This window comes from Enterobacter cloacae complex sp. SHL001 (assembly GCF_049236825.1).
GTDB classification, from domain to species: domain Bacteria; phylum Pseudomonadota; class Gammaproteobacteria; order Enterobacterales; family Enterobacteriaceae; genus Enterobacter; species Enterobacter hormaechei_C.
The window spans coordinates 113,654-168,446 of sequence record NZ_JBMKIP010000007.1; the positions used below are offsets into that span (position 1 = coordinate 113,654).

General features: G+C 58.4%; 59 protein-coding genes (2 of these 59 cut by a window edge). 35 read left to right on the forward strand and 24 right to left on the reverse strand.

The features are described from left to right. The 5 genes from ACOTYH_RS18205 to ftsY form a co-directional block, all read right to left on the reverse strand. Positions 1-449, reverse strand: partial view of a 4-aminobutyrate--2-oxoglutarate transaminase gene (locus ACOTYH_RS18205; RefSeq protein WP_017384127.1) — the start only. It extends 817 nt beyond the left edge of the window; 449 of the gene's 1,266 nt are visible here — the first part of the coding sequence; the start codon lies at positions 447-449; the stop codon falls past the left edge of the window. Between the two features lie 136 nt (positions 450-585). After that, positions 586-1,443 (reverse strand): RNA polymerase sigma factor RpoH, encoded by an 858-nt coding sequence (gene rpoH / locus ACOTYH_RS18210; protein ID WP_000159624.1) that lies wholly within the window; start codon positions 1,441-1,443, stop codon positions 586-588. A gap of 250 nt (positions 1,444-1,693) precedes the next feature. After that, on the reverse strand, positions 1,694-2,749 hold the full coding sequence (gene ftsX, locus ACOTYH_RS18215) for a permease-like cell division protein FtsX (protein ID WP_017384126.1): 1,056 nt from the start codon (positions 2,747-2,749) through the stop codon (positions 1,694-1,696). Then, on the reverse strand, positions 2,742-3,407 hold the full coding sequence (ftsE, locus tag ACOTYH_RS18220; protein WP_006812284.1) for a cell division ATP-binding protein FtsE: 666 nt from the start codon (positions 3,405-3,407) through the stop codon (positions 2,742-2,744). The genes ftsX and ftsE overlap by 8 nt, the downstream gene beginning before the upstream one ends. Positions 3,408-3,409: 2 nt before the next feature. After that, positions 3,410-4,870, reverse strand: a complete 1,461-nt coding sequence (ftsY, locus tag ACOTYH_RS18225; RefSeq protein ID WP_015571476.1) for a signal recognition particle-docking protein FtsY — start codon at positions 4,868-4,870, stop codon at positions 3,410-3,412. Positions 4,871-4,997: 127 nt separating this feature from the next. Here ftsY and rsmD point away from each other — a divergent pair, with 127 nt between their 5' ends. Both rsmD and ACOTYH_RS18235 read left to right on the forward strand, forming a co-directional pair. Continuing rightward, positions 4,998-5,600, forward strand: a complete 603-nt coding sequence (rsmD, locus tag ACOTYH_RS18230) for a 16S rRNA (guanine(966)-N(2))-methyltransferase (protein WP_015571477.1) — start codon at positions 4,998-5,000, stop codon at positions 5,598-5,600. Beyond that, positions 5,584-5,865: a DUF1145 family protein gene (locus tag ACOTYH_RS18235; RefSeq protein WP_033488075.1), complete on the forward strand. Its 282-nt coding sequence runs from the start codon at positions 5,584-5,586 to the stop codon at positions 5,863-5,865. The genes rsmD and ACOTYH_RS18235 overlap by 17 nt, the downstream gene beginning before the upstream one ends. An 83-nt stretch (positions 5,866-5,948) precedes the next feature. On the opposite strand, the gene ACOTYH_RS18240 is transcribed toward ACOTYH_RS18235, so the two are convergent. Beyond that, complete coding sequence (locus ACOTYH_RS18240) at positions 5,949-6,308, reverse strand: DUF2500 domain-containing protein (RefSeq protein ID WP_017384123.1); 360 nt, start codon at positions 6,306-6,308, stop codon at positions 5,949-5,951. A gap of 129 nt (positions 6,309-6,437) precedes the next feature. On the opposite strand from ACOTYH_RS18240, the gene ACOTYH_RS18245 reads away from it, so the two are divergent. Together ACOTYH_RS18245 and zntA are read left to right on the forward strand one after the other, a co-directional pair. After that, positions 6,438-7,064: a lysoplasmalogenase gene (locus ACOTYH_RS18245; protein WP_003861515.1), complete on the forward strand. Its 627-nt coding sequence runs from the start codon at positions 6,438-6,440 to the stop codon at positions 7,062-7,064. A 76-nt stretch (positions 7,065-7,140) separates the two neighbouring features. Then, positions 7,141-9,312 carry a Zn(II)/Cd(II)/Pb(II) translocating P-type ATPase ZntA gene (zntA, locus tag ACOTYH_RS18250; RefSeq protein ID WP_421637858.1) on the forward strand — a complete coding sequence of 724 codons (2,172 nt, stop codon included), beginning with the start codon at positions 7,141-7,143 and terminating at the stop codon, positions 9,310-9,312. 99 nt (positions 9,313-9,411) lie between these two features. Here the strand turns inward: zntA and ACOTYH_RS18255 are convergent, their stop codons facing one another. The 4 genes from ACOTYH_RS18255 to tusA all read right to left on the reverse strand — a co-directional run bounded on the left by ACOTYH_RS18255 (position 9,412) and on the right by tusA (position 12,678). Further along, a complete protein-coding gene (locus tag ACOTYH_RS18255; RefSeq protein ID WP_015571481.1) occupies positions 9,412-10,698 on the reverse strand; it encodes a TRAP transporter large permease in 1,287 nt (428 codons plus the stop codon). Between the two features lie 10 nt (positions 10,699-10,708). Then, positions 10,709-11,218 carry a TRAP transporter small permease gene (locus ACOTYH_RS18260; RefSeq protein WP_015571482.1) on the reverse strand — a complete coding sequence of 170 codons (510 nt, stop codon included), beginning with the start codon at positions 11,216-11,218 and terminating at the stop codon, positions 10,709-10,711. A 12-nt stretch (positions 11,219-11,230) separates the two neighbouring features. After that, the gene (locus tag ACOTYH_RS18265) at positions 11,231-12,202 is read right to left on the reverse strand and encodes a TRAP transporter substrate-binding protein (protein ID WP_047056087.1); all 972 of its coding nucleotides are present in this window, start codon (positions 12,200-12,202) and stop codon (positions 11,231-11,233) included. Between the two features lie 233 nt (positions 12,203-12,435). Next, positions 12,436-12,678 carry a sulfurtransferase TusA gene (gene tusA, locus ACOTYH_RS18270; protein WP_000130627.1) on the reverse strand — a complete coding sequence of 81 codons (243 nt, stop codon included), beginning with the start codon at positions 12,676-12,678 and terminating at the stop codon, positions 12,436-12,438. Positions 12,679-12,847: 169 nt separating this feature from the next. Here tusA and ACOTYH_RS18275 point away from each other — a divergent pair, with 169 nt between their 5' ends. From ACOTYH_RS18275 to acpT, 20 genes are all read left to right on the forward strand, one after another. Next, on the forward strand, positions 12,848-13,513 hold the full coding sequence (locus ACOTYH_RS18275; RefSeq protein ID WP_003861274.1) for a 7-cyano-7-deazaguanine/7-aminomethyl-7-deazaguanine transporter: 666 nt from the start codon (positions 12,848-12,850) through the stop codon (positions 13,511-13,513). A 72-nt stretch (positions 13,514-13,585) separates the two neighbouring features. After that, a complete protein-coding gene (locus ACOTYH_RS18280; protein ID WP_003861272.1) occupies positions 13,586-14,143 on the forward strand; it encodes a DcrB family lipoprotein in 558 nt (185 codons plus the stop codon). A 135-nt stretch (positions 14,144-14,278) separates the two neighbouring features. Further along, positions 14,279-15,328, forward strand: coding sequence for an AI-2E family transporter (locus ACOTYH_RS18285; protein WP_003861270.1), 1,050 nt, complete (start codon positions 14,279-14,281; stop codon positions 15,326-15,328). A gap of 125 nt (positions 15,329-15,453) precedes the next feature. Then, a complete protein-coding gene (locus tag ACOTYH_RS18290) occupies positions 15,454-16,176 on the forward strand; it encodes a beta-ketoacyl synthase chain length factor (protein WP_421637859.1) in 723 nt (240 codons plus the stop codon). After that, positions 16,173-16,988: a lysophospholipid acyltransferase family protein gene (locus ACOTYH_RS18295; protein WP_017384118.1), complete on the forward strand. Its 816-nt coding sequence runs from the start codon at positions 16,173-16,175 to the stop codon at positions 16,986-16,988. Before ACOTYH_RS18290 ends, ACOTYH_RS18295 begins: the two co-directional genes overlap by 4 nt. After that, on the forward strand, positions 16,969-17,226 hold the full coding sequence (locus ACOTYH_RS18300) for a phosphopantetheine-binding protein (protein WP_003861263.1): 258 nt from the start codon (positions 16,969-16,971) through the stop codon (positions 17,224-17,226). Before ACOTYH_RS18295 ends, ACOTYH_RS18300 begins: the two co-directional genes overlap by 20 nt. An 11-nt stretch (positions 17,227-17,237) precedes the next feature. Beyond that, entirely contained in the window at positions 17,238-17,489 is a 252-nt protein-coding gene (locus tag ACOTYH_RS18305; protein WP_003861262.1) for an acyl carrier protein, read from the forward strand. Further along, positions 17,461-18,060, forward strand: coding sequence for a hypothetical protein (locus ACOTYH_RS18310; protein WP_045338653.1), 600 nt, complete (start codon positions 17,461-17,463; stop codon positions 18,058-18,060). Before ACOTYH_RS18305 ends, ACOTYH_RS18310 begins: the two co-directional genes overlap by 29 nt. Continuing rightward, a complete protein-coding gene (locus tag ACOTYH_RS18315) occupies positions 18,053-19,399 on the forward strand; it encodes an AMP-binding protein (protein ID WP_047740737.1) in 1,347 nt (448 codons plus the stop codon). Before ACOTYH_RS18310 ends, ACOTYH_RS18315 begins: the two co-directional genes overlap by 8 nt. Then, entirely contained in the window at positions 19,386-19,736 is a 351-nt protein-coding gene (locus tag ACOTYH_RS18320; RefSeq protein ID WP_033488080.1) for a hydroxymyristoyl-ACP dehydratase, read from the forward strand. Before ACOTYH_RS18315 ends, ACOTYH_RS18320 begins: the two co-directional genes overlap by 14 nt. Then, positions 19,727-21,418: a glycosyltransferase family 2 protein gene (locus ACOTYH_RS18325; RefSeq protein ID WP_421637860.1), complete on the forward strand. Its 1,692-nt coding sequence runs from the start codon at positions 19,727-19,729 to the stop codon at positions 21,416-21,418. Before ACOTYH_RS18320 ends, ACOTYH_RS18325 begins: the two co-directional genes overlap by 10 nt. 3 nt (positions 21,419-21,421) lie before the next feature. Next, a complete protein-coding gene (locus tag ACOTYH_RS18330) occupies positions 21,422-21,844 on the forward strand; it encodes an acyl-CoA thioesterase (RefSeq protein WP_045344696.1) in 423 nt (140 codons plus the stop codon). After that, positions 21,841-22,446, forward strand: a complete 606-nt coding sequence (locus ACOTYH_RS18335) for an outer membrane lipoprotein carrier protein LolA (protein ID WP_023295558.1) — start codon at positions 21,841-21,843, stop codon at positions 22,444-22,446. Before ACOTYH_RS18330 ends, ACOTYH_RS18335 begins: the two co-directional genes overlap by 4 nt. Beyond that, a complete protein-coding gene (locus ACOTYH_RS18340) occupies positions 22,415-24,736 on the forward strand; it encodes an MMPL family transporter (RefSeq protein WP_421637861.1) in 2,322 nt (773 codons plus the stop codon). Before ACOTYH_RS18335 ends, ACOTYH_RS18340 begins: the two co-directional genes overlap by 32 nt. Further along, on the forward strand, positions 24,733-25,311 hold the full coding sequence (locus ACOTYH_RS18345; protein WP_045338644.1) for a DUF3261 domain-containing protein: 579 nt from the start codon (positions 24,733-24,735) through the stop codon (positions 25,309-25,311). The genes ACOTYH_RS18340 and ACOTYH_RS18345 overlap by 4 nt, the downstream gene beginning before the upstream one ends. Position 25,312: 1 nt before the next feature. Next, complete coding sequence (locus tag ACOTYH_RS18350) at positions 25,313-26,479, forward strand: beta-ketoacyl-[acyl-carrier-protein] synthase family protein (RefSeq protein WP_023304573.1); 1,167 nt, start codon at positions 25,313-25,315, stop codon at positions 26,477-26,479. Continuing rightward, positions 26,476-26,952 carry a 3-hydroxy-fatty acyl-ACP dehydratase gene (locus tag ACOTYH_RS18355; protein WP_017693830.1) on the forward strand — a complete coding sequence of 159 codons (477 nt, stop codon included), beginning with the start codon at positions 26,476-26,478 and terminating at the stop codon, positions 26,950-26,952. The genes ACOTYH_RS18350 and ACOTYH_RS18355 overlap by 4 nt, the downstream gene beginning before the upstream one ends. Next, the gene (locus ACOTYH_RS18360; RefSeq protein WP_026080665.1) at positions 26,946-27,677 is read left to right on the forward strand and encodes a 3-ketoacyl-ACP reductase FabG2; all 732 of its coding nucleotides are present in this window, start codon (positions 26,946-26,948) and stop codon (positions 27,675-27,677) included. The genes ACOTYH_RS18355 and ACOTYH_RS18360 overlap by 7 nt, the downstream gene beginning before the upstream one ends. Continuing rightward, positions 27,674-28,903: a beta-ketoacyl-ACP synthase gene (locus ACOTYH_RS18365; protein WP_421637862.1), complete on the forward strand. Its 1,230-nt coding sequence runs from the start codon at positions 27,674-27,676 to the stop codon at positions 28,901-28,903. The genes ACOTYH_RS18360 and ACOTYH_RS18365 overlap by 4 nt, the downstream gene beginning before the upstream one ends. A gap of 2 nt (positions 28,904-28,905) precedes the next feature. Continuing rightward, on the forward strand, positions 28,906-29,499 hold the full coding sequence (gene acpT, locus ACOTYH_RS18370; protein ID WP_015571496.1) for a 4'-phosphopantetheinyl transferase AcpT: 594 nt from the start codon (positions 28,906-28,908) through the stop codon (positions 29,497-29,499). On the opposite strand, the gene arnF is transcribed toward acpT, so the two are convergent. The 8 genes from arnF to ACOTYH_RS18410 all read right to left on the reverse strand — a co-directional run bounded on the left by arnF (position 29,471) and on the right by ACOTYH_RS18410 (position 37,647). Continuing rightward, positions 29,471-29,854 carry a 4-amino-4-deoxy-L-arabinose-phosphoundecaprenol flippase subunit ArnF gene (gene arnF / locus ACOTYH_RS18375; protein ID WP_063138893.1) on the reverse strand — a complete coding sequence of 128 codons (384 nt, stop codon included), beginning with the start codon at positions 29,852-29,854 and terminating at the stop codon, positions 29,471-29,473. The genes acpT and arnF overlap by 29 nt on opposite strands. Further along, on the reverse strand, positions 29,851-30,174 hold the full coding sequence (gene arnE / locus ACOTYH_RS18380; protein WP_421637863.1) for a 4-amino-4-deoxy-L-arabinose-phosphoundecaprenol flippase subunit ArnE: 324 nt from the start codon (positions 30,172-30,174) through the stop codon (positions 29,851-29,853). The genes arnF and arnE overlap by 4 nt, the downstream gene beginning before the upstream one ends. Then, a complete protein-coding gene (gene arnT, locus ACOTYH_RS18385; protein WP_246933543.1) occupies positions 30,174-31,817 on the reverse strand; it encodes a lipid IV(A) 4-amino-4-deoxy-L-arabinosyltransferase in 1,644 nt (547 codons plus the stop codon). The genes arnE and arnT overlap by 1 nt, the downstream gene beginning before the upstream one ends. Continuing rightward, complete coding sequence (gene arnD, locus ACOTYH_RS18390) at positions 31,814-32,716, reverse strand: 4-deoxy-4-formamido-L-arabinose-phosphoundecaprenol deformylase (protein WP_062939217.1); 903 nt, start codon at positions 32,714-32,716, stop codon at positions 31,814-31,816. Before arnD ends, arnT begins: the two co-directional genes overlap by 4 nt. Continuing rightward, positions 32,713-34,695 carry a bifunctional UDP-4-amino-4-deoxy-L-arabinose formyltransferase/UDP-glucuronic acid oxidase ArnA gene (gene arnA, locus ACOTYH_RS18395; RefSeq protein WP_032669021.1) on the reverse strand — a complete coding sequence of 661 codons (1,983 nt, stop codon included), beginning with the start codon at positions 34,693-34,695 and terminating at the stop codon, positions 32,713-32,715. The genes arnD and arnA overlap by 4 nt, the downstream gene beginning before the upstream one ends. Beyond that, positions 34,692-35,675 (reverse strand): undecaprenyl-phosphate 4-deoxy-4-formamido-L-arabinose transferase, encoded by a 984-nt coding sequence (gene arnC, locus ACOTYH_RS18400; RefSeq protein WP_017384101.1) that lies wholly within the window; start codon positions 35,673-35,675, stop codon positions 34,692-34,694. Before arnC ends, arnA begins: the two co-directional genes overlap by 4 nt. Position 35,676: 1 nt before the next feature. After that, on the reverse strand, positions 35,677-36,816 hold the full coding sequence (arnB, locus tag ACOTYH_RS18405) for a UDP-4-amino-4-deoxy-L-arabinose aminotransferase (RefSeq protein WP_063151670.1): 1,140 nt from the start codon (positions 36,814-36,816) through the stop codon (positions 35,677-35,679). Between the two features lie 324 nt (positions 36,817-37,140). Continuing rightward, entirely contained in the window at positions 37,141-37,647 is a 507-nt protein-coding gene (locus tag ACOTYH_RS18410; protein WP_017384099.1) for a phenolic acid decarboxylase, read from the reverse strand. Positions 37,648-37,746: 99 nt separating this feature from the next. Between ACOTYH_RS18410 and ACOTYH_RS18415 the strand changes: the two genes are divergently transcribed. The 3 genes from ACOTYH_RS18415 (at position 37,747) to ACOTYH_RS18425 (ending at position 40,224) form a co-directional block, all read left to right on the forward strand. Continuing rightward, the gene (locus ACOTYH_RS18415) at positions 37,747-38,628 is read left to right on the forward strand and encodes a LysR family transcriptional regulator (RefSeq protein WP_017693822.1); all 882 of its coding nucleotides are present in this window, start codon (positions 37,747-37,749) and stop codon (positions 38,626-38,628) included. Positions 38,629-38,660: 32 nt separating this feature from the next. Further along, positions 38,661-39,455 (forward strand): SDR family NAD(P)-dependent oxidoreductase, encoded by a 795-nt coding sequence (locus ACOTYH_RS18420; protein ID WP_032649780.1) that lies wholly within the window; start codon positions 38,661-38,663, stop codon positions 39,453-39,455. A 106-nt stretch (positions 39,456-39,561) separates the two neighbouring features. Then, entirely contained in the window at positions 39,562-40,224 is a 663-nt protein-coding gene (locus ACOTYH_RS18425; protein WP_003861228.1) for an HAD family hydrolase, read from the forward strand. 60 nt (positions 40,225-40,284) lie between these two features. Here the strand turns inward: ACOTYH_RS18425 and ACOTYH_RS18430 are convergent, their stop codons facing one another. Together ACOTYH_RS18430 and ACOTYH_RS18435 are read right to left on the reverse strand one after the other, a co-directional pair. Next, positions 40,285-41,310 carry a TerC/Alx family metal homeostasis membrane protein gene (locus ACOTYH_RS18430; RefSeq protein WP_015571505.1) on the reverse strand — a complete coding sequence of 342 codons (1,026 nt, stop codon included), beginning with the start codon at positions 41,308-41,310 and terminating at the stop codon, positions 40,285-40,287. Between the two features lie 87 nt (positions 41,311-41,397). Further along, positions 41,398-42,597: an NAD(P)/FAD-dependent oxidoreductase gene (locus tag ACOTYH_RS18435; protein WP_047642289.1), complete on the reverse strand. Its 1,200-nt coding sequence runs from the start codon at positions 42,595-42,597 to the stop codon at positions 41,398-41,400. A gap of 228 nt (positions 42,598-42,825) precedes the next feature. On the opposite strand from ACOTYH_RS18435, the gene pitA reads away from it, so the two are divergent. From pitA to ACOTYH_RS18450, 3 genes are all read left to right on the forward strand, one after another. Further along, positions 42,826-44,325, forward strand: a complete 1,500-nt coding sequence (pitA, locus tag ACOTYH_RS18440; protein ID WP_003861225.1) for an inorganic phosphate transporter PitA — start codon at positions 42,826-42,828, stop codon at positions 44,323-44,325. 175 nt (positions 44,326-44,500) lie between these two features. After that, a complete protein-coding gene (locus tag ACOTYH_RS18445) occupies positions 44,501-44,890 on the forward strand; it encodes a polymorphic toxin type 44 domain-containing protein (protein WP_063660198.1) in 390 nt (129 codons plus the stop codon). After that, positions 44,868-45,275 (forward strand): hypothetical protein, encoded by a 408-nt coding sequence (locus ACOTYH_RS18450; RefSeq protein WP_033488097.1) that lies wholly within the window; start codon positions 44,868-44,870, stop codon positions 45,273-45,275. The genes ACOTYH_RS18445 and ACOTYH_RS18450 overlap by 23 nt, the downstream gene beginning before the upstream one ends. A 43-nt stretch (positions 45,276-45,318) precedes the next feature. Here the strand turns inward: ACOTYH_RS18450 and uspB are convergent, their stop codons facing one another. After that, positions 45,319-45,654, reverse strand: a complete 336-nt coding sequence (uspB, locus tag ACOTYH_RS18455; protein ID WP_003861224.1) for a universal stress protein UspB — start codon at positions 45,652-45,654, stop codon at positions 45,319-45,321. Between the two features lie 283 nt (positions 45,655-45,937). On the opposite strand from uspB, the gene uspA reads away from it, so the two are divergent. After that, positions 45,938-46,375 (forward strand): universal stress protein UspA, encoded by a 438-nt coding sequence (gene uspA, locus ACOTYH_RS18460; RefSeq protein ID WP_003861223.1) that lies wholly within the window; start codon positions 45,938-45,940, stop codon positions 46,373-46,375. Between the two features lie 91 nt (positions 46,376-46,466). On the opposite strand, the gene rsmJ is transcribed toward uspA, so the two are convergent. Together rsmJ and prlC are read right to left on the reverse strand one after the other, a co-directional pair. Then, positions 46,467-47,219 carry a 16S rRNA (guanine(1516)-N(2))-methyltransferase RsmJ gene (gene rsmJ / locus ACOTYH_RS18465; RefSeq protein WP_017384177.1) on the reverse strand — a complete coding sequence of 251 codons (753 nt, stop codon included), beginning with the start codon at positions 47,217-47,219 and terminating at the stop codon, positions 46,467-46,469. 7 nt (positions 47,220-47,226) lie between these two features. Beyond that, complete coding sequence (prlC, locus tag ACOTYH_RS18470) at positions 47,227-49,269, reverse strand: oligopeptidase A (protein WP_045344680.1); 2,043 nt, start codon at positions 49,267-49,269, stop codon at positions 47,227-47,229. A 206-nt stretch (positions 49,270-49,475) separates the two neighbouring features. Between prlC and ACOTYH_RS18475 the strand changes: the two genes are divergently transcribed. The 4 genes from ACOTYH_RS18475 (at position 49,476) to ACOTYH_RS18490 (ending at position 54,091) form a co-directional block, all read left to right on the forward strand. Continuing rightward, complete coding sequence (locus ACOTYH_RS18475) at positions 49,476-50,318, forward strand: 23S rRNA (adenine(2030)-N(6))-methyltransferase RlmJ (protein WP_033488099.1); 843 nt, start codon at positions 49,476-49,478, stop codon at positions 50,316-50,318. A 70-nt stretch (positions 50,319-50,388) separates the two neighbouring features. Next, entirely contained in the window at positions 50,389-51,741 is a 1,353-nt protein-coding gene (gene gorA, locus ACOTYH_RS18480) for a glutathione-disulfide reductase (protein WP_017384179.1), read from the forward strand. 171 nt (positions 51,742-51,912) lie between these two features. Further along, positions 51,913-52,200, forward strand: a complete 288-nt coding sequence (locus ACOTYH_RS18485) for a hypothetical protein (RefSeq protein ID WP_032672213.1) — start codon at positions 51,913-51,915, stop codon at positions 52,198-52,200. A 241-nt stretch (positions 52,201-52,441) separates the two neighbouring features. Then, on the forward strand, positions 52,442-54,091 hold the full coding sequence (locus tag ACOTYH_RS18490; RefSeq protein ID WP_015571511.1) for an alpha,alpha-trehalase: 1,650 nt from the start codon (positions 52,442-52,444) through the stop codon (positions 54,089-54,091). Between the two features lie 57 nt (positions 54,092-54,148). Here the strand turns inward: ACOTYH_RS18490 and ACOTYH_RS18495 are convergent, their stop codons facing one another. Then, a protein-coding gene (locus tag ACOTYH_RS18495) for an STY4199 family HEPN domain-containing protein (protein WP_023304591.1) crosses the window boundary here: on the reverse strand, positions 54,149-54,793 show its end. It continues 942 nt past the right edge of the window; the window shows 645 of its 1,587 coding nt (coding positions 943-1,587); its start codon lies beyond the right edge, outside the window — the gene reads right to left on this strand; the stop codon is at positions 54,149-54,151.

Consider the following 54,793-nt stretch of genomic DNA (forward strand, 5'->3'; position numbering starts at 1 on the left):
TTGCCGGTCATCGCCATGGTCATAAAGGTACGGCCGTGGAACGCGCCGCCGAAGGTGATAAGGCCGGGACGTCTGGTGTACGCGCGGGCGATTTTCACCGCGTTTTCGACCGCTTCCGCCCCCGTTGAGAAGAAGGCGGTTTTGGCTGGCCCCTCTATGGGTACGCGCTGGTTGATGCGCTCGGCAAGCGCCACATAACCTTCATAGGGGACGATTTGATAAGCGGTATGGGTAAAGGCGTGAAGCTGTTTTTCGATGGCGGCGATAACTTTAGGATGGCGATGCCCGGTATTCAGCACGGCGATCCCGGCGGCAAAATCAATATACTCGTTACCTTCCACGTCCCACACCGTGGCGTTTTCGGCTTTATCGGCATAGAAGTTACACATGACGCCGATACCGCGCGGCGTCGCCTGTAAACGCCGGTCGTTCAGTTCGTTATTTTTCACCCTGTCACCCTCTGAAAGTCGCCTGCTTAGCGCATCAGTAAGTGTTTGCCAGGGGGAAGAAATTCGCCAGAGCGGGCGCTAAAAAAACAAAACCCCCGAATTTGCATTCGAGGGTTCTCGGTGTACTTCGCGGAAATTACGCTTCGATAGCGGCGCGAAGTTTTTTCATGGCGTTTTTCTCAAGCTGACGCACACGTTCAGCGGAGACGCCGTAGCGGTCGGCCAGTTCCTGCAACGTGGACTTGTTATCTTCGTCCAGCCAGCGGGCACGAATAATATCCTGGCTACGCTCGTCGAGGCCTTCCATCGCGAAGGTCAGCTTGTTCGCCGCCTGGTCTTCCCAGTTATCCTCTTCAATGCCGTCAGCAAAGTTAGAGGTTTTATCCTGTAGATACAGAACCGGGGCCATCGGCTGGCTGTCGGACGCGTCATCGTCGGCAGACATATCAAACGTCATGTCCTGCGCGGCCATACGGGATTCCATCTCGCGGACGTCTTTGCTGGAAACGCCCAGCTCGCGCGCCACCATTTCCACTTCATCCTGATTGAACCAGCCCAGACGCTGCTTGGTTTTACGCAGGTTGAAGAACAGTTTGCGCTGCGCTTTCGTCGTGGCGACTTTCACAATACGCCAGTTACGCAGGACGTATTCGTGAATTTCCGCTTTGATCCAGTGCACGGCGAAGGAGACGAGTCGCACACCCACTTCCGGGTTAAAGCGACGTACCGCCTTCATCAGGCCAATGTTACCCTCCTGAATCAGGTCCGCCTGCGGCAGGCCGTAGCCCGCATAATTACGAGCAACGTGAACAACAAAGCGCAGGTGAGACAGGATCAGCGTTTTAGCTGCTTCCAGATCGCCCTGGTAATGCAGCTTTTCAGCAAGCTCCTTTTCTTCCTCAGCCGTTAACATCGGCCAGGTGTTCGCAGCCCGGATGTAAGATTCCAGGTTACCAACAGGGGCTAAAGCTAAAGTTTGCATTTCTTTGGTCATTCATTCCTCTCAATGTTTCTTCTGGTCCAGGTTGTCCCCGTCAGGCAACAACCATGCCAAAGCGTTTGAGCAACGAGATTAGCATTCACTCTTTTATCAGACAGTGATTTTATCCACAAGTTCCAGGTGCAACAGTGAATAAATTACGCACAAAATGTGACATGAAGATGATTACAGGGGAAGTGACAACAGGGACGCTTTCCCTGCAAGCGAACATCTCGGTGCAGGGAAAGATTATATCACGCTTTTATTAGTCGGGAGTAAAGTGGCGTAAATGTTGAACCGTTGCCAGCCATGCCGCCACCCAGCCGATCATGGAGCACACCAGCAGCAACAGCAGGCACTCATCGAACCCTAAGCCACTGATATCAAACTTAGTTCCGAAAACCTGCGCCACTTCAGTCACGGCAGACGACAGCCGCATCACCAAAATTTCTGACAATATCAATGAAAGAAATGCACCAGAAAAACCTAATAACGCGCCGCCGTAAAGGAACGGGCGGAGGATGAAACCATCCGTTGCGCCAATCAGTTTCTGCACGTTGATGGTATCGCGACGGGCGAAGATGCTCAGGCGCACGCTATTACCGATGACGAGGAACACCGCCGCCACCATCAGCACGCCGATCATCGCCGACACGCGTCCTACCAGCCCGGTCAGGGCGGCAAGACGGGCAAACCAGCTGTCGTCCATGCGCACTTCATCAATCCCGTTAATGCGGGTAATGCGGTCGCGCAGGGTGTTGAGCGAATCCGTGCCCTGGAAATCGAGTTTCGGGATCACCACCGCCACCGCGGGCAGCGGGTTCTCTTCAAGCATATCCAGCGCGCCGCCGAATCCGGACCAGTTGCGGAACTCACCCAGCGCTTCATCGCGGGAAAGATAGTTCACCTTCTCCACGCCCTGCTCGGCCTGAATCTGCCCCACCACCTGAGCCGCCGCGTTATCGTCGAGGGCTTTATCCAGATAAACGGTGATCTGCGGCGACGGATAGTACTGGGACGCCGCCTGGTTTACGTTTTTGTAAACCATGTAGCAGACGCTGGGCAGCGTCAGGGAGATGGCAATCACCATCACCGTCAGGAACGTCGCCAGCGGTTTGCTTTTCAGATCCTGCAACGCGCCCTGGAAGGCGTACCGCACCTGCTCGTTAAAGACGTTGGTTTTGCGGGAGTTCGGTTTCGGTGCCGCTTTGGCACGCTTAGGCGCATTGCGATTGCCGTCCCCGCCGCCCTGAGGCTTGCGGAAACGGTCAAACCGGTTGCTGAACTGCCGAATCTGGTTCATTGCATCACGCTTATTCACCGTGGCCTCCGTGCAAATGCCCGTCGCTCAGGGTCAGCATGCGGTACGAACGGCGGGAGATCAGCCCCATGTCGTGCGTCGCCATCAGTACCGTGACCCCCACGCGGTTAAATTCCTCAAACAGACGCAGGATCCCTTCAGAGAGGGCATCGTCCAGGTTACCGGTCGGTTCATCCGCCAGCAAAACGGCAGGCTTGTTCACTACCGCGCGGGCGATACCCACGCGCTGCTGCTCACCGCCGGAGAGCTGGATCGGGAAGTTCTTCGCTTTGTCCAGCAGCCCGACCTTATCCAGCGCCGCCGAAACACGACGGCGGATATCATCGTAACTGGCGCCAGCAATAATCAGCGGGATCGCGACGTTATCGAAAACCGTGCGATCCATCAGCAGGTGGTGATCCTGGAAAATCATGCCAATCTGACGACGCAGGAACGGCACTTCACGGTTCTTAAGACGGCTAATTTCATGGCCGCTGAACCAGATTTTCCCGGCGCTTGGCCGCTCGATCCCACAGATCAGCTTGAGCAGGGTACTTTTCCCCGCGCCGGAATGGCCGGTCAGGAATGCCATCTCGCCTGGCTGGAGGTGGAATGTCACCCCCTGTAGCGCTTGTCTCCCGCCGAGATAGGCCTTGCTGACGTGTTCAAAGCGAATCATTGTTAGTCCTCTCGGGCAAATAGTGCCTCAATAAAGTCGTCCGCTTTAAACGGACGTAAATCCTCAATACGCTCGCCCACACCGATGTAACGGATAGGAATGCCGAACTGGTCGGCCACGGAGAAGATCACCCCGCCTTTCGCGGTCCCGTCCAGCTTGGTCAGCGCGATCCCGGTCAGTCCTACCGCTTCATGGAACAGTTTCGCCTGGCTGATGGCGTTCTGTCCGGTGCTGGCGTCGATAGTCAGCATAATTTCATGCGGTGCATCTTCGTCCAGCTTCTTCATGACGCGAACGATTTTCTTCAGCTCTTCCATCAGGTGCGATTTGTTCTGCAAACGCCCTGCGGTATCCGCAATCAGCACGTCCACGTTACGCGACTTCGCCGCCTGGATGGCATCGAAAATCACGGACGCGGAATCCGCGCCGGTGTGCTGAGCAATAACCGGAATATTGTTGCGCTGGCCCCACACCTGAAGCTGTTCCACCGCTGCCGCACGGAAGGTATCGCCCGCCGCCAGCATCACCGATTTGCCCTGCTGCTCAAACTGGCGCGCCAGCTTGCCGATGGTGGTGGTTTTGCCCACGCCGTTGACGCCAACCATCAGGATAACAAACGGCATTTTGCCTTCAATATTAAGCGGTTCGTCAACTTTTGCGAGAATTTCACCCATCTCGTCTTTCAGCAGGCCGTACAGCGCCTCGGCGTCACGCAGCTGTTTGCGGCTCGCCCCTTCGGTCAGGTTGGCGATGATCTTCCGGGTGGTTTCCACACCCACGTCCGCAATCAGCAGCTGCTCTTCCAGCTCCTCAAACAGATCGTCGTCGATCTTTTTGCCGCGGAACAGACTGATAAATCCGGAACCTAAATTTTCTTTGGTTTTGAGCAGGCTGCGCTTCAGGCGCGCGAAGAAACCTTCTTTAGTCGGTTTTTCTTGCTCCTGAACGATCTCTTCTTCGGCCTGCGCTTCCACCGGCACGACGATGACCGCTTCTTCAGCCGCTTCCGCCGCCAGCGCCTGGGCTTCCAGCTCTTCGTCGGTCAGCTCTGGCTCAAGGGCCGCTTCTTCTTCCACCGCCTCAACAATTTCAACGGTTTCCGCTTCGGCCTGCCACTCTTCGGCAGAAACCTCTTCAGCTTTCACCTCTTCCGGCAGCGGCAGCTCTTCGTGTTCGATAGTGGCCTGCGGCGCTTCGTTAAGGGTTTCAACGATAACCGGCTCTGGTTTTTCGCTCTCCTGAACCTGTTCAGTAACCTCAACCACCTCTTCGGCAAAGGATTCAATCTCTTCTTTGCTGTGGGCTGGCTCTTCCGCTTCGACAACCGCAGCGGTTTCGACAGGCGTTTCAGGCTGTGACGGCTCTTCTACAACCTGCTGTTCTTCGGTTTTCTGTTCTGTTTCTTGCTCTTTTTCACCGAAACCCAACCAGGAAAAGAAGCCACGTTTTTTTTGTTTTGCCATCTGCGACTACACTCCTCGCGGCGCTATATACAGGGAAGCTAAAAAAATGATGAAATAGTCTAACACTTTACTTAATTGACATCACCGCCCGCAATCGCAGGGCAATGGTTAACAGAGCTTTCCTGAGATGAAGAAACCCACCCGCGCCCCGGCCGGTCAAATTCGCATTATCGGCGGTCAGTGGCGAGGCCGGAAATTACCGGTGCCGGACAGCCCCGGTTTACGCCCCACCACGGACCGCGTTCGCGAGACGCTGTTTAACTGGCTCGCCCCGTCTATGGTAGACGCCAACTGCCTGGACTGCTTCGCCGGAAGCGGTGCATTGGGGCTGGAAGCGCTGTCGCGTTATGCCGCCAGCGCCACGCTGCTGGAGATGGAGCGCGGCGTCGCGCAGACGTTGCAGCAAAATCTGGCTACGCTGAAGGCAACCAACGCGAAAGTGGTGAATACCAACACGCTGAGCTTCCTCGCCCAACAGGGGACGCCGTTCAACGTGGTGTTTGTTGACCCGCCGTTCCGTAAAGGGCTGCTGGAAGAGACATTATCGTTGCTGGAAAAAAATGGCTGGCTGGCAGACGACGCGCTGATTTACGTTGAAAGCGAAGTGGAAAATGGCCTGCCGCCCGTTCCCGTTCACTGGGATCTGCACCGCGAGAAGGTCGCCGGCCAGGTGGCTTATCGTCTGTATCACCGTCAGGCACAAGGAGGATCCGATGCCAGTACTGATTAACGTAGGGCGCGTGCTGATGCTGGGCGTCTGGGCATTTTTGATTTTGAATCTGGTGCACCCGTTCCCGCGTCCGCTGAATATCTTTATTAACGTGGCGCTGATTTTTACCGCTTTCATGCATGCCTTGCAGATGGTGATGCTGAAAAACGGTCTGCCGAAAGATGGCCCACCGATGACCGGCTGGCAGCAGCTGCGGGTGTTTATTTTCGGCGTGTTTGAGCTGCTGGTGTGGATGAAGAAGTTTAAGGCGCTGGTGAAGAAGTAGGCCCCTCACCCTAACCCTCTCCCAAGGGGAGAGGGGACGATTACACCCTCTCCCCTTGGGAGAGGGCCGGGGTGAGGGGAAAACTACAGCTCCGGTTCAAATCCTTCAAACCGCGACCCTTTGTAACTCAGCGTGCCTTTCTCCCCCACCGTCAGCTGGTGGTACTGCTGCGCCTCCAGGCGGAAGGTCATCTCCAGCCCGCCGGTTTCCGGCTTAAAGCTCGCTTCATAGCGCATCGTTGTGCCCGCTGGCGTCACCTGCTGCTGGCGGGAGCGGCGGTCGTTAAGCGGCTTCTCACGCTTGTTCGTCACCACCACGCGCTTTTGCATCAGCGGCGCGGCGTCATTGTCGGCCTTCTCACGGCGCTGCTGCACGAAGCGAAACGAGGCGGCAATGACGATAATCGCCACCACGATAATGAAAAACAGCGGCATCTTGCTCATTGAAAAATCCCATCAGATTATGCGGAATTCAGGATACCTCGCCTGCCCCGGCATTGCCAAACGCCCGCTCGCGTCACTACACTGGATCAGGAACTGATCATTCAGCCTCAACAGTTACAGGGAGTTAATATGCTTTGGTCATTTATCGCTGTCTGTTTTTCCGCATGGCTTTACGTCGATGCGTCTTACCGTGGCCCAGCCTGGCAGCGCTGGTTGTTTAAACCCGTCACGCTATTACTCCTGCTGTTGCTTGCCTGGCAGGCCCCGATGTTTAACGCCGTTAGCTATCTTGTCCTCGCGGGGCTGTGTGCTTCCCTGATTGGCGATGCCTTAACCCTGCTGCCGCGCCAGCGCCTGCTGTACGCCGTGGGGGCGTTCTTCCTGTCGCATCTGCTCTATACCATCTACTTTGCCAGCCAGATGACGCTCTCCTTCTTCTGGCCGCTGCCGCTGGTGCTGCTGGTGATTGGCGCCCTGCTGATCGCGGTGATCTGGTCGCGTCTGGAAGAGATGCGTCTCCCGGTCTGTACGTTTATCGCCATGACGCTGGTGATGGTGTGGCTGGCGGGCGAGCTGTGGTTCTTCCGTCCGACCGCTCCGGCAATGTCTGCGTTCTTCGGTGCCGCACTGTTGTTGTTGGGTAATATCGTCTGGCTGGGCAGCCACTATCGCCGCCGCTTCCGTGCGGATAATGCGATTTCCGCCGCCTGTTACTTTGCCGGACACTTCCTGATTGTGCGTTCGCTGTATATCTAAATAACGCTTGACTCTGGAGTCGACTCCAGAGTGTATGCTGCGGTTAATGAGAAAATTATCATTACCGGAGACTGCCATGTCGACTCCAGAAATACCTAAAAAAGTTCCCCAATTCTCGGCACTTAAGCTCAGCCCGGTTCCGCCAAAAGAGGACTGCTGCTGCGAGGGGGCGTGCGAAACCCGGACCGAAGCGCTGCCTGAAAACGGCAATCACTACAGCTGGGTGGTCAACGGCATGGACTGCGCGGCCTGCGCCCGCAAAGTGGAAAATGCGGTGAAGCAGGTGCCGGGTGTGAACCACGTTCAGGTGCTGTTCGCTACCGAAAAGCTGCTGGTCAGCGCCGAAAACGACGTCAGCAGACAGGTTGAAGCCGCCGTCAGCAAAGCGGGTTATACCCTGCGCAGCGAAACGGCGCCCGCAGAAAAAACGTCCCCGCTAAAAGAAAATCTGCCGCTCATTACCCTCATCATCATGATGGCCCTGAGCTGGGGGCTGGAGCAAATCAACCACCCGTTCGGCAACCTGGCGTTTATCGCCACCACGCTGGTTGGCCTGTTCCCGATTGCGCGTCAGGCGCTGCGTCTGATGAGAAGCGGCAGCTGCTTTGCCATCGAAACGCTGATGAGCGTGGCGGCTATCGGGGCGCTATTTATTGGCGCGACGGCGGAAGCGGCGATGGTGCTGCTGCTGTTCTTAATTGGCGAACGCCTTGAGGGCTGGGCGGCGAGCCGGGCGCGTAAAGGGGTGAGCGCGCTGATGGCGCTGAAGCCGGAAACCGCCACGCGGGTTATTCGTGGTCAACGTGAAACGGTCGCCATCAATACCCTGCGCCCGGGCGACGTAATTGAAGTGCCCGCAGGCGGACGTCTGCCAGCCGATGGGGCCCTCATTACCGCCACCGCGAGCTTTGACGAAAGCGCCCTGACCGGGGAATCCATCCCGGTAGCGCGCGCGGCAGGTGAGAAGGTGCCTGCGGGCGCCACCAGCGTCGACCGACTGGTGCTGCTGACGGTCCTTTCCGAACCGGGCGACAGCGCCATCGACCGCATCCTCAGGCTGATAGAAGAAGCCGAGGAGCGCCGCGCGCCGGTAGAACGCTTTATCGATCGCTTCAGCCGGATTTACACCCCCGCCATCATGCTGGTGGCGCTGCTGGTCACCGTCGTGCCGCCGCTGTTCTTCGGTGCGCCGTGGGAGGGCTGGATTTACAAAGGGCTGACGCTGCTGCTGATCGGCTGTCCGTGTGCGCTGGTGATCTCCACCCCGGCGGCGATTACCTCAGGGCTGGCGGCGGCGGCACGTCGCGGGGCGCTGATTAAGGGCGGCGCGGCGCTGGAACAGCTGAGCCAGGTTCAGCACATCGCCTTCGATAAAACCGGCACGCTGACCGTCGGCAAGCCGCAGGTGACCGGCGTGTATCCGCAGGACATCAGTGAAGACGCCCTGCTGACGCTGGCCGCTGCCGTGGAGCAGGGCTCCACCCACCCTCTGGCGCAGGCGATTGTGCGTGAAGCGAAGGGGCGCGGGCTGACCATCCCTCCGGCAACCGCCCAGCGAGCGCTGGTCGGGTCAGGGATTGAGGCTGTGGTCGAAGGCAAAAAAGTGTTGATCGCCGCGGCAGGCGCGTTCCCGAATCCACAGGTTGAGACATTAGAGCAGGCCGGGCAGACGGTCGTTGCCGTGATGCAGGACGGTGTACCGATGGGCATGCTGGCGCTGCGCGACACCCTGCGTGACGATGCGAAAGACGCCGTCGACGCGCTGCACAGGCTGGGGGTACAGGGCGTGATCCTGACCGGTGATAACCCGCGTGCGGCGGCGGCGATTGCCGGCGAGCTGGGGCTGGAGTTTAAGGCCGGATTGTTGCCTGCGGATAAAGTCAGCGCGGTAACCGAGCTGAACGGTCATGCCCCGCTGGCGATGGTCGGGGACGGGATAAACGACGCCCCGGCAATGAAGGCTTCCACCATCGGCATTGCGATGGGCAGCGGCACCGACGTGGCGCTGGAGACCGCCGACGCGGCGCTGACGCACAACCGCCTGACCGGGCTGGCGCAGATGATAGATCTTGCGCGGGCGACGCGGGCTAATATTCGGCAGAACATCGGCATTGCGCTGGGTCTGAAGGGGATTTTCCTGGTCACCACGCTGCTCGGTATGACCGGACTGTGGCTGGCGGTACTGGCGGATACGGGGGCGACGGTGCTGGTTACGGCGAACGCGTTGCGGCTGTTGCGCCGTCGGTAAAAATGCCCGGTGGCGGCTACGCCTTACCGGGCCTACAACATCTCCGAACCGTAACCGTAGGCCGGGTAAGGCGTAGCCGCCACCCGGCATAAAACGGCGTCACTGCATCCCTAGCACCCCCGGCAACCACAATGATATCGCCGGGATGTACGTCACCATCCCCAGCACCACCAGCAACATACCGTAAAACGGCAGCATCGCCCGCACCACGTGCTCGATCTTCTGCTTACTCACCGCGCTCGCCACGAACAGCACCGACCCGACCGGCGGCGTGATCAGCCCAATCCCCAGGTTCACCATCATGATCATTCCGAAATGCACCGGATCGATCCCCAGCGAGTTGGTCACCGGCAGCAGTACCGGGGTCAGGATCAGGATGATCGGCGCCATGTCCATTAGCGTGCCAATCAACAGCAGCATGATATTGAGGTACATGAGGATCACGTATTTGTTATCGGAGAGCGACGTGAAGAATTCGGTGATGCGCATCGGCAGCTGCATGTAGGTCATTACCGCGCCAAACGCCGCGGCAAAGCCAATCAAAATCATCACGATGGTGACGGTTTTCACCGTGCGACACATTAGCTTCGGCAGTTCATTCCACTTGTAATCGCGGTAAATGAACATGGTGACGAAGAACGCCCACAGGCAGGCCACGGCGGCAGATTCGGTCGCCGTGAATATCCCGGACAAGATCCCGCCGAGGATAATCACCACCGTCATCAGCCCCCACAGAGCATCGAGCATGATTTTCAGCGCCTGCCTGAACGGGATTTTGTCCCCCTTCGGATAGCCGCGCTTGCGGGCGAAGCACAGGCAGAGCACCATCAGGCTCACGCCCAGCAGCAGGCCCGGCAGCACGCCCGCGATAAACAGCGTGGCGATGGAAACCGTTCCCCCTGCCGCCAGGGAGTAAATCACCGAGTTGTGGCTGGGCGGGATCAGGATCGCCTGCACCGACCCGCTGGCCGTCACCGCCGCCGCGTATTCGCGCGGATAGCCCTTCTTCTCCATCTCCGGGATCATCACGCTGCCGATAGACGCCGTATCCGCCACCGACGAGCCGGAAATCGCGCCGAAGAACGTTGATGCCACGATGTTCACCAGCGACAGCCCGCCGCGAATAAAGCCGACAAAAACGTACGCGAAGTTGACCAGCCGTCGGGCAATGCCCCCTTCCGCCATGATCGCCCCGGCAAGAATGAAGAACGGGATCGCCAGCAGGGTAAATTTATTCACCCCGCTGGTGATCTGGATCATCAGCGCCTCCAGCGGCAGGTCAATCCACAGCGCGCCCGCCACGGCGCTTAAGCCGACGGCGAAGGCCACCGGCATCCCCAGCGCCAGCAAAATGGCGAGGGTGAATAACAAAACAAACGCATCCATTGTTCACCCCTTAACTGTGATTGCCGATCAGCACGACCGGACGGTTTTCCTGCGAGCCAAACAGCAGGCGTTCAAGCACAAACAGGATCAAAATGGCCGATCCGACAGGTAGCGGCAGATAGCTTTCGCCGGAGGTCAGAAGCGGAAACTCCGCCACCGGCTGCTCCCACAGCTCGACGCACAGCCAGTAGCTGTACCAGCACATCAGGCCTGAAATCAGCAGCATCAGCAGATCCACCATCCGCGCGCACACTCTTTGCAGCGACGCGGGCAGGCGGTCGGTGAGCATGTTGACCGCAATATGCGACCCGGCGCGGTAGCTCACCGCCGCGCCGATAAAGGTAAACGTCACCATGCAGATAATGGCGATCGGCTCCGGCCAGGATTCGCCGCGATTAAGCACGTAGCGTGAAAAAATGCCGATGGGGATGACAATCGTCATCACCAACAGCGAAATACCCGCCACCGCCATGGCGAACAGATACAGACGGTCCATCCACTTCAGGTAGAGTTCGGACATACGTACTCCGGTTTACTGGACGTCAGCGATGGCTTTCATCAGATCCTGATGCTTATCGCCATACTGCGCGCGCACCGGCTCTGTCGCCTTGATAAACACCGTTTTATCGATGTCGTGGAACTGCACCCCGCCGGCCTTCATTTTCGCCAGCGCCTGGTCGTTATACGCATTCCACAGCTTGCGCTGCTCGAACTGCGCTTCGCGGGCCAGCGCCAGGATCTTTTGCTGTTCGTCAGCGCTGAGCTTGTCCCATTTCACTTTGGAATAGAGCAGCATTTCCGGGGTGATGAAGTGGCCGCTCAGCGTGTAGTTTTTGGCGACCGGCATATAGTTGTGGGCGATAAAGGTTGGCGGGTTGTTCTCCGCGCCGTCGATCACCCCGGTCTGCATGCCGCTGTAAACCTCGCTGACGCCCATCGCCACCGAGTTCGCCCCCATCGCTTTCAGCGTGGCCAGCGCCACCGGGCTGCCCTGCACGCGGATTTTCTTCCCTTTCAGATCGTCCGGTTTGACGATCGGCTCTTTGGTGATCAGGTTACGGGTGCCGGAATCCATCCAGCCAAGGAAGACCAGACGCGATTTCGGGTTGGCGGTGAGTTTGTCGCCGATCTGCTTGCCGATATCCCCGTCGATCACCTTGTGCATGTGGTCTTCATCGCGGAATACGTAGGGCAGCGTAAACACTTCGATATCCGGCAGAATGGCAGCCACCGGCGCCATGGAGACGCGGATCATGTCGATCGCCCCCATCTGCGCCTGCTCAATCATCTGCTTTTCATCCCCCAGCACGCCGCCGGGGAAGACCTTAATCTCCAGCTTGCCATCGGTTTGTTGTTTGAGTTTTTCACCCATGTGCTGAACCGCCACCACGTTCGGGTAGCCTTCGGGATGCACATCGGCGGCTTTGATGGTCTGGGCAGAAACGGAGCAGGCAAAAGCAGACAGGCACAGCGCGGCCAGTAACGGCTTGAGGGTCGTTTTCATTGAGTCAACTCCAGGGTAGTGAGATAAGCGTTAAAACGATGTTTTAGTTTTTGACGCTTAAAAATTAGACTACGGCTGGAAAAGGGAGGGTGAAGCGCCTCACAAAAGCGCGAAATTTTGAAACGATGGTTCGAAATTGTGATGAGTACTTGTCGGGTGGCGGCTGCGCCTTACCCGACCTACTACACCCGTAGGCCCGTGCAAGCGAAGCGCCGCCGGGCATCAGGCCGCACTTACCCCTTACGAATCAAATACCGGTACGGCAAGGTCTCGGTTTGCTGCGCCACCAGTTCATGTTCCATAAAGGTACAAAAGCCGGGGATATCACGGGTGGTAGCCGGGTCATCGGCGACGATCAGCAGCGTTTCGCCACTCTGCATGTTACGGACGGTTTTACGCACCATCATTACCGGCTCCGGGCAACGGAGGCCCTGAGCATCAAGCGTATGGTCTGGGCTGGAAAACAGGTCGGTCATTTTCTTCTCGTTCAGGTAAAAACGGCTGTAGTTTACGCCCCGCTATCGCCAATGCAAACCAGGTTAACGATTGCGTGAAAATTAGCCATTGCAAAGTGTCGTCAAAGCAGTATCATGCGGCGGCTTTATTGGGTTCCCTCACCCCAAATATTAATCAAAAAGGTACAATATGAACTCCTTTACACAATCGCAGCGCGTCAAGGCGTTGTTCTGGCTTTCGCTATTTCATCTGCTGGTGATCATCTCCAGTAACTATCTGGTACAGCTCCCCATCTCCATTTTTGGTTTCCATACCACCTGGGGCGCGTTCAGTTTCCCGTTTATTTTCCTCGCGACGGATTTAACCGTGCGTATTTTTGGCGCACCGCTGGCGCGGCGGATTATTTTTGCGGTGATGATCCCGGCACTGTTTGTCTCCTACGCCATCTCCTCGCTGTTTTACATGGGCAGCTGGCAGGGCTTCGAAGCGCTGACGCACTTCAACCTGTTCGTCGCGCGTATTGCCACCGCCAGCTTTATGGCTTATGCCCTGGGGCAGATCCTCGATGTCCACGTGTTTAACCGCCTGCGTCAAAACCATCGCTGGTGGATGGCACCAACGGCCTCCACGCTGTTCGGTAACGTGAGCGATACGCTGGCCTTCTTCTTCATCGCCTTCTGGCGCAGCCCGGACGCCTTCATGGCAGAACACTGGATGGAAATCGCTCTGGTGGACTACGCCTTTAAAGTGCTTATCAGCCTGGTCTTCTTCCTGCCGATGTACGGCGTACTGTTGAATATGCTGCTGAAAAGGCTGGCAGATAAATCTGAAATCTCCGCATTGCAGGCAGGTTAAGGGTTCGCTTTATCAGTTGTGATAAGATGAACGAATGAGCCGTTATGGCCGTTTATCGAAAGGAAGAAGTCAATGCGCAATCTGGTTAAATATGTCGGGATTGGCCTGCTGGTTGTTGGCCTTGCAGCCTGTGATAACAGCGACACCAAAACGCCTGCTCAGGGCGCGTCAGCAGAAAGCAACGCCACCGGTCAGCCGGTGAGCCTGATGGATGGCAAACTCAGTTTCTCTCTGCCTGCGGACATGACCGACCAGAGCGGTAAGCTGGGTACTCAGGCGAACAATATGCACGTCTATTCCGATGCCACCGGCCAAAAAGCGGTGATTGTGATCGTCGGTGACGATACCAGCGAAGATCTTGGCGTGCTGGCTAAACGCCTGGAAGATCAGCAGCGCAGCCGCGACCCGCAGCTTCAGGTGGTCACCAACAAGTCTGTTGAACTGAAAGGCCACACGCTGCAACAGCTGGACAGCATCATCTCTGCCAAAGGCCAGACCGCCTACTCCTCCGTGGTGCTCGGCAAGGTGGACAATAAACTGCTGACCATGCAGATCACCCTGCCGGCAGACAATCAGCAGAAAGCACAGACCGCCGCTGAAAACATCATTAACACCCTCGTGATCCAGTAATCGTTCACCAGGATGCCGTGGCCTCCGTCGCTTGCGCCGGGGGCCATTTTTTTGCCACGACTTTCAGACTAACACGCCAGACGAAGCCCATCCGGCGCACTACAATTAACACGCCCCCCGGAAAAAGGAATTCTTATGACTGCCAGCCCGCCCGACAAAGCCGGACTTCATATTTTATTAAAACTTGCCTGCCTGGTGGTTATCCTTGCGGGTATCCACGCGGCGGCGGATATCATTGTTCAGCTTCTGCTGGCGCTGTTTTTCGCCATTGTGCTCAACCCGCTGGTGACATGGTTTTTACGCCGGGGCATCAGCCGCCCGGTCGCGATTACCATTGTGGTGATGGTGATGCTGGTTGTCCTGACGGCGCTGTTCGGCGTGCTCGCCGCCTCGCTGAGCGAATTTTCCACCATGCTGCCGCAGTACAATAAAGAGCTGACGCGCAAGCTGGTCGATCTTCAGCGCATGTTGCCGTTCGTGAATCTGCATATCTCACCGGAACGGATGCTGCGTCGGATGGATTCCGAGAAGGTGATGACCTACGCCACCACGTTGATGACCGGGCTTTCCGGGGCAATGGCCAGCATTCTGCTGCTGGTGATGACGGTGGTGTTTATGCTGTTCGAAGTGCGCCACGTGCCGTATAAACTGCGTTTTGCCCTGAACAATCCTCAGATCCACATTGCCGGCTTGCACCGTGCGCTGAAGGGCGTATCCAAATATCTGGCGCTGAAAACGCTGTTAAGCCTGTGGACCGGCGTGATCGTCTGGCTGGGGCTGGTACTGCTGGACGTGCAGTTCGCGCTGATGTGGGGCGTGCTGGCCTTTTTACTAAACTACGTACCCAATATCGGCGCGGTGCTTTCCGCCGTTCCGCCGATGATCCAGGCGTTCCTGTTTAACGGTTTTTATGAGTGCATGCTGGTAGGGGCGCTGTTCCTTGTCGTGCATATGGTGCTGGGTAACATTCTCGAGCCGCGCATGATGGGCCATCGTCTGGGCATGTCGACGATGGTGGTGTTTTTATCGTTACTGATCTGGGGATGGCTGCTGGGTCCGGTGGGCATGCTGCTCTCCGTGCCGCTCACCAGCGTCTGTAAAATCTGGATGGAAACCACGAAAGGAGGCAGTAAACTCGCCATTCTTCTGGGTCCGGGTCGGCCAAAAAGCCGTTTGCCGGGATAACCGGGTGGAAAGGGTCAAAAGTGACGTTTATTCGCCAGCGCGACGACAACATTGTACGATGTGCGCAGCAAATCGCGCTGGCGAAGAAAAAGTCACAGAAACAGGTTTATCGCGGACGCGCGTAGATGAAATTTACACTTACCCTTATCGACTGGCAGGCAAGAGCGCCAGGACTCAGCGATGCCGACGAATGGCAGGCATGGTCACGCCGGTCTGACGCCATCGATCCCGCTGCACCGCTGGCGAAACTGACCGATCTGCCGATGATGACCGCCCGCCGCCTGAATTCAGGCAGCAGGCTGGCCGTCGATCTTGGCCTGATGATGCTGCGCAAACACCGCATCGATGCCGTCGTCTACAGCAGCCGTCATGGGGAGCTGGAGCGCAATTTCCGTATTCTCCAGGCCCTGGCGGCAGAACAGCCCGTTTCCCCCACCGATTTTGCCATGTCGGTACACAACTCGGCGGTCGGCAATCTCACTATCACCGCGCGTCAGCCTGTTGTCTCTTCGTCGGTTTCCGCCGGTATGGATACCTTCCAGCAGAGCTTGTGCGACGTGCTGAGCCTGCTGCATGCGGGCTACTCCCGCGTGTTGCTGGTGGATTTCGACGGTCTGCTGCCTGATTTTTATCACGCCGGGCTGCCGCCGCAGATGCCCGTCTGGCCCTACGCGCTGGCGCTGGTGATTGAGGCCGGAAATACGCTCAGCTGTGAAACGCACGTCAACCGCACGCCTGAAGAGCCCGCGCTGCCGCAAAGCCTCCAGTTCCTGCGCCATTACCTGCGGGACGAGCGCCAGTTTACCCTGCCGGGCGAGCGCCTGCTGTGGCAATGGACGCGCCAATGAGAGGGTTACGTTCCCGCCTCGATCGGGTATGGCGGATGCTGATGACCGGATTGTGCTTCGTCCTGTTCGGCCTCGGCGGGCTGACGCTGTCGCTGGTGTGGTTTAACCTGCTGCTGATTTTCCAGCGCGACCGCACTCAACGTCGCCGCCTGGCACGCCGCACTATTTCTGCCAGTTTTCGCCTGTTCCTCGCGGTGGTACGCGGTGCAGGGGTACTGGATTACCGTTTCAACAACCTGGACGTTCTGCGCGCCGAGCGGGGCTGTCTGGTGATTGCGAATCATCCCTCGCTGCTGGACTACGTTCTGCTGGCGTCGGTGATGAACGAAACCGACTGTCTGGTGAAAAGCGCGTTGCTGCGTAACCCGTTCGTCAGCGGCGTGATCCGCGCGGCTGACTATCTGATTAACAGCGAAGCCGACACGCTGCTTGCCGCAAGCCAGCTGCGTCTGGCCCAGGGCGACACCCTGCTTATCTTCCCCGAAGGCACCCGCACCCGGGTGGGGGAAGCCATGACCCTGCAACGTGGGGCGGCGAATATCGCCGTTCGCTGCAACAGCGCCGTGCGCGTGGTGGTGATCCACTGTAGTGAACGGATGCTGGATAAACAGAGCAGCTGGTATAACGTGCCCCCCAACAAACCTGTTTTCACCGTGGATGTTCGCGAACGCATCAACATTCATGATTTTTATGATGCGAGTCAGCACGAACCCGCGCTGGCAGCAAGGCAGTTAAACCGGCATATGCAGCATCAGTTAACAACCGGTCTTCAATCTTTGTCAGGAACGAAAGATGCAAGCGCTCTATCTTGAAATTAAGAATCTCATTATCTCTACGCTGAATCTGGAAGAACTTACCCCAGAGGATATTGATACAGACGCCGCGCTCTTTGGCGACGGCCTCGGTCTGGACTCAATCGACGCCCTTGAGCTAGGGCTGGCGGTAAAAAATCAGTACGGCGTAGTGCTTTCTGCCGAAAGTGACGAGATGCGTCAGCACTTCTATTCCGTTGCCACGCTCGCGGCTTTTATCCATCAACAACGCGCCTGAGAATGACCGCTATGACAGAACAACAAACGATTTATCAGGAAGTCTCTGCGCTTCTTATTACGCTGTTTGAAATCGCCCCGGAGGATATTACCCCTGAGGCACGTCTTTACGAGGATCTGGACCTCGACAGCATTGATGCCGTCGATATGGTGGTGCACCTGCAAAAGAAAACGGGACATAAAATCAAGCCCGAAACCTTCAAAGCGGTGCGCACGGTGCAGGACGTCGTGGACGTTGTGGAACAGCTTCAGCGCGACGCGTAACGTGTGTTCGATTCCAGTTCTTCCCGCCCTGACGGGGCTGATGCTGCTGGCATGGCCGTTTTTGATCGGCTTCGGGCTGGCGAATAATAGCCTGCACGGGATACTGCCCGTGATGGCGCTGGTGCTGCTGTTGCGCGTCTGCCAGGCCCGTCGGCAGGGCGGCCCCCTGCGTTATCTGTTCGTGAGCGTGGCGCTGGCCGGCATAGCGCTTTGCGCGGCGAGCTACGTCCTGCACGCTCACCAGTGGGTGCTGTTATATCCGGTGGTGGTGAATCTGGTGATGCTGGTGGTGTTTGGCGGTTCGCTGTGGACGGCAATGCCTGTCGTTGAACGGCTGGCGCGCCTGCGTGAACCGGATCTCTCCCCCGTCGGGGTACGTTACACGCGCCGGGTTACCCAGGTCTGGTGCGGCTTTTTTATTATCAACGGGGCGATCGCGCTGTTTACCGTATTACACGCCGATATCCGTCTGTGGACGCTGTGGAATGGGATGATTGCCTATCTCCTGATGGGCACGCTGATGGCTGGCGAGTGGCTGGTGCGACAACGGGTGATGAAAAACGATGCTTAACCCTCTTCCGCTTAGCCAGTGGCTCAGTGCGCCCCGCCCTGACAACACCCCTGTCGCCTGGCAGGACGACCGCCTCTGGACGCTTGGCGATCTGCGCCACGACGTCACTCAGCTGGTCGACACGCTGCGTCGTGAAGATGGCGAACGCTGGGCGTTGTGCATCGAAAACGGTTATCTGTTTATTGTCGCGCTGCTGGCGACGCTGCATGCGGGTAAAACGCCGGTCCTCCCCGGGCACAGCCGGGCGGCGCAGCTTAACGAACAGCGGGCGCTGTTCAGCGGCGTCCTGAGCGACACCACGCTCGATTTTCAGGGGCGACAGCTGCGGGTGGCTTCCGCGCAGCGGGCAGGCCATCCCTTTTCACCGCTGCCAGCCATCGGTGAGACGCGCACGATCGAGCTTTACACCTCCGGCTCGACCGGCACGCCGCAGCGGGTAAGTAAGCCGGTGGTCAGCCTTGATCGTGAGGCTCGTCTGCTGGCGGCGCATTTTGGCGAGCGCCTGGCGGGCTGTCACGTCGTGGCTTCCGTGGTGCTGCACCACCTGTATGGCCTGACGTTTCGTGTTGTCTTACCCATGGCGCTCGGCCTGCCGCTGCATGCCAGCCTGCTCAACTATGCCGAGCAGCTCTCTGCCCTTCCCGACGATAAACGCTACCTTTTCATCAGCAGTCCGGCGTTTCTCAAGCGGCTGGACGCGTCGCTGACGCCGCCCCCCGTCAACCTGCTCGTCTCCGCCGGCGGCGCGCTGCCCTGGCAGGAGGTCGCCGCGGTTCAGGCCTGGCTCAACGTCTGGCCGGATGAAATATACGGCAGCACGGAAACGGGCGTAATGGCCTGGCGCTACCGTCAGGAGGAAAGCACGCGCTGGCAGCCTTTTCCCGGCGTGACGTTTCACGGCGATCGCGTGACGTCGCCGCTGATCCCCGAGGCGGAGGGAATCGTGCTGGATGATATCCTGCACTTCACGGCTGACGGGCAGTTCAGCCTCGTCGGGCGTCGTGGTCGGGTGGTCAAAATTGAAGATAAGCGCATTTCACTCGATGACATTGAGCACCGCCTGCTGGCGCTGGACGGCATCCGGGAGGCCGCCGCGCTGACGGTGACGCGCGGCGGGCGTCAGGGCATTGGCGTATTGCTGGTGCTGAATGAAGCGGTGCGTCAGCAACACGAACAGAGCAAAACAGCGCAGGAGCTCGCCTGGCGACGCGCCCTTCGCCCCTGGCTTGAACCGGTTGCCGTACCGCGCTACTGGCGGATCGTTGATGAAATCCCGGTCAACAGCATGAACAAGCGCGTGACTGCGCAGCTACAGGAGTTGTTTCATGAAGATCCCTGAAATCGGGCGCCTCCAGCCCGATCCACAGCATCTGGAGATAACCTTTTATCTTGATCCTGACCTGCTCTGGTTTAAGGGACATTTCGCCGTACAGCCGCTGCTGCCGGGCGTGGCGCAGCTGGACTGGGTGATGCATTACGCCGCCGCGCTGGCGTCGGGCTACCGTTTTCACAGTATTCAGAACGTGAAGTTCGCCGCCCCGCTGTTGCCGGAGAACACGGTCACGCTGCTCCTTGCCTGGCAGCCTGAACGCCAGTTGCTGACCTTTAGCTACCAGCGCCATGCGGGTAACCAGCGCCACACCGCCAGCAGCGGGAAGATTCGCTTATGTCAGTAACCTTCCGTCCCTGCGTGCTGATCCCCTGCTACAACCACGGGGCGATGATGGCTTCGGTGCTGGCGCGCCTGGCACCTTTCGATCTGCCCTGTCTGGTGGTGGACGACGGCAGCGATGAAACCACGCGCCGCACGCTTGAAGCGCTGGCGGCGGATCGTCCGCAGATGACACTGCTGCGGCTGGCCGAAAACAGCGGCAAAGGCGCGGCGGTGATGCAGGGGCTGAAAGCCTGCGCCGATCGCGGCTTCACCCACGCCGTTCAGGTGGACGCTGACGGCCAGCACGCTATCGAGGACATTCCCAAACTGCTGGCGCTGGCCGGGCGTCATCCCGATGCGCTCATTTCCGGGCAGCCCGTTTACGATGACTCAATCCCCCGTTCGCGCCTGTACGGGCGCTGGATAACGCACGTCTGGGTCTGGATTGAAACCCTCTCCCTGCAACTGAAAGACAGTATGTGCGGGTTTCGCGTTTACCCGATAGCCCCGGTTCTGCGCCTTGCAGCAACCACGCCGCTCGGCAGGCGAATGGATTTTGATACCGAAGTGATGGTGCGCCTCTACTGGCAGGGCAACACCAGCTATTTTCTGCCCACCCGCGTAACCTATCCGCCGGACGGGGTATCCCATTTCGATGCCCTGAAAGACAACGTGCGCATCTCGTTGATGCATACCCGTCTGTTTCTCGGCATGCTGCCGCGCATTCCTTCCCTGCTGATGCGTCGCCGCTCGCAGCACTGGGCGCAGCAGCAGGAGGTGAAAGGATTATGGGGCATGCGCCTGATGCTGCGCGTCTGGCAGCTGCTGGGGCGAAAGGCGTTTACCGCCCTGCTGTGGCCGGTTACCGCCGTCTACTGGCTGACCGCCCGCGCTGCGCGTCAGGCGTCGCAGCAGTGGCTGACGCGGGTTAAAACGGTGATGGCACAGCGGCAAATGCCGCAACCCGCGCGGCTTAACAGTTTTTCCCACTTCCTGCGCTTCGGTCATGCCATGCTGAATAAAGTGGCCAGCTGGCGCGGCGAAATGAAACTCCATCGCGATCTGGTCTTTGCGCCAGGCGCGCAGGAGGCGCTGGGGCTCGACGATCCTCAGGGCAAACTGCTGCTCGCGTCGCATCTTGGCGATGTGGAAGCCTGCCGGGCGCTGGCCCAGCGCGAAGGGGCGAAAACCATCAACGCGCTGGTCTTCAGCGACAACGCCAGACGCTTTAAGCAGGTGATGGAGGAGATGGCGCCGCAGGCGGGCATTCACCTGATGCCGGTCACCGACATTGGCCCGGAGACTGCGATCCTCATTAAAGAGAAGCTGGATCGCGGCGAATGGGTGGCGATCGTGGGCGATCGCATCGCCGTCACCCCGCAGCGCGGCGGTAGCTGGCGGGTGATATGGAGCGAATTTATGGGCCAGCCCGCGCCGTTCCCGCAGGGGCCGTTTATCCTGGCGTCCATTTTGCGCTGCCCGGTGGTGCTGATTTTTGCCCTCTGTCAGCAGGGAAAGCTGACCCTGCACTGCGAGCCGTTTGCCGACCCGCTGCTGCTGCCGCGCGGCGAACGCCAGCAGGCGCTACAGCAGACCGTCGACCGCTATGCGCAGCGGCTGGAGCATTACGCGCTCTTGTCGCCGCTCGACTGGTTTAATTTTTTCGATTTCTGGCTGCTGCCAGAGGTCAACGAGAAGGAGTAAAGGGTGCTGACCGATCCCCGCTTTACGGCTGAAGTTGAAATCACCGTTCCGTTCCACGACGTCGATATGATGGGCGTGGTGTGGCACGGCAACTACTTCCGCTACTTTGAGATTGCCCGCGAAGCGCTGCTCAACCAGTTTGATTACGGCTATCGCCAGATGAAAGCGTCCGGCTACGTCTGGCCGGTGGTGGATACCCGAGTGAAATACCGCGACGCGGTGACCTTCGAGCAGCGCATTCGCGTCCGCGCCCACATTGAAGAGGTTGAAAACCGTCTGCGCATCGCCTATCAAATCTTCGACTCGCAAACCGGGAAACGCACCACCACCGGCTACACCATTCAGGTGGCGGTGGAAGAAGCAAGCCGGGAGATGTGCTTTGTCAGCCCGGCCATTCTGTTCGAACGCATGGGGATCGCGCCATGAAATGGATAACGCTACTCGCGCTGCTGGTAAGCCCGCTGGTGAACGCGATCACGCTGGATGAACTGCAACAGCGGTTTGCGGAGCAACCAGTGGTACGCGCACACTTCGAACAGATCCGCACGATCAAGGATATGCCTCAGCCCCTGCGCTCGCAGGGGGAGATGCTGATCGCCCGTGACAATGGCCTGCTGTGGGATCAAAAAGCGCCGTTCCCGATGACGCTGCTGCTGGATGACAAACGGATGGTGCAGATCGTCAACGGTCAGTCGCCGCAGACCATTACCGCCGACACTAACCCGCAGATGTTCCAGTTCAACCATCTGCTGCGGGCGCTGTTCCAGGCCGACCGCAAGGTGCTGGAAGAGAACTTCCGCGTCGATTTCAAAGATCTGGGTGAAGGCCGCTGGTCACTGGTGCTGACGCCCGTCACCACGCCGCTGGACAAGATTTTCTCCACCCTTGATTTGAAGGGCGCGATCTATCTGGAATCCATTCGCCTGAACGATAAGCAGGGCGACACGACGGATATCGCCCTCTCCCGCCACCAACTGACGCCCGCCCGCCTGACCGATGCAGAACGCCAGCGCTTTGCCGCACCGTAACGCCCTGCGCCCGGCGCTGCTGTGGGCCGCGGTATGCCTGATCCTGCTGGGCGTGCTGCTGTCGCTGCTGCCCGGCGCGCGGCTGAACAGCAGCGTGCTCGCCATGCTGCCGAAACAGACGCTCGGCGCGATCCCTCCCGCTCTCAACGACGGATTTATGCAGCGCCTCGACCGCCAGCTCATCTGGCTGGTCAGCCCCGGCAAACAGCCGGACCCGCGCGTGGCGCAGCAGTGGTTAACCCTGCTGCAACGCAGCCAGGCGCTGAGTGTCGTAAAAGGTCCGCTGGATGCCGCCGGGCAACAGGCCTGGGGAGATTTCTTCTGGCAACACCGCAATGGCCTGGTCGATCCGGCCACCCGCGCCCGCCTGCAAAACGGCGGTCAAGCACAGGCCCAGTGGATCCTGTCCCAGCTCTACTCCGCCTTTTCCGGCGTGAGCGGCAAGGAGCTGCAAAACGATCCGCTGATGCTGATGCGCGGCGCGCAGCTCGCGCTGGCGAAAAACAGCCAGAAGATGCAGCTGATGGACGGCTGGCTGGTGACAAAAGATGCGGCCGGGAACTACTGGTATCTGCTGCACGGCGAGCTGGCGGGCTCATCGTTTGATATGCAGCAAACCCACCAGCTGGTGACCACCCTTAACGCGTTGCAGCAGACGCTGAAAAGCCAGTATCCACAGGCGCAGCTGCTCTCGCGCGGGACGGTGTTCTACAGCGATTACGCCAGCCAGCAGGCTAAAAACGATATTTCCACGCTTGGCGTCGCCACGGTGCTCGGGGTGATCCTGCTGATTGTGTCGGTGTTTCGCTCCGTGCGTCCGCTGCTGCTGAGCCTGCTCTCCATTGCCATCGGCGCGCTGGCGGGGACGGTCGTGACGCTGCTGCTGTTCGGTGAACTGCACCTGATGACGCTGGTGATGAGCATGAGCATCATCGGCATCTCGGCGGACTATACGATTTACTACCTCACGGAGCGGATGGTGCACGGCGCGGAACACTCGCCCTGGCAAAGCCTGGCGAAAGTACGTAACGCGCTGCTGCTGGCGCTGCTGACCACCGTCGTGGCGTATCTCTTCATGATGCTGGCCCCCTTCCCCGGCATTCGTCAGATGGCGGTGTTCGCCGCCGCAGGGCTGAGCGCCTCGTGCCTGACGGTAATGTTCTGGCATCCGTGGCTGTGCCGGGGCATGCCGGTCCGCCCGGTCCCCCTGAGAGGGATGATGCAGCGCTGGCTGAACGCCTGGCGCGACGGTAAAGCCCTCTCTGTCGGGCTGCCGGTAGCGCTGGCGCTGCTCTCCGCCATCGGGATCGCCAGCCTGCGGGTGGATGACGATATCGCCCGGCTTCAGGCGCTGCCGCAGGACATTCTGGCGCAGGAAAAAACCATCACCGCCCTGACCGGGCAAAATGTCGATCAGAAGTGGTTCGTGGTGTACGGCGCGTCGGCTCAGGAAACGCTGGAGCGGCTGGAGGCGTTTACCCCGGCGCTGGCGCAGGCGCAAAAAGCCGGTGAATTAACCCGCTGGCGCACCCTGCCGCTGAACTCGCTGGCGCGGCAGAACAGCGATCTGCATCTTCTGCGTAACGCCGCGCCGACGGTGATGAAAATGCTGCAAAGCACGGGGCTGAAGACCAGTGAACCGAACCTGAACGCCATGCCTGTCAGCGTGGAGGCGTGGCTCGCCAGCCCGGCCAGCGAGGGCTGGCGTTTGCTGTGGCTGACGCTGCCGGACGGCAAAAGCGGTGTGCTGGTCCCGGTCGATGGCGTCAGGAACAGCGCCGCGCTCGGCGAGCTGGCCGCCCGCCATCCCGGGGTCGTCTGGGTTGACCGTAAGGCCAGCTTCGACAGCCTGTTTGCGCTCTACCGCTCGCTGCTGACGGGGCTGCTGGGCGTGGCGCTGGCGGTGATTGCCTGCGGCGCGATGCTACGCCTCGGCTGGCGAAAAGGGCTGGTGGCGCTGGTGCCGTCCGTGCTGTCGCTGGCCGGCGGGCTGGCGGCGCTGGCCATGACGGGCCATCCGGTGAACCTGTTTTCCCTGCTGGCGCTGGTGCTGGTCCTCGGCATTGGCATTAACTACACGCTGTTTTTCAGCAACCCGCGCGGCACGCCGCTGACCTCCATGCTGGCGATTACCCTCGCCATGATGACTACCCTGCTGACGCTGGGGATGCTGGTGTTCAGCACCACTCAGGCCATCAGCAGCTTTGGCATTGTGCTGGTGAGCGGTATCTTCACCGCGTTCCTGCTCGCCCCGCTGGCGATGCCGTCTAACAAAGAGAACTTACCATGACCCGTTTCATTCGCCTGGCGGCAGTGATGATGGCCCTGTTGCTGGCGGGGTGTAGCCATACGACGAACCGCGATGACGCGCGCCCTCAGGCCTGGCTCCAGCCCGGCACCCGCGTCACGCTGCCCCCGCCGGGCATCACGCCTGCCATCCGCGCGCAGCAGTTGCTTACCGGCAGTTTTAAAGGCCAGACCCAGTCGCTGCTGGTGATGCTGAACGCCGACGGAGATAAAGTGACGCTTGCCGGCCTCTCCTCCGTCGGGATCCGCCTGTTCCTCGCCACCTACGACGACACCGGGATCCACACCGAGCAGTCGGTTGTGATGCCACAGCTGCCGCCCGCCAGCCAGGTGCTGGCCGACGTGATGCTGAGCCACTGGCCGCTCAGCGCCTGGCAGCAGCAGTTGCCGAAAGGCTGGACGCTGAACGATACTGACACCAGACGCGAACTGCGCAACCCCGAGGGCAAACTGGTCACAGAAATTGTCTACCTGAACCGTAACGGCAGGCGCGATCCGATTAGCATTGTGCAGCACGCTTTTCACTACCACATCACCATTCAATATCTGGGTGACTGAGATGATTTACCTTTCTGCCGTTGGCATGGTCAACGCGCTCGGCAACTCGGCTGATGAAATAGCGGCAAACCTGATCGCTGGCGTGGCCCCCGGGATGCGCCAGCGTGCGGGCTGGCTACAGGGCTTACCCGAGGCCGTGCTGGGGGGCGTGGAGGGTGAACTTCCCCCTGTCCCCGGGTCTTTTTCTGCCCATCGCAGCCGTAACAACCAGCTGCTGCTGGCGGCGCTGGCGCAAATCCGGCCCGCCGTCGATGCGGCCATTGCGCGCGTAGGGCGCGACCGCGTGGCGGTTGTGCTGGGCACCAGCACCTCCGGGCTGGACGAGGGTGATGAGTACGTGCGCCGCGCGCAAAACGGCGAGAGCAGCCCGCAGTGGCAATATCCGCAGCAGGAGCTGGGCGATCCGTCGCGCTTTCTCGCCCGCTGGCTTGCGCTGGACGGCCCGGCGTATACCATCTCAACCGCCTGCTCCTCCAGCGCGCGGGCGATCGTCAGCGGTCGTCGCCTGATTGACGCCGGGCTGGTGGACGTCGCCATCGTCGGCGGGGCCGACAGCCTGAGCCGCATGCCGGTCAACGGCTTCAACAGCCTGGAGTCCTTCTCCCCAACCCTGTGCGAACCGTTTGGCCGCCACCGTCGGGGGATCACCATTGGCGAAGCGGCGGCACTGATGGTGCTGACCCGCGAGCCGGGCGAGGTTGCGCTCCTGGGCGCGGGGGAATCCAGCGATGCGTACCATATTTCCGCCCCGCATCCGCAGGGCGAAGGGGCGATCCGCGCCATCAACCAGGCGCTGAACGAGGCGGGCATGACGGCGGCGGACGTCGGCTATATCAACCTGCACGGCACCGCTACGCCGCTGAACGATCGCATTGAGGCGCAGGTGATCCACGATCTCTTTGGCGACCGCGTGCCGTGCAGCTCCACGAAACATCTTACCGGCCACACGCTGGGCGCAGCGGGGATCACCGAGGCCGCCCTGAGCTGGCTGATCCTGACCCGAGACCTGCCGCTGCCGCCGCAGGATTTTTCCCGCTACGCGCCAGACGACACCCTGCCCGCCTTCGGCCTGCTGCACCAGAGCGCACCGCTGAATAAACCGGCGATCCTGTCAAACTCCTTTGCGTTTGGCGGCAACAACGCCAGCCTTCTGCTGGGGAGGGTATGATGCGCTACTTACCTCCCGGGGATTATCTTCCTCACGACACGCCGATGCTGCTGCTTGAGAGTGTGGAAAACGTCACCGATGACCGCGCCGTTTGCAGCGTGACGGTGAACGATCGGGGCGTTCTGGCTCCGTTCCTGGACGCGGACGGCAACCTGCCTGGCTGGTTTGCGCTGGAGCTGATGGCCCAGACCGTGGGCGTCTGGTCTGAATGGCACCGGATGCAAAAAGGGCTGCCGCACTGTGCGCTGGGCATGGTGCTGGGCGCGCGCGAGCTGGTGTGCGACGCAGGGCATTTTGCCGCAGGCAGCACGCTGATCATCACCATCGAACGTCTGATGCAGGATGAACGCTTTGGCAGCTTCGAGTGCGCCATTCATGCGGATAATGTCTCCCTCGCCACGGGCCGCGTGAACACCTTCCAGCCGAGCGAGGATGAATTAACCACACTTTTCAACCAGGGAACACCATCATGAGATCCGTACTGGTCACCGGCGCCAGCAAAGGCATTGGCCGCGCTATCGCCCTTCAGCTTGCGGCGGACGGTTTCACCGTCGGCGTGCATTACCATCGTGATGAAGCGGGCGCGCAGGAGACGCTGGAAGCGATTGTCCAGGCAGGCGGCGCGGGCCGTTTACTCACCTTCGACGTGAGCAACCGCGAGCAGTGCCGCACGGTGCTGGAACAGGAGATCGCTGACCACGGCGCGTGGTATGGCGTGGTCAGTAACGCCGGTATTACCCGCGACGGTGCGTTTCCGGCGCTCAGCGACGATGACTGGGACAGCGTGATCCACACCAATCTCGACAGTTTTTATAACGTCATTCATCCCTGCATTATGCCGATGATCGGCACCCGCAAGGGCGGGCGGATCATCACCCTGTCGTCGGTGTCAGGCATTATGGGCAACCGTGGGCAGGTGAACTACAGCGCGGCGAAAGCCGGGATCATCGGCGCCACCAAAGCGCTCGCCACCGAGCTGGCAAAACGCAAAATCACCGTCAACTGCATCGCGCCGGGGCTGATCGATACCGGCATGATCGAGATGGACGAAGCCGCGCTGCACGCGGCGATGTCGATGATCCCGATGCAGCGTATGGGCCAGGCCGAGGAGGTCGCCGGGCTGGCGAGTTACCTGATGTCGGATAAAGCAGGCTATGTGACGCGTCAGGTGATTTCGATTAACGGAGGCATGCTATGACCCGCCGGGTAGTGATTACGGGCATGGGCGGCGTCACCGCGTTCGGCGAGGACTGGCCGACCATCTCGCGCCGTCTGTGCGAGTATGAAAATGCGGTGCGTACCATGACGGAGTGGCAGGCGTATAACGGCCTGCAAACCCTGCTCGCCGCGCCGATTGAAGACTTCACTCTCCCCGCTCACTATACCCGTAAGCGCATTCGCGCCATGGGCCGGGTGTCGCTGCTCTCTACCCGCGCCACCGAGCTGGCGCTGGAGCAGGCGGGACTGATCGACGACGCGGTGCTGACCAACGGTCAGACCGGCATCGCCTACGGCTCGTCGACCGGCAGCACCGGGCCGGTCAGCGAGTTTGCCTCTATGCTCACCGAAAAGCACACCCACAACATCACCGGCACCACCTACGTGCAGATGATGCCGCACACCACGGCGGTGAATACCGGGCTGTTCTTTGGCCTGCGCGGACGGGTGATCCCCACCTCGAGCGCCTGTACCTCTGGCAGCCAGGCGATTGGCTACGCCTGGGAAGCGATTCGTCACGGCTACCAGACGGTGATGGTGGCAGGCGGCGCGGAAGAGCTGTGCCCGTCGGAAGCGGCGGTTTTCGATACCCTGTTTGCCACCAGCCAGCGTAACGACGCGCCAAAAACCACGCCGTCGCCGTTTGACGTTCAGCGCGATGGTCTGGTGATTGGCGAAGGGGCGGGCACGCTGGTGCTGGAAGCGCTGGATCACGCCAGAGCGCGCGGGGCGACAATCTATGGCGAGATCGTGGGCTTTGCCACCAACTGCGATGCGGCGCACATCACCCAGCCCCAGCGTGAAACCATGCAGGTGTGTATGGCGCAGTCGCTGGCGATGGCGGGCCTTGGCCCTCAGGAGATTGGCTACATTTCTGCCCACGGCACGGCAACCGATCGCGGGGACATCGCCGAGAGTCAGGCGACCGCCGCCATTTTCGGCGACAGCGTGCCCATCTCATCCTTAAAGAGTTATTTCGGCCATACCCTGGGTGCCTGCGGCGCACTGGAAGCCTTGCTGAGTCTGCACATGATGCGGGAGGGCTGGTTCACGCCAACGCTCAATTTAAGACAACCGGATGAGCAATGCGGCGCTTTAGATTATATTATGGGGGAAACCCGCCCGATTGATTGCGAATTTATTCAGAGCAATAACTTTGCCTTTGGCGGCATCAATACCTCGATAATCATTAAACGCTGGGCGTAACTATGTACCAGTTTGTACTGGGAAAGATCTCCACCCTTAGCGCGGACCCGCTGGCGTCAACGCTCGCAGACATGGCACCTCAGGGTGCACGACACGCTTCCTGGCTTGCAGGCCGGACGCTGCTCGCCAGAACCTTATCCCCCTCACCGCTTCCCGAGATAATTTACGGCGAGCAGGGAAAACCGGCCTTCGCTAACGGCCATCCTCTGTGGTTTAACCTGAGCCACAGCGGGGACGACATTGCCCTGCTGATGAGCGATGAAGGTGAAGTGGGCTGCGATATCGAAGTGATCCGCCCGCGGGAGAACTGGCAGGCGCTGGCGAATGCCGTTTTCAGCCTCACCGAACATGACGAGCTGGAACGTGAAGCGCCGGAAGAGCAGCTTTCCGCATTCTGGCGCATCTGGACGCGCAAAGAGGCAATCGTCAAACAGCGTGGCGGCAGCGCGTGGCAGATTGTCAGTATTGACAGCACCGCCCAGACCCTCCCGGTCAGTCAGCTACGCTTCGGCTCGCTGAGCCTGGCGGTCTGTACCCCTACGCCTTTCACCTTAACGGCGGAAGCGGTTACTTACTCCGGTATTTCTGCGGCATAAAAATGACCAGCACGCCGAGTATAATCAAGCCGACGCCCGCCAGCCCGCGCCAGGAAAAGTGTTCTCCCCAGCCGGGCAGTAAAATTGCAGCACTCCACACCAGGATGTAACTGAGGCTCAGCAAGGCATACGCTTTGCTGAGCGCCATACGATGCAATGCCAGATACCAGCAGCCCATTGAGGCGCAATAGCCTGTCAGCCCCAGCATCAGCGCGCCCGTACCGGGGGCTATATGCCAGAGGGCTGCCCAGAAAGCGTCGCTCATCGGGGGCAGCATCACCATCGCATGACGCAGCAGCAGCTGCGCCACGCTGACTAACACTACGCTGCATAACGCCCAACACGCACCGTTCACAGGCTTCCTCCCAGCAAAATAACTCCGACGATAATCAACCCGACGCCCAGCCAGTGACGTAGCTTGACAGGCTCATGCCAGACGATTTTTGCCGCCAGCGTTACCCAGACAAAGTTAAGGCTCAGCATGGGGTAAGCCACCCCGACGGGCAGATGCTGCAATACCACCAGCCAGGCAACCATCCCGCCACCCAACATCAGCAGGGCCAGCCCAAGCCACAGGGCGACCTGCTGACCGCCGCCTGCCCGGGTCGCCTGTTTCTGGCACAGTTGACCTGCGCAGCTCAACAGGCTTGCCAGCACCAGCCAGATCCAGGCCATCACTGCGGCAGATATTGCAGGTAAGCCAGACGCCCCTGAATCGTCAGGTTGTCCGGTTTTGGCAGCCCGGCGCGGGCCAGGTCGTCGTTTTTCGACAGCAGGATCACCAGCGACACCGGTCCCTGCTGACGATGCGCTTCAAGCCAGTGCGCGATATCATCTTTGCTCACAAAACGCCCCTTAGCGTCCGGATAATCCAGGCCGTATTTCAGCTCACCGCTCTGCCCATACAAAATGATGTCATTACGCTGAAGCTCCCACGCCAGCCCGGAGGCTATACCAACGTTGTTCGCCAGGACGAATTTACTCATCTGCAATGGCTCGCGAACGGAATCCACCAGCGACTGCGGCTGTTTGGAATCCACTACCCGGTCCGGGATCGCAAAACCCACCAGCAGGGCCAGCCCGGCAGGGCAAAGCGCCGCCAGCCACCAGCGCTGCGGATTTTTAAGGGTAAACCAGCCCACCGAGGCCCAGACCAGAAACGCCACCACGGCACAGAAGACTTTGTACAATTCGACCGGTGTCCAGACTGGATGTTTAGCAAGCCCCCATGGCGATACCACCAGCGCCGCCAGCATGCCAAGCACGCCAAACGCGATATTGATCCCACCGTTAATACGTAACGCTTTTTCGGCGACGGTGCAGGCGTAGCGCGCCATCAGGATCGCCAGCGGCGCAAAGCACGGCAGGATATAGGTCGGCAGCTTGCCTTTGGCGATGCTGAAGAACAGCAGCGGCATCACTATCCAGCCCAGCAGATAAAGCCCCGCCCTCTCGTTTTCTCTGTCTCGCCATCCCAGGCGTAGCGCGCCCGGCAGCATCGCCAGCCACGGCAGACTTCCCGCGATGAGGAACGGCAGATAGTACCAGAACGGCGCTTTATGCTGGGCATCGCTCCGGGCAAAGCGCTGGATATGCTCCACCCAGAAGAAGTAACGCCAGAAATCGGGTTCACGCTGAGCGATTGCCAGCCCCCAGGGCAGGACGATAAGTACGCAGCTGAGGATCGCCAGCCAGCCGAAAACCAGCACCTCCTTCCAGCGTCGTTGCGCAATCACCCACGGCAGCACGCCAATCACCGGTACCGCCAGCGCCAGGAAGCCTTTGGTCATGACGCCCATGCCGCAGGCCAGCCCCAGCAGAATGTAGCCCCCCGCTTTTCCGGCTATCGTTTTCGCCTGCGAAGCCAGCCAGAAGCTGCACATAGCCGCCACCAGCCAGAGGGTGATAATGGGATCCAGCACGGCGTAGGTGCCGATGCCATAGACCAGGAACAGGGTTAAGAAGATCAGGCCGGAGAAGATCGCCACCCGCTTATCCTGCCAGAGACGCCAGGCCAGCCAGATCACCACCAGCGCCGTCAGCCCGGTGCAGAATATCGCCCCCGCGCGAACGGCAAAATTGGTGTGTCCAAATAGCCATTGCCCGATGCTGTTCACCCAGTAACCGGCAATGGGTTTTTCAAAGTAACGCAGCCCGAGGAAATGCGGGACGACCCAATCGCCGGAGGCCAGCATTTCGCGGCTGATTTCCGCATAGCGCGTTTCATCAGGCTGCCATAACAGGCGAAGGTTGACCGGAAGGAGGTAGTAAACGACAAACAGGGCGAGAAGCGTCAGGCCATAGCGGACTGTTTTCATAGTGCCGGGCTCACGGTTTGTTGATAGCCAAGCCAGCCTTCCCGGCCAGCCATTTCACGACGGACGATTTTTCCCAGGGGCAGCGTGCCAGGATCCTCCGGCAACAGCTGGCTTAACGGGCAGAACTGAATGCCCTCCTGCGCCGCCAGCGCAAGCAACGCGTCGAAATCCTGCTGATACGCAATGCCTTCCACTTCGGCATGGATGGTATAAACCGGCGTACCGGCATCGCGGTGCATCGCATCCAGAATGTAACGGTTGAACCTGTCGGCACTCACCTCGCGCCCGACCACTTCATCCCACGTCGGAAGGGTGACCGGAATCTGCACCGTGCCGGTTCGGTTTTCCCCCAGCAGCGGTAAAAACGGTCCGGTGCCCCGGCAATCGCTGTTGTAGCGAAAGGCAAAGTGTTCTTTGGCCTTCACCACGCGCTGGTCGGCCCGCCATCCCGCCACGGCGGAACAGCGCACAGGCTGGCCGGTAATGGCTTCCAGCTCCAGCACGCCGCGCTCAACCTCACGCGCCAGACGGGGGATATCCCACACGCCCGCCCAGGCCTGCCAGGCATGGTGATCCCAGGCGTGCAGCCCCACTTCATGATGCTGCGCGGCCTTGCAGATGATCGCTTCATTTTCCGCGCCGATGCGCCTGCCGGGCCATGCGGTTCCGGCCAGCAGGATATCCCAGCCGTAGAGCGATGCCGCGCGCGAGCGCAGCATTTTGAACAGAAAGGCCGGTTTAACCAGGCGCCACAGGTGACGCCCCATGTTGTCTGGCCCGACGCTGAAGAAAATGCTGGCACGCACGTCGTGCTTGCTCAGCAACTCCAGCAGCCGCGGCACACCCTCGCGCGTGCCGCGAAAGGTGTCGACGTCAATGCGTAAACCGACCTTTTTCATGATGCCTGTTCCGACAGCTCCACGGTGCGCAGGAAGAAGTCGAGCGTTTCATCAATGGTCTGCTCCATCTTCACCGTCGGCGTCCAGTTCAGGCAGCGCTTCGCATTGCGGATGCTCGGCTTGCGGTGCTCAACGTCCTGATAACCCTTGCCGTAGTAGCTGCTGCTCTCCACTTCGCGGAAACCGGCAAACGGCGGGAACTGGCTGCGCAGCGGGTGACGTTCAAAGCTTGCCAGCAGCATTTCCGCCAGCTCGCGGATGCTCGCTTCGTTGTCCGGGTTACCGATGTTGATGATCTCTCCGTTACAGCGGCCGTCTTTGTTTTCGATGATGCGGAACAGCGCTTCAATACCGTCGCTGATATCGGTGAAGCAACGTTTCTGTTTGCCACCTTCAATCAGCTTAATGGGCGAACCTTCCACCAGGTTGAGGATCAGCTGGGTGATGGCGCGGGAGCTGCCGATACGCGCGGCGTTCAGGTTGTCCAGGCGCGGCCCCATCCAGTTAAACGGACGGAACAGGGTAAAGCGTAGTCCCTCTTTCTCGCCGTAGGCCCAAATCACGCGATCCAGCAGCTGCTTGGAGACGGAGTAGATCCAGCGCTGCTTGTTAATCGGCCCGACCACCAGACTGGAGGTGTCTTCATCGAAGTTATTGTCGGTACACATGCCGTACACTTCCGACGTCGACGGGAAGATGATGCGCTTATCGTATTTCACGCAGTCGCGGATAATCTTCAGGTTCTCTTCGAAATCGAGTTCGAACACGCGCAGCGGGTTACGGGTGTATTCAATCGGGGTGGCAATCGCCACCAGCGGCAGCACCACGTCACATTTTTTGATGTGGTACTCGATCCATTCGGAATGGATGCTGATGTCCCCTTCAACGAAGTGGAAACGGGGATTAGTGAGGAATCGACCGATCGCATCGGATCCGATATCGAGACCGTAGATCTCGTAATTGTCGTCTTCCAGCAGCCGTTCGGTCAGATGGTTACCGATAAACCCGTTTACGCCGAGGATTAAGACGCGCGTGCGGCGTTTGATCGCCACCACCGGCGCGCTGGTGATCAGCGCCCCCGCCACCAGCCCCAGAGACTGCGCCAGCTGCGCCCCCTGCACGTACAGCCCGTTATCCGTTTGTCCGGTGACGATCTCCAGCGCCTGCTCGCCGCAGCTCACAATCAGCGGAGAGACGGAGATGACGGTGCCCGGTTTTGCCGCCGGAATGTCCTCACGCACGCGGGATTTCCAGACGATAAATTTACTGACCCCGGCGAAGCTGTACGCGCCCGGCCACGGGTCGGTCACGGCGCGCACCAGGTTATGCAGCTGACGCGCCGGTTTCGCCCAGTCCAGTCGCCCGTCCTCCGGCGTGCGGCGACCAAAACTGCTTGCCTTGCTTTCGTCCTGCGCGGTTTCGGTAAAAGTCCCCTGACGGATCGTCGGCAGCGCGTCGCGAAGCAGGCTTTGCGCGGCGATGCAGAGCTTGTGGTGCAGCTCCAGCGCCGTTTCATCAGCGCCAATGCCCACTTTCAGCTGTGCCACGATACCGCCCGCATCGGCACGGCGTACCATTTTGTGCAGCGTTACGCCGGTTTCCATTTCACCGTTAACCAGCGCCCAGTTCAGCGGCGCACGGCCACGGTAGGCAGGCAGCAGCGAGCCGTGCAGGTTAAATGCGCCTTTTGTCGCCACGCTCAGGATGTCGTCGCAAAGCAGATTGCGGTAGTAGAAAGAGAAAATCACGTCCGGCGCAAGCTTCTGAATACGATCCACCCACAGCGGATGGTTCACATCGTCCGGGGCGTAAACCGGAATACCGTGTTCAGCCGCAATACGCGCCACCGAGCCGAAGAAGTGGTTTTCCCCGGCAACATCCGGATGGGTGAAGATGGCGGTAATGTCGAAGCCTGCGTCCAGCAAGGCTTGCGTGCCCGTGCAACCCATATCGTGATAGGCAAAGACGACGGTTTTCATGGGTGGTTTTCCTCTTGAGATGCCAGGTGCTCCTGACGGACAACACGTTGAATAAAATAGCGCGGACGCGCGCGAACATCGTTGTAAATACGGCCAATGTACTCACCCAGCAGACCCATACCGATGAACTGGGCGCCAATGAACGTGAACAGCACGGCAAACAGCATAAAGACCCCTTCCGCCGCCCACTGGGGACCAAAGACCAGCCGCAGAACGACCAGCAGAACGGAAAGCGCAAACCCGGCCAGCGCGATAACGCTGCCGAACACGCTCAACAGGCGCAGTGGCGTGGTGGTCAGGCAGGTGATCAGGTCGTACATCAGGTTGATGAGACGCATGAAGCTGTACTTTGACTCCCCGTGCTCGCGCTCGGCGTGCAGCACCGGGATCTCCGTCGCTTTACGGGCAAAGGTGTTCGCCAGAATCGGAATGAAGGTGCTGCGCTCATGGCAGTGCAGCATGGCGTCGACGATGTGGCGGCGATAGGCGCGCAGCATGCAGCCGTAGTCGCCCATCGCTTTACCGGTGGTGCGCTGGATCAGACGGTTGATGGTGCGAGACGCCAGCTTACGGAACAGGCTGTCCTGGCGGTTTTGCCGCACGGTGCCGACCACGTCGTAGCCCTCGTCGGCTTTGGCAACCAGGCGTGGGATCTCTTCCGGCGGGTTTTGCAGATCAGCATCCAGGGTAATCACCAGATCGCCCGTAACGTGGCTGAACCCGGCCATAATTGCCGAGTGCTGGCCGTAGTTACGGTTGAGCAGTACGGCAACAATGTGGCTGCCCTCCGCCTGCGCGGCGTCGGTCAGCATCCGCGCGGAATTGTCGCTGCTGCCGTCGTCCACCAGCAGAATTTCATAAGCTTTGCCGAGCGTCTCGCAGGCGGCAGTCGTGCGGCGGATCAGTTCCGGCAGGCTCTCCTGCTCGTTATAGACCGGGATCACCACGGAAACTTTTTGTACAGGCGGCGCACTGAACATATCAATGTCCTGCAAGCTGATGGAGCGCGGTAATGACGCGGGTTGTGTCGTCATGGGTCATGTCCGGGAAAAGGGGGAGAGAACAAATGCACGCGCTGTTCCATTCAGAGTTCGGAAGCGACACATCAGGGAAACGCTCGCGGTAGTATTTTTGCGTATGTGCCGCACGGAAATGCAGGCCCGTACCGATGCCCTGCTCCTTCAGCGCGGCCATCAGGGCATCACGCGAGAGGCCGCACCGGGCCTCATCCACGCGAATGATAAACAGGTGCCAGGCGTGCAGATGCGGCCAGGACGGAATGCGCAGCGGCTGGAAAGGGGTATCCGAGAGTTCAAGCAGGTAGCGGTCGGCAATGTCGCGACGGCGCCTGTTGGCTTCGCCCAGCTTGCCGAGCTGCACCAGCGCCAGCGCGGCGTTGATATCCGCGAGGTTGTATTTAAAACCCGGGGTGATGACCTCGGCCTGCGGCGCGCGGCCATGGGTCTGGCGGTCATAGGCATCAACGCCCAGACCGTGGAACTTCAGGCTACGGATGTTTTGCGCCAGCTGCTCGTCATCCGTCACCACCAGCCCACCTTCGGCGCAGGTCATGTTTTTGATGGCGTGGAAGGAGAATATTGCGGTGCCCCGCCAGCCTACATGACGGCTGTGGTAGTACGTTCCGGCGGCATGGGCCGCGTCTTCAATGACAGGAATACCGTGACGTTCACCGACGGCGCGGATGGCGTCAATATCGCACGGCGCACCCGCATAATGAACCGGCACAATGGCTTTGGTGCGAGGCGTAACGGCGGCGTCGACCGCTTCAGGCGTTACCATCAGCGTGTCTCTGTCGACGTCGATCATCACCGGTATGGCACCCAGCAGCACGATCATATTCAGCGTCGATACCCAGGTCAGGGAGGGCGTAATCACCTCATCGCCGGGACCAATCCCCATCGCCATCAGGGTGACGTGCATCCCCGCCGTGGCAGAGGAGACGGCAATCGCATGACGGTTTCCCGTCAGCGTACAGAACGCCTCTTCAAGCATCTGATTTTTCGGCCCGGTGGTGATCCAGCCGGAGGTTACTACCTCCTGTACCGCGGCGATTTCCTCCGCGCCCATTGAGGGCCGGGAAAAAGGCAAAAAATCACGCATTATTAATTTCCTTGAGTTATGCATGGCAACTTTTTGATATTAACCAAATGCCGATGCGTTTATTTCAACGAACCATAAACTCATCTCAAGGTAACGTTCATTTCTTAGGGAAAAATTAAGATGGTGATAAAAAGGAGGAATGAATTGATATAAATTCATTATTAAACAATGGGTTAAGTAATTATAAATTATTTATTATGTGATTCCGCTCACCGTATTAAAGTCAATTATCTAAACCAAACATCAACAAATAAAAAAATCCCCGACCATTTCCAATAAATATGAAATGAGTCGGGAACTTTTCTTTTTAGTTAATTGTCGCGCTTATTTTAAATTATCAGGAAAGTTTTTTGGCAACTCGCTGGCCGCGCACGCAATAACGCTGTCGTCATTCGCACCGCAGTCGCGCACGAAGGTGATGGTGGCAAATTCATCAATCACTTCGGTTGGATACGCTGGCCCGGCATCACGGTAGCTATTCATCAGTGGAATGTGATCGTTCTGGAAGCAGACGGTTTTTTCCGGATTATTCATGACCCAGCGCGGGAAGAAGATGGTGCCGTGGAACAGGCTGTCGCCCAGGTTCACGATCAGGCTCACGTCGGTACCGGTTGGCTCCGTCCAGGAAATTTTATAGATGCTCTCCCCAACACGAACAATGTAGGCCTGCTGATCTTTCACCCAACGGTTGCCCACCAGACCGCTGTGAATACGGTAGTCCAGGGTGTTTTCGTTTTTAACGTAAATTTCGTAGTTCCAGCCATTATCGTAGGTATATACCAGATGTTTGCCGACGAAGCCGCTTAAATCATGTTTATCGAAGGTGCTCATACGATGTCTCCTTTGTTTTGATGAGACGATCGTACCCCTTCAAAAAATGAATGAATAACGCTATGTTTGAATCAAATTCATCCAAAATTTAGATTAATTATGCACAAGACGACGCTCGAACAGTGGGCCTTGCTGGAGAGAGTCATCGAGGCTGGCAGCTTCGCTAAGGCGGCGGAAGAAACCCACCGCAGCCAGTCCTCGGTCAGCTATAACCTGTCGCTGTTGCAGGAGCGGCTGGGCGTGGCGCTCCTGATGACAGAGGGACGGCGTGCCGTGCTGACACCGGCGGGTGAGCTGTTGCTGAATCAGGTTAAACCGCTGCTGAAAGCCTTCGCCTATGTTGAAACGCGCGCTGCGACCCTGCGCAGCGGGATGCGAACCCGTATCGACCTGATGGTAGACAGTATTTTTCCGCGCAGCCGGCTGTTCGCGATTTTGCGCCAGTTTCAGCAGCTGTACCCGCAAACGCAGGTGCGGCTTACCGAGGTGCTGGAAAACAGCCGCGCGGATGCGCTCAATGATGAAGCCGACGTGATGGTCTTAACCCGCCGCCAGGACATTACCGGCCTGGGCGAATGGCTGATGAATATCGATTTTGTTGCCGTCGCGCATCACGCTCACCCGCTGTTTGCGCTGGATACACCGCTTAACGACGAGATGCTACGACCGTGGCCGCGCATTCAGATCGCAGACAGCCAGCCCACCGCTCACCCTACCGGGGAGTCGTGGACCTTCTCCACCATCGATGCCGCGATCGAAGCGGTGATGTATCAGGTTGGATACGGCTGGTTACCGGAAGAACGCATTCAGACCCCGCTCCAGCAGGGCATCCTTAAAACGCTGCCGCTCAGCCACGGCGTACGTCGCGCCACGCCGCTGCACCTCATCGTCAAACGCTCCCTCAGCCCGCTGGACGAGCAGGTTGAGACGCTGTTGCGCCTTTTTAAACAGGAGCCGTCATCGTCAAGTGCTACGCTTTAAGTTTTGAACCATAAGATGACAAGGAGCGAATGATGAAAATTGATTTAACGGGGAAAGTAGCGCTGGTGACCGCGTCCACCGGCGGTATTGGGTTTGCCATCGCCCGCGGGCTGGCGGAGAGCGGTGCGGAAGTGATCGTGAACGGGCGCAGCGTCGACTCGGTGAACAAAGGCATTCAGGCGCTACAGCAGGTGGTGCCGGGCGTACAGGTCCGTGCCGCCATAGCCGATCTAAGCTCGCAGGAGGGCGTTGACGAACTGCTCAGGGTTGCCACGCACGTCGATATTCTGGTGAATAACGCCGGGATCTATGGCCAGCAGGATTTTTATTCCACCGACGACGAGACCTGGGAACGCTACTGGCAGACCAACGTGATGTCCGGCGTGCGCCTCTCCCGTGCCCTGCTGCCAGGCATGGTACAAAAGGGCTGGGGTCGGGTAGTGTTTATCTCGTCAGAATCGGCCTGCAATATTCCTGCGGATATGATCCACTATGGCGTGACAAAAACCGCCCAGCTCTCGCTGGCGCGCGGTCTGGCGAAGTTCGTGGCAGGCAGCGGCGTGACGGTGAACAGCGTGCTGCCGGGCCCGACAATGTCGGACGGTTTTGCCGCGATGATGAAAGACGAGATCGAAAGAACCGGTAAATCGCTGGAACAGCTGGCGAAAGAGTTCGTGATGGCAAATCGCCCCAGCTCGGTGATCCAGCGCGCCGCCACGGTGGAAGAAGTGGCAAATATGGTGGTATATGTCTGTTCCATGCAGGCCTCCGCGACTTCCGGCGCGGCGCTGCGCGTTGACGGCGGCGTGGTGGATGACATTGTTTGACCCGTCAGGCCACAGGTTCAGGAAAAAATGCGACCTGATATAAGGACTGTGAAGGTAAAGCAGGTAAACTAGTGAACAGAATGTGTATTTCAGCTAAGACGTATTTATGACCAATATGATTGCCGACGAAGCCGTGGCGAAGTCCAGCGTGCTCTCTGTCTTTGACTTTGATGGTACGTTGACGCACCACGACAGTTTTATCCCGTTCCTGCGCTTTGCCTTTGGCAAGCGCTACTTTGCTGGCCGACTGGTGCGCATGGCCCTGCCTACGCTGCACTGTGTGCGCCGCAAGCTGACGCGAGATGAGCTGAAAGAGGTGTTGATCAAAACCTTCCTGACGGGGGTGGATGAGCACTGGTTACGTCAGCAGGCGGAAGCCTTCTGTGAAAAATACTGGAACAAGCTGATGCGCCCGGAAGGTGTGCTGGCCGTCGCCAACGAGGTCAATTCCGGTGCGGAAGTGACGATTTGCTCTGCTTCCCCGGCGCTGGTATTGCAGCCGTGGGCCGATAAGCTCGGCATTAAGCTGATTGGCACGCAGCTGGAAGTGAAAGACGGCAAGCTGACCGGGCGGATCACCGGCCACAACTGCCGTTGTGCCCAGAAGGTGGCGAGGCTGGAGAAGGTGTATGGGGATTTGAACGCGTATCACCTGCGCGCCTGGGGCGACACGCGTGGCGACCACGAGTTGCTGGCGGCGGCGCAGGATCCGCACTGGCGGCATTTTCATCATCCGAGCAAGCGCCGAAATTCACCAATTAAGGGTTAGGTGCGGCCCGGTGCCCTCACCCCGGCCCTCTCCCACAGGGAGAGGGAGAAAAGCGGTACATCAGGCCTCACGTTTTCCCGGGAACATCACGCTCGCAATAATCCCCAGCGCCAGTACCCCCAGCACCACAAACAGGCTTGCCGTGGCGCCGATGTTATAACCGTGATGCCAGAAGTGGTCGGTCGCATTCAGCCCCAGCTTGAACGCCACGAAGAACAGCAGTAACACCACCGCTTTCTCCAGATGCACCAGATACTGCTTCAGCGCTTCCAGCACGAAGTAGAGGGTACGCAGGCCGAGGATCGCGAACATCATTGCGCTGTAGATAATCAGCGGCTCACGGCTGACGGCAATGATTGCGGGTACGGAATCGAAGGCGAACATCACGTCGGACAGCTCCACCACCGCGACGCAGAGCAGCAGCGGCGTCGCGTAGCGCTTCGCCTTCTTCACGCGGCCTACCATCACATCCTTGTTTTCAGGTTTCTCCAGTTCGGCATCCACCTCTTTCTGGGTCAGGATAAACGCATGGCTGCTGATTTTTGGCCACACCGGGTAGAAGCGTTTCACCAGGCGGTACGCCAGATGGTTGGAGTAATCTTCTACTTCATCGCTCTCTTCATTGCGTTTCAGCATCATCACCGCCGTCCAGCCGACGACCAGCGCAAAAATGACCTCAACATACGGTCCCAGGCTCAGCAGGCTGGTGCCAATGGCAACAAAAATACCACGGAACACAATCGCCCCGAGCACGCCCCAGTAGAGCACGCGGTGACGATATCTATCCGGCACGCCAAACCAGGCGAAGATCGCCATCATCACAAACAGGTTGTCGACGGAGAGCACCTCTTCCAGCGCATAGCCGGTCAGGAACAGACTGGCCATCTCCGCGCCGTGGTGCACGTATAAGAATCCGGCGAAGGCCATCGCCATCATGACCCAGAAGATGGACCACATGACCGCGCTTTTCAGCGAGATCGGTTTATCGTGACGGTGCATGAAGAGGTCGATAAACATCGCCCCAACGGCCATCACCACGAAGACAACAACGGTTTCCGTCGGGAAACCGAGATGAGCAGCAGACATAGACAACCCTTTTAAGAAGACAAAACACCATGCACACAATAAAAAGCGTGGACCCGATAAGGACGCAGCACGCTAAAAAAATAAATATTAACCGTTCTTTTCAGCGAGTGCCTGCGCGCATGCCCAGGCACTGGCCCACGCCCACTGGAAGTTATACCCGCCGAGCCAGCCGGTCACGTCCATCACTTCACCAATGAAATAAAGACCCGGCACGTTGCGGGCTTCCATCGTGCGGGATGAGAGTTCGTTTGTATCCACGCCGCCCAGCGTCACTTCCGCCGTGCGGTAGCCTTCGGTGCCGTTTGGCTGTACGCGCCAGTTCGTCAGCGTCTCCACCAGCGCTTCCTGCTCGCGGCTGTTGAGCTGCTTGAGCGCGACATCCGGAATTTGCCCTAATACCTGCAAGCACTCCACGAGACGCTTCGGCAGCTGCATCGCCAGGGTATTTTTCAGGCTTTGATTCGGGTGCGCGGCGCGTTGCTCGTTGAGGAAGGCGTCCAGATCGCAGTCCGGCACCAGGTTTACGGAGACAAACTCCCCCGGCTGCCAGTAGCTGGAGATCTGCAATACCGCCGGGCCCGAGAGTCCGCGATGGGTAAAGAGCAGATTTTCGCGGAACACCGTGCCGTCTTCGGCCGTAATGACCGACGGCACAGACACGCCGGAGAGCGTCTGAAGCTGTTCCAGCAGGGGCTTATGCAGCGTGAACGGTACCAGCCCGGCGCGGGTGGGCAGTACCTTCAGGCCAAACTGCTCGGCAATTTTATAGCCGAACGGTGAGGCGCCCAGACCCGGCATCGAGAGGCCGCCGCTGGCGATCACCAGGTTATCGGCGCTGACGGTTTCACCGTTGAGTTGCAGCGTGTAGCCCTCCTCGTCACGGGCGACGTCCAGCACTTCGGTGCGCAGGCGCATAACTACGCCGCCTTTTTCGCACTCGGCCACCAGCATATCGACAATTTGCTGCGCGGAGTCGTCGCAGAACAGCTGCCCCAGCGTCTTCTCATGCCACGCGATACCGTGTTTACCCACCAGCTCGATAAAATCCCACTGGGTGTAGCGCGCCAGCGCAGATTTGCAAAAATGACGGTTCTGGCTCAAATAGGCCGCAGGCTCGACATAAAGATTAGTAAAGTTGCATCGCCCGCCGCCAGACATCAGGATCTTGCGGCCAGGCTTTTTTCCGTTATCCAGCAGCAGCACGCGACGACCCGCTTGTCCGGCCATCGCCGCACAAAACATACCCGCCGCACCGGCGCCAATTACTACGGCATCAAACCTTTCCACGTCAAAATCCTCTTCGTTAACTGCCGCGGATTGTAAAGTTTCCTCAGTGGTCGCACCAGCGTAAAAAGATATTACAAAGCCATTTCATTGATATTTAAAGATTATCCTTTCAGGCACATTTCTCAAATCAGGTGGTATGTCAAAAAAAGTCTATATTTCACTTTGCCCGTTGCGCATTTGTCCTGGATAATGCGCCGCGTTCATGTCCTCAAAATGGCGTAACGTCCTATGCTACATTTGTTTGCCGGCCTGGATTTACATACCGGGCTTTTATTATTGCTTGCTCTGGTTTTTGTGCTGTTTTACGAAGCGATCAACGGCTTCCACGACACTGCAAACGCAGTAGCAACGGTTATCTACACTCGCGCAATGCGATCGCAGCTTGCGGTCGTGATGGCGGCGGTATTTAACTTTTTTGGTGTCCTCCTGGGCGGACTGAGCGTTGCGTATGCCATTGTGCATATGCTGCCAACGGATCTGCTGCTTAACGTGAGTTCCGGTCATGGCCTGGCCATGGTGTTCTCAATGCTGCTTGCTGCGATTATCTGGAACCTCGGTACCTGGTATTTCGGCCTGCCGGCATCCAGCTCTCACACCCTCATCGGCGCGATTATCGGTATCGGGTTAACCAATGCCCTGATGACCGGGACCTCCGTCGTTGATGCGCTGAACATCCCGAAAGTTCTCGGTATTTTCGGCTCTCTGATCATCTCCCCTATCGTCGGTCTGGTGGTGGCGGGTGGCTTGATTTTCATCCTGCGTCGCTACTGGAGCAACACGAAAAAACGTGCGCGTATCCATCTGACGCCAGCAGAGCGTGAGAAGAAAGACGGCAAGAAAAAGCCGCCGTTCTGGACGCGTATCGCGCTGATCATTTCCGCTATCGGCGTCGCCTTCTCTCATGGCGCGAACGATGGTCAGAAAGGTATCGGCCTGGTGATGCTGGTTCTGATTGGCGTCGCACCGGCGGGCTTCGTGGTTAACATGAACGCCTCCGGTTACGAAATCACCCGTACCCGTGATGCGGTGAACAACGTTGAGACTTACTTCCAGCAGCATCCTGATTTGCTGAAGAAAGCGACCGGCGTGGACCAGCTGATTCCTTCTCCGGAGTCAGGCGCAACGACGGCACCGGGCGAGTTCCATTGCCATCCGGCAAACGCGATTAACGCGCTGGAACGTGCGAAAGGCATGCTGGCCGATATCGAAAGCTATGACAAACTGGCTGTTGAACAGCGTGGTCAACTGCGTCGCATCATGCTCTGTATCTCCGACGTGACCGATAAAGTCGCGAAGCTGCCAGAGGTTAATGCTGACGACCAACGTCTGCTGAAGAAACTGAAAGGCGATATGCTCAACACCATTGAGTACGCGCCAATCTGGATCATCATGGCGGTCGCGCTGGCGCTGGGTATCGGTACGATGATTGGCTGGCGTCGTGTGGCGACCACCATCGGTGAAAAGATCGGTAAGAAAGGCATGACCTATGCGCAGGGTATGTCCGCGCAGATGACGGCAGCGGTATCTATCGGTCTGGCGAGCTACACCGGTATGCCAGTCTCCACCACCCACGTACTCTCTTCGTCCGTGGCAGGTACCATGATTGTTGACGGCGGCGGTTTGCAGCGTAAAACCGTGACCAACATTCTGATGGCCTGGGTGTTCACCCTCCCGGCGTCCATCCTGCTGTCTGGCGGTCTGTACTGGATTTCGCTGAAGCTGATTTAATCGGCTGAAGGCGACAAAAAAGCGGGTCAGGAAACTGGCCCGCTTTTTTTATGGCTGCTATTTGCCATGAAGCATTTGATAACATGAGGATTTTCTGAACATTTTTTGTTCAATTTTAACACACAGAAAAAACTATCATGGCGGCCAGAAGAAAAATCCAGACAAAGGAGAATGTATGGCTTCTGTCCCTCTCTCAGGACCGGGTTCAATCGTTATAGCGAACAATATGCGCGAGGCTAGCCTTAACGGAATGTCACGCAATATGGCCACGCCCTCAACGTATTATTGGTTCTACCAAAAAGTCCGAAATGGCGGTCCCTGGGATTATAAAAAATTCGACCCTTATTTTGCTGCATTTGGTAACTTCAACTTCGGAGCCGCAGGTACTGCGGCAGGTATCCCTGCAAACATCCTTCTTATGGGCGCAGGCTGGGCTCAAGGCCGGGCAGGTACCTCAAAACCGGAATGGGGAAAATGGTACGAAAAGCCTCCTTACGGAGACGACCCAACGGACCAACGCAACATCAGAGAAGGAATAGAATATGCCATTCAAAACGGCTATTAAATGGATTCATCGCCTTGTTACCGTTTCGCTTCTGGTTCTGGTCATTGGATTTCTCTGGTTAAACCATCAACCCAATCAGCGCAATAGCGATGAGCTACAGCGCGTTTATCAATTATCCGATAGCGTCTGGCTCTATATGACCGTGAACAATCAGGGTGGCACAACCGTACCACCAATTTACCGATACTATCTCTCTGGAGCGCTCGCAGGGAAAGACACTGACATTATCCATCAGCTGGCTATGAAGTATCCGGTCATCGAAGGTACAGGCACGATAACCTCAGCCAGTATTGATACAAGCGGGGAAGTGAAAATTGCCTATAGCGGAAAGGTTATTTCGATTGAGAACAATGTCTCCAGTCTCCGGTTCTCAGTTAAGCCCTGAGCCAGAGGAAAGAAGGCGGGGCTTTCCCCGCCTGCTGTGGTACTCAGTGCCAAATCATCAATGCAATCATACTGACCACGACCAGCCCGCACAGGGCGCTGGTCAAAATGAACTGACGACGCAGGCGCTCGCAGCGACGGATAAACTCTTCATCGTGGTGATCGCGGTAGCGTTGGTAGTAGATATACCCCACCAGACGCATCTGCTTGCTGGGCTGTCCGTGCGAGGTGAAGAACCCTCCACCGTCCACATACTGATAAAGCAACGGATCGCAACCACGAAGTACCACTAACAGCGCACGTAACGATGAGAAGTAGCGCGCCATATTCACTATGCAAACCACGCATAACGCCCAAAACAATGCGACGGTGCTAATCATACATCCTCCCCGGCGTCCGCCCACGAAGCAAGGCTCCTGAGCTACCGCACCCCAATGCCCTGACAGACAGTTCAGTGAAAGAATGACCAAAAGTCGATCCGGTTCGCGTTTTAATATCCGAACGGCTCATTAAATAGTGTAGGAGATCCGTTAATTTTTTTGCCACAAGGTTAATCGTTATCAACACCAAAGCTTGAAAAATATGTTTAACTGGGCCGTAATGAAAGCATCAGACGACGGCTTTCCCATTTAGTCATCGATAACTTAAGGAAGGAGTAACACTATGGCTTACAAACACATTCTCATCGCGGTAGACCTCTCCCCGGAGAGTAAAGTGCTGGTTGATAAAGCAGTATCCATGGCACGTCCCTACAACGCGAAAGTTTCGCTGATTCACGTTGATGTGAATTACTCCGACCTCTACACCGGACTGATCGACGTGAATCTCGGCGATATGCAGAAACGCATCTCCGAAGAGACTCACCACGCGCTGAGCGAGCTTTCTACCAACGCGGGCTATCCAATCACTGAAACCTTAAGCGGTAGCGGCGATCTGGGCCAGGTGCTGGTTGATGCGATTAAGAAATACGATATGGACCTGGTGGTATGCGGTCATCACCAGGACTTCTGGAGCAAGCTGATGTCTTCCGCGCGCCAGCTGATTAACACCGTACACGTGGATATGCTGATTGTTCCACTGCGTGACGAAGAAGACGAGTAAGTGCAAAAAAGCCCGGTGGCGCTAACGCTTACCGGGCCTACAAGCGGCACTGAATGTAGGCCGGGTAAGGCGAAGCCGCCACCCGGCTTTTTTATTCTGGCGTTCCCGAATAAATATCAAATCGGTGTCCTTTGGTGGTCACCGCGTTAGTGGTCGCAACGTCCGCCAGCGGCGGCGCATAGTCCGGCCGCTTCACCACCACCCGCTTCGTCGCCAGCTGACGAGCCGGCTCCAGCAGGCCATCGGCATCTAAATCTGGCCCCACCAGAGACTGAAACACCCGCATCTCTTTCTTCACCAGCGCGCTTTTCTGCTTATGCGGGAACATGGGGTCGAGATAGACTACCTGCGGGCGTGGGGTGATATCGGTCAGCGCCGTCAGGCTGGAGGCATGAATAAGTTGCAAACGTTCCTGCAACCACGGGCCGATTTCCGGGTCCGCGTAGCCCCGCGTCAGCCCGTCGTCGAGCAGCGCGGCGACAACCGGATTACGCTCCAGCATCCGCACCCGACAGCCGACAGACGCCAGCACAAAGGCATCGCGCCCCAGCCCCGCCGTGGCATCCACCACGTCCGGCAGATAGCTGCCTTTAATGCCGACCGCTTTGGCCACCGCTTCACCGCGACCGCCGCCAAACTTACGCCGGTGCGCCATCGCGCCGCCGACAAAATCGACAAAAATCCCGCCAAGCTTTGGCTCATCGCGCTTGCGCAGCTCCAGATGTTCCGGCGTCATCACCAGCGCCATCAGGTTGTCTTCATCATGTTCCAGCCCCCAGCGGGCCGCCAGAACAGATAAGGCGCCGTCCCCGGCGCCTGTTTCATCTACTAAGCAGATCTTCACGTAGCAATCAGCCTTTGATTCCGTAATGCTCCAGCATCGCATCCAGCTGCGGCTCGCGGCCACGGAAGCGTTTGAACAGCTCCATAGGCTCTTCTGAACCGCCGCGCGTCAGGATGTTATCAAGGAACGACTGACCGGTTTCGCGGTTGAAAATCCCCTCTTCTTCGAAGCGCGAGAAGGCATCTGCCGCCAGCACGTCGGCCCACAGGTAGCTGTAGTAGCCTGCGGCGTACCCGCCTGCGAAGATATGGCTGAACGCGTGCGGGAAACGTCCCCAGGTCGGGCCTGGAATAACCGCGACCTGCTTTTTAATCTCAGCCAGGGTTTCGAGGATTTTCGCCCCCTGCTCCGGGCTGAACTCGGCGTGCAGGCGGAAGTCGAACAGGCCGAACTCCAGCTGACGCAGGATGAACATCGCCGCCTGGTAGTTTTTCGCCGCCAGCATTTTATCCAGCAGTTCTTTCGGCAGCGGTTCGCCCGTTTCGTAATGGCCGGAGATAAATGCCAGCGCGTCCGGCTCCCAGCACCAGTTTTCCATAAACTGGCTTGGCAGCTCGACCGCATCCCATGGCACACCGCTGATACCGGCGACGCCAGCGGTTTCGATGCGGGTCAGCATGTGGTGCAGGCCGTGACCGAACTCGTGGAACAGGGTGATCACTTCATCGTGGGTAAACAGCGCAGGTTTGCCGCTCACCGGGCGGTTGAAGTTACAGGTCAGGTAGGCGACCGGTTTTTGCAGGGAACCATCCGCTTTACGCATCTGGCCCACGCAGTCGTCCATCCACGCCCCGCCACGTTTGTTTTCACGCGCGTAAAGATCCAGATAGAAGCTGCCGCGCAGCTCGTTTTTCTCGTCATACAGCTCGAAGAAGCGCACGTCCGGATGCCAGACGTCGATGTCGGTACGCTCTTTCGCGGTAATGCCGTAGATGCGTTTCACCACCTCGAACAGGCCGTTAACGGCTTTGTTTTCCGGGAAGTACGGACGCAGCTGTTCGTCGCTGATGCTGTAGAGGTGCTGTTTCTGTTTTTCGCTGTAGTACGCGATATCCCACGGCTGAAGCTCGTCCACGCCGAACTCCGCTTTCGCAAAGGCGCGCAGCTGAGCCAGTTCTTTTTCACCCTGAGGACGGGCGCGTTTCGCCAGATCGGTCAGGAAGTCGAGCACCTGCTGTGGGTTCTCGGCCATTTTGGTGGCGAGGGATTTATCCGCGTAGCTGTCGAAGCCCAGCAGCTGTGCCAGTTCGTGGCGCAGGGCGAGGATCTCCGCCATCACCGGGCTGTTATCCCACTTACCGGCATTCGGCCCCTGATCGGAGGCGCGGGTGCTGTAGGCGCGGTACATCTCTTCGCGCAGGGCCTGGTTGTCGCAGTAGGTCATCACCGGCAGATAGCTTGGGATATCCAGCGTTAACAGGAAGCCTTCCTGCTCTTTCGCTTCGGCCTGGGCTTTTGCCGCCGCCAGCGCGCTTTCCGGCATGCCCGCCAGTTCAGATTCATCGGTAATCAGCTTCGTCCAGCCCATGGTGGCGTCGAGGACGTTGTTGCTGTACTGGTTGCCCAGCTCGGACAGGCGCGCGGCGATTTCGCCGTAGCGAACCTGTTTTTCTTTTGGCAGGCCAATCCCGGACAGTTCGAAATCACGCAGGGCGTTATCAACCGATTTTTTCTGCGCCGTGTTCAGTTCGGCATAGTGGTCGCCGTCGCGCAGGTCGCGGTAGGCTTTGTAGAGCCCCTCATGCTGACCGACCCAGGTGCTGTACTCAGAGAGCAGCGGCAGGGTCTGTTCGTAGGCTTCACGCAGCTCCGGGCTGTTTTTCACCGAGTTCAGGTGACTCACCGGGGAGAAAATACGCCCCAGCACGTCGTCCACTTCGGCCAGCGGCTGACACAGATTTTCCCAGGTGTACGGCGCGCCCTGCGCAACCACGCTTTCTACCGCCGCGCGGCAGTTTTCCAGCGACTGGGTAACGGCCGGAACCACATGCTCAGGGAGGATTTTAGAAAACGGTGGCAACGAAAAAGGCGTCAGTAATGGATTGGTCATAAACGCTGTCCTGTTGAAATAGGTGAATGAAGCGCGCATCCGGCGCTGTGCATATTGTTCAGTAATGGGGTTAAGTGTAGAGGATTTCAATGCCGAAGGTTGTCGAAAAACGCCCGTTGGCGCTGCGCTTACCGGGCCTGCGGGTAATCTGTGCCGTTCTGCTGTAAACTGTGGCAAATCGTCAATTCAGCGGAATATCATTACCCATGCTCAGTTATCGCCACAGCTTCCACGCAGGCAACCACGCCGACGTCCTCAAACATACCGTTCAGAGCCTGATCATCGAATCGCTTAAAGAAAAGGATAAACCGTTCCTTTATCTGGACACCCACGCGGGCGCGGGCCGTTATCAGCTGAGCGGCGAGCATGCAGAGCGTACCGGTGAATATCTGGAAGGGATTGCGCGTATCTGGCAGCAGGACGATCTGCCTGCCGAGCTGGAGCCGTACATTGGCGTGGTGAATCACTTCAACCGCAACGGCCAGCTGCGTTACTACCCGGGTTCACCACTGATTGCCCGCCAGCTGCTGCGTGAGCAGGACAGCCTTCAGCTGACAGAGCTACACCCGAGCGACTTCCCGCTGCTGCGTTCTGAGTTTCAGAAAGATAACCGCGCCCGCGTGGACAAAGCCGATGGCTACCAGCAGCTGAAAGCCAAACTGCCGCCGGTTTCCCGTCGCGGCCTGGTGCTGATCGACCCACCGTACGAAATCAAAACCGACTATCAGGCGGTGGTGACCGGCATTAACGAAGGTTACAAACGCTTTGCGACCGGCACCTATGCCCTGTGGTATCCGGTAGTGCTGCGCGCGCAAATTAAACGCATGATCAAAGACCTCGAAGCGACCGACATTCGTAAAATCCTGCAAATTGAGCTGGCGGTGCGCCCTGACAGCGACCAGCGCGGCATGACCGCGTCCGGCATGATCGTCATTAACCCGCCGTGGAAGCTCGAAGCACAGATGAACAACGTGCTGCCGTGGCTGCACAAAACGCTGGTGCCAGCCGGTACGGGTCACGCCACCGTGAGCTGGATCGTGCCGGAGTAATCGCAGACATCGGTGGAAACTATTGATTTCAGGTATACAATCGCGGCAATTCACGATTAAGGACAACGCTATGACTAAGCATTATGACTACATCGCAATCGGCGGCGGCAGCGGCGGCATCGCCTCCATCAACCGTGCGGCCATGTACGGCCAGAAGTGTGCGCTGATTGAAGCCAAAGAACTCGGCGGCACCTGCGTGAACGTGGGTTGTGTACCGAAGAAAGTGATGTGGCATGCCGCGCAAATCCGTGAAGCTATCCATATGTATGGTCCGGACTACGGCTTTGATACCACCATCAACCACTTCGACTGGGATAAACTGATCGCCAGCCGTACCGCCTACATCGACCGTATTCACACCTCGTACGATAACGTGCTGGGCAAGAATAACGTCGACGTGATCCGCGGCTTCGCCCGTTTCGTGGATGCGAAGACGATCGAAGTGAACGGCGAGACGATCACCGCCGATCACATCCTGATCGCCACCGGTGGCCGTCCGAGCCACCCGAACATTCCGGGCGCGGAATACGGTATCGACTCCGACGGTTTCTTCGAGCTGCCTGCTCTGCCAGAACGCGTTGCCATTGTGGGCGCAGGTTACATCGCGGTTGAGCTGGCCGGCGTGATTAACGGCCTGGGAGCGGAAGCGCACCTGTTCGTGCGTAAACACGCGCCGCTGCGCAGCTTTGACCCGCTGATCGTCGACACGCTGGTCGAGGTGATGAACGCCGAAGGCCCAACCCTGCACACCAATGCCGTGCCAAAAGCGGTGGTGAAAAATGCGGACGGTAGCCTGACTCTGGAGCTGGAAGATGGTCGCAGCCAGACCGTTGATTGCCTGATCTGGGCGATTGGTCGTGAACCGGCCACCGACAACTTCAATCTGGCCGCAACCGGGGTGAAAACCAATGAAAAAGGCTACATTGTCGTTGATAAATTCCAGAACACCAGCGTACCGGGCATTTATGCCGTCGGTGATAACACCGGCGCCGTAGAGCTGACGCCGGTTGCCGTGGCGGCGGGGCGTCGTCTTTCCGAGCGTCTGTTTAATAACAAGCCGGACGAACATCTGGACTACAGCAACATCCCGACCGTGGTCTTCAGCCACCCGCCAATCGGTACCGTCGGCTTAACCGAGCCGCAGGCGCGTGAGCAGTACGGCGATGACCAGGTGAAAGTGTATAAATCGGCGTTTACCGCGATGTATACCGCGGTCACCTCGCACCGTCAGCCATGCCGCATGAAGCTGGTCTGCGTGGGCCCGGAGGAGAAGATCGTCGGCATCCACGGCATTGGTTTCGGCATGGACGAGATCCTGCAAGGCTTCGCGGTGGCGCTGAAGATGGGCGCAACGAAGAAAGACTTCGATAACACCGTGGCGATCCACCCGACTGCGGCGGAAGAGTTTGTGACTATGCGCTGATCCGTCTGATCCGCAACAAAACCGGCCAGCTGGCCGGTTTTTTTATGCCCTGGGCAGGTAAACCCAACGGGTGTACAAACGGTAACAAAATAACCCGGTACCCGCGGTGGAATTAACTAATCTTAGAAAGCGCTACGCGTTCGCCTGTTACTACGGAAAAAGATTAGAGATATGAAAATGCACGTAAAGATCACCGCAAAACTGATGGCCAAAATGCACCTTGTTCTCGCGCTGGTTTGGGCGATACTGACTATTCCTACCCTGCTGTGGTGGAAAAACAGCATTCTGTGGGTGTCGTTAATGAGCATTTACGCCATCGTGATTTCCCATCTGGCTGCGTACAGCGCCGCCCATGCGGAAAAAGCGGCCAGCAAAGCGATGGATAAAAGCGAAGGCGCCAGCCAGAAAGCCAATCAAACCGCCAAAAGCCTTCAGGGCAATGCGCGTCAGGCGCATTAATCCCTGCGTATATGCAGAATACCGAATGCTCTGAATTTTATTCCTGCTCTGTTTCCAAAGATTCTGATTTAATAATTTAATAATCAAAGGGATATCTGATTTTCAGCGTGTTTAAATCCATTTTGAAAGCGTGATCTACCGCACACTTCGCACCGCATTAACCGAAGCGAATGTCTACGCTTTAAAGATAGCCGGGAAAAACCCGTATTGGTTACGACAAAAACCGGAGGTCCTGAACACCATGTTCAACCAGAAACTACAGACTGCCGAGGATATCGAGTTCGAGATTGCAGAAGAGCTGCGCTACGAAACCGATCCCTGTGAGTTAAAACTGGATGAGATGATCGAGGCAGAGCCGGAACCGGAAATGATTGAAGGGCTGCCGGCGTCCGATGCCCTTACGCCCGCAGACCGCTACCTTGAACTGTTTGAACACGTCCAGTCGTCGCGGCTGTTTGCGGACAGCAAAACCTTTCCCGACTGCGCGCCGAAGATGGATCCGCTGGATATTTTGATCCGCTATCGCAAGGTGCGTCGTCACCGTGATTTTGACCTGGCGCGCTTTGTGGAGAATCACTTCTGGCTGCCGGAGGACTACAGCAAAGAGTACGTCTCTGACCCCGGCCTGTCCCTGAAAGAACATATTGATAATCTGTGGCCGGTGCTGACGCGCGAGCCGCAGGATCACATCCCTTGGTCGTCGCTGCTAGCGCTGCCTCAGGCCTATATTGTGCCCGGTGGGCGATTCAGTGAGACCTACTACTGGGACTCTTACTTCTCCATGCTGGGGCTTGCTGAAAGTGGTCGTAACGATCTGCTGAAATGTATGGCCGATAACTTCGCCTGGCTGATTGAGCGCTACGGCCATATCCCGAACGGCAACCGTACCTACTATCTCAGCCGCTCCCAGCCGCCCGTTTTTGCCCTGATGGTGGAGCTGTTTGAAGAGGACGGCGTGCGCGGGGCGAAGCGCTATCTTGAGCATCTTAAGATGGAGTACGCCTTCTGGATGGACGGGGCGGAATCGCTGCTGCTCAATCAGGCCTATCGCAGTGCGGTACGCATGCCGGATGGCTCATTGCTCAACCGCTACTGGGACGATCGCGACACGCCGCGAGATGAATCGTGGATTGAGGACGTGGAAACCGCCCGTCATTCCGGTCGTCCGCCGAACGAGGTGTATCGCGACCTGCGCGCCGGCGCAGCTTCAGGATGGGATTACTCATCCCGCTGGCTGCGCGATCCTGCGCGGCTGGCCAGCATCCGCACGACACAATTTATCCCCATTGATTTGAACGCATTCCTGTTCAAACTGGAGAGCGCTATCGCCAATATCTCCGCGTCGAAAGGGGATAAAGAGACGGCTGATCTGTTCCGCCAGAAAGCCAGCGACCGGCGCGCGGCGGTGAACCGCTATCTGTGGGACGAAGAGAACGGCTGTTATCGTGATTACGACTGGCGGCGTGAAGCCCTGGCGCTGTTCTCTGCGGCCAGCATTGTGCCGCTCTATGTGGGCATGGCGACGCATGAGCAGGCTGAACGGCTGTCCGATGCCGTTAAAGCCCGTCTGCTCACGCCGGGCGGTATTCTCGCCACCGAATATGAAACCGGGGAGCAGTGGGATAAGCCGAACGGCTGGGCGCCGCTCCAGTGGATGGCGATCCAGGGGTTCAAGCAGTACGGCAACGACTCGCTGGGAGATGAGATCGCCTGGAGCTGGCTGCACACGGTGAACCATTACTACAAAACCCATCATAAGCTGATTGAGAAGTACCACATCGCCAGCAGCACGCCACGCGAAGGTGGCGGGGGTGAGTATCCGTTGCAGGATGGCTTCGGCTGGACGAATGGCGTGGTGCGGCGGTTGATTGGGCTGTATGGGGAGCCCTGAGCCTCACCCCTCACCCTGCCCCTCTCCCCTGAGGGGCAGGGTGAGGGGGGAAAATAATCAGCGGATCACCTCATAAATGGCAGTCTGGATGGACTGCCATTTTTTTGTGCTGGCATCGGGCTGCGTCTTCGCGCGGCGCGTTGCCATATCGGCGTCGTGCTGCTGGCGTTTCACCACCGCGGGAACGGTACAGAATGCTTCCAGGTACTGCTTACGCATAGGCGTCAGCGATTCGCCGTTCGCCATCGCATGGCTAAGCGTATTAATAAAGCGTCGGCAGGGCTTTTGCTCTGTCATTTGCAGGCGGTAGCGCAACATTACTTCGAGTACATCGTCGTAGCCTGCCGACAACGCCTCCTCCGTCCATGACATTTTCCAGTCCATCCCGCCCTGCAAAAACAGGAGCGCCACGCGGGTGTCATTGCGATTGATGGCCGAGCGGAAATTATTCTCATCCCAGGTAACACCCATGCGGGTTAACGTCTCGCGTGAGGAAGGCGTTTCGCGCATCTCCTGCACCTGCGCGGGAGATGCCGTACTGGCCACAGCCGGCTGCGGTTTACTGCTGGTCACCAGCCAGAATCCCCCCACGACAATCGCGATAACCATCACGCCAACCGCTCCCCACAGCACGCCGGAAATCAGCTGTTCGCGCTGCTCTGGCGTACGCGCGGCGCGCTGAGTCGGTTTTTCTATGCTGTC

What these genes read in the sequence shown, in the direction of transcription:
- rpoH (WP_000159624.1), bottom strand. Translation starts at nt 1,443, where the DNA reads ATGACCAAAGAAATGCAAACTTTAGCTTTAGCCCCTGTTGGTAACCTG.
- ACOTYH_RS18245 (WP_003861515.1), top strand. Translation starts at nt 6,438, where the DNA reads ATGCTTTGGTCATTTATCGCTGTCTGTTTTTCCGCATGGCTTTACGTC.
- ACOTYH_RS18320 (WP_033488080.1), top strand. Translation starts at nt 19,386, where the DNA reads ATGAAGATCCCTGAAATCGGGCGCCTCCAGCCCGATCCACAGCATCTG.
- rsmD (WP_015571477.1), top strand. Translation starts at nt 4,998, where the DNA reads ATGAAGAAACCCACCCGCGCCCCGGCCGGTCAAATTCGCATTATCGGC.
- ACOTYH_RS18240 (WP_017384123.1), bottom strand. Translation starts at nt 6,308, where the DNA reads ATGAGCAAGATGCCGCTGTTTTTCATTATCGTGGTGGCGATTATCGTC.
- ACOTYH_RS18235 (WP_033488075.1), top strand. Translation starts at nt 5,584, where the DNA reads ATGCCAGTACTGATTAACGTAGGGCGCGTGCTGATGCTGGGCGTCTGG.
- uspB (WP_003861224.1), bottom strand. Translation starts at nt 45,654, where the DNA reads ATGATTAGCACCGTCGCATTGTTTTGGGCGTTATGCGTGGTTTGCATA.
- prlC (WP_045344680.1), bottom strand. Translation starts at nt 49,269, where the DNA reads ATGACCAATCCATTACTGACGCCTTTTTCGTTGCCACCGTTTTCTAAA.
- ACOTYH_RS18485 (WP_032672213.1), top strand. Translation starts at nt 51,913, where the DNA reads ATGAAAATGCACGTAAAGATCACCGCAAAACTGATGGCCAAAATGCAC.
- ACOTYH_RS18475 (WP_033488099.1), top strand. Translation starts at nt 49,476, where the DNA reads ATGCTCAGTTATCGCCACAGCTTCCACGCAGGCAACCACGCCGACGTC.
- tusA (WP_000130627.1), bottom strand. Translation starts at nt 12,678, where the DNA reads ATGACCGACCTGTTTTCCAGCCCAGACCATACGCTTGATGCTCAGGGC.
- ACOTYH_RS18345 (WP_045338644.1), top strand. Translation starts at nt 24,733, where the DNA reads ATGACCCGTTTCATTCGCCTGGCGGCAGTGATGATGGCCCTGTTGCTG.
- ACOTYH_RS18355 (WP_017693830.1), top strand. Translation starts at nt 26,476, where the DNA reads ATGATGCGCTACTTACCTCCCGGGGATTATCTTCCTCACGACACGCCG.
- ACOTYH_RS18285 (WP_003861270.1), top strand. Translation starts at nt 14,279, where the DNA reads ATGACTGCCAGCCCGCCCGACAAAGCCGGACTTCATATTTTATTAAAA.
- uspA (WP_003861223.1), top strand. Translation starts at nt 45,938, where the DNA reads ATGGCTTACAAACACATTCTCATCGCGGTAGACCTCTCCCCGGAGAGT.
- ACOTYH_RS18425 (WP_003861228.1), top strand. Translation starts at nt 39,562, where the DNA reads ATGACCAATATGATTGCCGACGAAGCCGTGGCGAAGTCCAGCGTGCTC.
- ACOTYH_RS18280 (WP_003861272.1), top strand. Translation starts at nt 13,586, where the DNA reads ATGCGCAATCTGGTTAAATATGTCGGGATTGGCCTGCTGGTTGTTGGC.
- arnB (WP_063151670.1), bottom strand. Translation starts at nt 36,816, where the DNA reads ATGCGTGATTTTTTGCCTTTTTCCCGGCCCTCAATGGGCGCGGAGGAA.
- ACOTYH_RS18410 (WP_017384099.1), bottom strand. Translation starts at nt 37,647, where the DNA reads ATGAGCACCTTCGATAAACATGATTTAAGCGGCTTCGTCGGCAAACAT.
- ACOTYH_RS18260 (WP_015571482.1), bottom strand. Translation starts at nt 11,218, where the DNA reads ATGTCCGAACTCTACCTGAAGTGGATGGACCGTCTGTATCTGTTCGCC.
- ACOTYH_RS18255 (WP_015571481.1), bottom strand. Translation starts at nt 10,698, where the DNA reads ATGGATGCGTTTGTTTTGTTATTCACCCTCGCCATTTTGCTGGCGCTG.
- acpT (WP_015571496.1), top strand. Translation starts at nt 28,906, where the DNA reads ATGTACCAGTTTGTACTGGGAAAGATCTCCACCCTTAGCGCGGACCCG.
- ACOTYH_RS18490 (WP_015571511.1), top strand. Translation starts at nt 52,442, where the DNA reads ATGTTCAACCAGAAACTACAGACTGCCGAGGATATCGAGTTCGAGATT.
- ACOTYH_RS18275 (WP_003861274.1), top strand. Translation starts at nt 12,848, where the DNA reads ATGAACTCCTTTACACAATCGCAGCGCGTCAAGGCGTTGTTCTGGCTT.
- ftsY (WP_015571476.1), bottom strand. Translation starts at nt 4,870, where the DNA reads ATGGCAAAACAAAAAAAACGTGGCTTCTTTTCCTGGTTGGGTTTCGGT.
- ACOTYH_RS18300 (WP_003861263.1), top strand. Translation starts at nt 16,969, where the DNA reads ATGCAAGCGCTCTATCTTGAAATTAAGAATCTCATTATCTCTACGCTG.
- ACOTYH_RS18315 (WP_047740737.1), top strand. Translation starts at nt 18,053, where the DNA reads ATGCTTAACCCTCTTCCGCTTAGCCAGTGGCTCAGTGCGCCCCGCCCT.
- ACOTYH_RS18350 (WP_023304573.1), top strand. Translation starts at nt 25,313, where the DNA reads ATGATTTACCTTTCTGCCGTTGGCATGGTCAACGCGCTCGGCAACTCG.
- ACOTYH_RS18430 (WP_015571505.1), bottom strand. Translation starts at nt 41,310, where the DNA reads ATGTCTGCTGCTCATCTCGGTTTCCCGACGGAAACCGTTGTTGTCTTC.
- ACOTYH_RS18415 (WP_017693822.1), top strand. Translation starts at nt 37,747, where the DNA reads ATGCACAAGACGACGCTCGAACAGTGGGCCTTGCTGGAGAGAGTCATC.
- ftsE (WP_006812284.1), bottom strand. Translation starts at nt 3,407, where the DNA reads ATGATTCGCTTTGAACACGTCAGCAAGGCCTATCTCGGCGGGAGACAA.
- ACOTYH_RS18305 (WP_003861262.1), top strand. Translation starts at nt 17,238, where the DNA reads ATGACAGAACAACAAACGATTTATCAGGAAGTCTCTGCGCTTCTTATT.
- ACOTYH_RS18450 (WP_033488097.1), top strand. Translation starts at nt 44,868, where the DNA reads ATGCCATTCAAAACGGCTATTAAATGGATTCATCGCCTTGTTACCGTT.
- ACOTYH_RS18295 (WP_017384118.1), top strand. Translation starts at nt 16,173, where the DNA reads ATGAGAGGGTTACGTTCCCGCCTCGATCGGGTATGGCGGATGCTGATG.
- ACOTYH_RS18340 (WP_421637861.1), top strand. Translation starts at nt 22,415, where the DNA reads ATGCAGAACGCCAGCGCTTTGCCGCACCGTAACGCCCTGCGCCCGGCG.
- arnE (WP_421637863.1), bottom strand. Translation starts at nt 30,174, where the DNA reads ATGGCCTGGATCTGGCTGGTGCTGGCAAGCCTGTTGAGCTGCGCAGGT.
- arnD (WP_062939217.1), bottom strand. Translation starts at nt 32,716, where the DNA reads ATGAAAAAGGTCGGTTTACGCATTGACGTCGACACCTTTCGCGGCACG.
- arnC (WP_017384101.1), bottom strand. Translation starts at nt 35,675, where the DNA reads ATGTTCAGTGCGCCGCCTGTACAAAAAGTTTCCGTGGTGATCCCGGTC.
- gorA (WP_017384179.1), top strand. Translation starts at nt 50,389, where the DNA reads ATGACTAAGCATTATGACTACATCGCAATCGGCGGCGGCAGCGGCGGC.
- ACOTYH_RS18445 (WP_063660198.1), top strand. Translation starts at nt 44,501, where the DNA reads ATGGCTTCTGTCCCTCTCTCAGGACCGGGTTCAATCGTTATAGCGAAC.
- ACOTYH_RS18335 (WP_023295558.1), top strand. Translation starts at nt 21,841, where the DNA reads ATGAAATGGATAACGCTACTCGCGCTGCTGGTAAGCCCGCTGGTGAAC.
- pitA (WP_003861225.1), top strand. Translation starts at nt 42,826, where the DNA reads ATGCTACATTTGTTTGCCGGCCTGGATTTACATACCGGGCTTTTATTA.
- ACOTYH_RS18420 (WP_032649780.1), top strand. Translation starts at nt 38,661, where the DNA reads ATGAAAATTGATTTAACGGGGAAAGTAGCGCTGGTGACCGCGTCCACC.
- zntA (WP_421637858.1), top strand. Translation starts at nt 7,141, where the DNA reads ATGTCGACTCCAGAAATACCTAAAAAAGTTCCCCAATTCTCGGCACTT.
- arnA (WP_032669021.1), bottom strand. Translation starts at nt 34,695, where the DNA reads ATGAAAACCGTCGTCTTTGCCTATCACGATATGGGTTGCACGGGCACG.
- arnT (WP_246933543.1), bottom strand. Translation starts at nt 31,817, where the DNA reads ATGAAAACAGTCCGCTATGGCCTGACGCTTCTCGCCCTGTTTGTCGTT.
- ACOTYH_RS18325 (WP_421637860.1), top strand. Translation starts at nt 19,727, where the DNA reads ATGTCAGTAACCTTCCGTCCCTGCGTGCTGATCCCCTGCTACAACCAC.
- ACOTYH_RS18290 (WP_421637859.1), top strand. Translation starts at nt 15,454, where the DNA reads ATGAAATTTACACTTACCCTTATCGACTGGCAGGCAAGAGCGCCAGGA.
- ACOTYH_RS18365 (WP_421637862.1), top strand. Translation starts at nt 27,674, where the DNA reads ATGACCCGCCGGGTAGTGATTACGGGCATGGGCGGCGTCACCGCGTTC.
- ACOTYH_RS18265 (WP_047056087.1), bottom strand. Translation starts at nt 12,202, where the DNA reads ATGAAAACGACCCTCAAGCCGTTACTGGCCGCGCTGTGCCTGTCTGCT.